The sequence below is a fragment of the Oceanimonas marisflavi genome, assembly GCF_003049725.1.
GTDB lineage: Bacteria > Pseudomonadota > Gammaproteobacteria > Enterobacterales > Aeromonadaceae > Oceanimonas > Oceanimonas marisflavi.
In genome coordinates this window covers 1-56,946 of record NZ_QAGM01000017.1, presented here as the reverse complement: position 1 = coordinate 56,946, position 56,946 = coordinate 1, and the positions used below count along the sequence as shown (strand labels likewise).

Genomic DNA, 56,946 nt, shown 5'->3' with positions numbered 1-56,946 from the left:
AGACCGAGACTGAACAGCAAGCCACTCAGCCCGAGCCGAAGCAGCCGGAAGTGATGGTGGAAGCTCAGGCTGAAGTAAAACCGGCGGAAGTGAAGCAGCCCGAAGCTCCGGCAGCTGAAGCCCAGCCCGAGCCAAAAGCGGAAGCCCCGGTGGCCGAAGCCCAGCCCGAGCCAAAAGCGGAAGCCCCGGTGGCCGAAGCCCAGCCCGAGCCGAAAGCAGAAGCCCCGGTGGCCGAAGCTCAGCCCGAACCGAAAGCAGAAGCACCCGTTGCCGAAGCCAAGCCCGAGCCCGAGCCCAAGGCAGAAGCACCCGTTGCCGAAGCCAAGCCCGAGCCCAAGGCAGAAGCACCCGTTGCCGAAGCCAAGCCCGAGCCCAAGGCAGAAGCGCCGGTAGTTGAAGCCAAGCCCGAGCCGAAAACAGAAGCGCCCGTTGCCGAAGCCAAGCCCGAGCCGAAAACAGAAGCGCCCGTTGCCGAAGCCAAGCCCGTAGCGACTGCCGGTCGTTACCTGGCGGCCCGCAAGGCCTCTGCGCCCATGACCAAGCCGCCGGTAGTGGAAGCCGTGCCTTACGTGAAGCCGGACTACCCGCCCCTGGTGCGTGAACCCATCGCCACCAGCGGCCGCCAGGGTGGCTCCATCAACGCCCGCAATCAGGCCTCGGCCCCCATGGCCAAGCCCTGATAGCTGCACGGTAATATAAAAAGGCTCCTTCGGGAGCCTTTTATTTTTCCTTTATCCTACCACCGTGGCTTTCTGATGGTTTTTGGATATTCACGGCGCACTCTGGCACGCTTGATATGCAGATACAGACCAATCATGATCAGCACAATTCCCGCAACCGGACCAGGCTGGGGTATATCGGCAAACAAAACCAGCAAGCCTATTGCTGCACAGCCATAAGGCCGCAATTCATATAGTAACCACTCCATGGTTATCCCTTATGATTCAAATTGACTCATCAAGATCAACAGCCAAACATCTGATCAGTGCGATATTTAACTTATACCCATTCTACGGATTCGTACAGAACCTTTCCGGTCTGAGCCGGACCTCAGGGTTTTTCGTAATCCATCAGCCCCGCAGCGCTTTCAGTACCCCGTCACAGGCTGCTTCCACCAGATCCAGCACCTGCTCAAAACCCCGCTCGCCACCATAATAGGGATCCGGCACTTCCTGCTCGGGACCATTGGCAAAGCTCAGCAACAGCTTCACCTTGTGCCTGTGCGCCGGCGGACACAAGCGCAGCAGATCTTCCAGGTTGCTGCGATCTGCCGCCAGCACCAGATCAAAGTGCTCAAAATCCTGTCGCGTTACCTGACGTGCCTGCATGCCGGAAAAATCGTATCCCCTCGCCTCACCCGCCGCCCGGGCACGGGCATCCGGCCCCGAGCCGGCGTGATAGCCAATGGTGCCCGCCGAATCAATCTCCAGCTCAACACCGGCCCGCACCGCCTTGTGACGCAACACCGCCTCGGCGGTGGGCGAGCGGCATATGTTGCCCATGCAGATCATCAGCACACTGATACTGTCTTTATTTTTCAGAGGGTTATCCGTCATTATCCTGCCTGCTTTCAGTGGGTATGGATGATAATAAAATTCAATATTTCAACATCTTGAAGAGTATTGTGAAGAGGATTTTTGAAATTTCAATCGGCAGGCGGCAGTGTTCACGTCCACAAAAAAAAAGCAGGATCCAGCCGTAGCGGGATCCTGCTCTTCATTTTCTCTTATTCCGGACTCAGGCCGGAGGGTTCACTCAGGCAGCAACCCCCTTGGCCAGCAGCTCTTTGCGCAGAATTTCTGCACCGGCGCTCAGGGCTTCCAGCTTGCCTCTGGCAATATGGCGGGCCAGGGGGGCCATGCCGCAGTTGGTGCTGGGGAGGAGCTTGTCGGCATCCACAAACTGCAGCGCCTTGCGCAGGGTGTCGGCAACCTGCTCCGGGGTTTCAATGGTGTTGGTGGCCACATCAATGGCGCCGACCATCACTTTTTTGCCGCGAATAAGCTCAATCAGATCCATCGGCACCCGGGAGTTCTGACATTCCAGCGACACAATATCGATATTGGACTGCTGCAGCCGCGGGAAGACCTCTTCATACTGCCGCCACTCGGACCCAAGGGTCTTTTTCCAGTCGGTGTTGGCCTTGATGCCGTAGCCGTAGCAGATGTGTACCGCGGTTTCACACTTCAGGCCTTCAATGGCCCGCTCCAGGGCGGCAATGCCCCAGTCGTTGACCTCGTCAAAGAAGACATTAAAGGCCGGCTCATCGAACTGAATAATGTCCACGCCGGCGGCTTCCAGCTCTCTGGCTTCCTGGTTCAGAATTTTGGCAAATTCCCAGGCCAGTTTTTCACGGCTCTGGTAATGACCGTCGTAGAGGGTATCTATCATGGTCATGGGGCCCGGCAGCGCCCATTTAATGGGCTTGTCGGTCTGCTGACGCAGGAATTTGGCATCTTCCACAAACACCGGCTTCTGGCGGCTGACCGCGCCCACTACCGAGGGCACGCTGGCGTCGTAGCGGTTACGGATTTTAACGGTCTTGCGCTGTTCAAAATCAACACCGTCGAGATGCTCAATAAAGGTGGTTACAAAGTGCTGACGGGTTTGCTCGCCGTCACTCACAATGTCGATGCCAGCTTTTTGCTGCTCCTGCAGCGACACCCGCAGGGCGTCCTGCTTGCCGTCAATCAGCTCCTGACCTTCCAGTTTCCAGGGTGACCACAGTGTTTCGGGCTGCGCCAGCCAGGACGGTTTGGGTAAGCTGCCGGCAGTGGACGTAGGGAATAACTTTTTCATGATAATTTCCGTTTCTGTTCTCGTTATTTATTAAGCGTAATTGGCAGACCACTGCTCAAGAATGTCGTGATAGGGCTTGATAAACACCTCTTCGGCAAACTTGCCCTGCTTGATCGCCAGCTGGCTGCGTTCTTCCCGGTCATAAACAATTTGCGTCAGTGAATGATCCGAGTTCTTCAGGCTGGGCTTGTAGCACTTGCCGGCCACCGCATTGGCGTTGTAGATCTCGGGCCGGTAGATCCGCTGAAAGGTTTCCATGGTGCTGATGGTGCTGATCAGCTCAAGGTTGCTGTAGTCATTCAGCAGATCACCAAAGAAGTAAAAGGCCAGCGGCGCGGCGCTGTGGGGCGGCATAAAGTAACGTACCTTCAGGCCCATTTTCTTGAAATACTGCTCGGTCAGGGATGACTCATTGGGCAGGTATTCCACACCCAGAATGGGGTGCTGGTTCTCGGTCTGATGATAGGTCTTGTTGTCAGACACACTCAGGCAGATCACCGGCAGCTTGGCAAAGTTCTGGCGGTAGGCATCGGAATTCACAAAGCACTGAAACAGCTTGCCGTGCAGATCGCCGAAGTCTTCCGGCACGCTGAAGCCCGCCTTGCCCTTGTTGTGCTCCAGCAGGCGCACACTGAAGTCGTAGTCCCGCACGTAGGAAGAAAAGTTGTTACCCACAATGCCTTCAATGCGCTGCTTGGTCTTGTGATCAACAATGTTGGTTTTCAGAATTTCAATGCTGGGAAAGCTCTGACCCTTGCCTTCACTGTCGATATTCATGTCAACGGAGATGATTTCAAGCTCAACTGAATAACGATCCGCCTTGGGATTATCCCAGTTCGCAATGGCATTGAACCGGTTGTTAATCATGGTCAGGGCGTTGCGCAGGTTCTCCTGGCGGCTCTCGCCCCGGGCCAGGTTGGCGAAGTTGGTAGTGATGCGCGTGCTGTCTGCCGGCTGATAATTTTCGTCAAAGGCAATGCTGTTAATCGCAAAAGTAAAGTCGTTATTCATAATGTCATCCCTTTTCCCGCATGAAGCCTGTATTTGTTGGTTGCTCTTTTTGGATGTCCAGCCATCCAGAGCTAAGCGTTAGGTATGTTATACAGGGGCCATTACATGAACAAAAATGATTTTACTTCATCAATATATGATACTTACTCATGATTTGTTGTGCGACAAGGCACTGCCGGGCACGAGGGCTGACGGGTTCACGGCCCGAGAGTGAGAGAACGGTCGAGAGCCAGCTGTCTGTGTAAGGAACAGGAGACAGCCGCCAGACAGTCTGGCAGCTGTATGATTCAGAAGATGAGGAAGTGTGAAGAAAAAGCAGCGTGGTCATGCGACCCGCTGAGCCTGAGCGATGAAGTCATTCAGGTAGTTAATGCGCTCTTCGCCCTTGCGCACCCCCAGAAAGATTTGTTTTTTGATGCCCTGCTCGCCAAAGCGCAGGCTTTTAATGGCCAGGGTTTTGGCGAACTCGTCCACCAGCCAGCCGGGCAAGGCACTGACTCCCCTGCCCGCCGCCACCATCTGCAACATGATTTCGGTAGTTTCAATGGTTTTGTGTTTTTTAACCGTGCATTTGGCAGGGTTTAAAAACTGGCTGTAGATGTCCAGCCGCTCGGGCTCGACCGGATAGGTAAACAGCACTTCTTCAGCAAGCTGTTCGGGCATGACCGCGTCCTGCGAGGCAAGAGGGTGAGAGGATGAAACAACCAGCCTGTGTTCATAGTCAAACACCGGTATAAAGGTCAGCTGGGGTTTGTACAGAGGATCGGGGGTGACCAGAATATCTATCTCGTAGCTGTGCAATGCGCCCAGACCACCAAACTGAAATTCCTGCTTTACATCAATATCAACGTTGGGCCACTTGACCAGGTAGGGCTCAATCACTTTTAACAGCCACTGATAGCAGGGGTGGCATTCCATGCCGATGCGCAGTGAGCCCATTTCCCCCGTGGCTATCTGACGCAACAAATGCTCGGTGTGTTTAAACTGCGGCAACACTCTGGTGGCCAGGGTCAGGATTTGTTCACCGGCATTGGTCAGCCGCAGGCTTCTGCCTTCTTTTTGCCAGACCGGAGTCTTGATCTGGCCTTCCAGTTTTTTGATGCTGTGGCTCAGCGCAGACTGGGATAAATTTAACGATTCGGCCGCCTGGGTCAGGGTGCCCTGCTCCTTAATGGCTGCCAGTACTTCAAGGTGAAACCGCTCCAACATCGCCTTACTCCGGTCTTTAGTAATTATTAACATGAATAAAATTCATGAATTCAGAGTAATATAGCATTATTTTCATTGTTAAAACGTCATCACTCCCCTACCTTTCCTGTGATTGACGATAAAGGAGTTTCTGAGCATGACCATTCCGTACACACCGCCCAAAGTCTGGACCTGGGATCAGGCCAATGGCGGCGAATTTGCCAATATCAACCGCCCGGTGGCGGGCCCCACCCACGACAAGGCCCTGCCGGTGGGCAAGCACCCGCTGCAGCTCTATTCCCTGGCCACGCCCAATGGCGTGAAAGTGACCATTATGCTGGAAGAGCTGCTGGCCCTCGGTCACAGCGGTGCCGAGTACGATGCCTGGCTTATTCGCATTGGTGAGGGCGATCAGTTCTCTTCCGGGTTTGTGGACGTGAACCCCAACTCCAAGATTCCGGCGTTGCTGGATAACAGCACCGACCAGCCCCGGCGCGTGTTTGAGTCCGGCTCCATTCTGCTGTATCTGGCGGAAAAATTCGGCGCCCTGCTACCCGCAGACCCGGCGCAAAAGACCGAGGTGATGAACTGGCTGTTCTGGCAGATGGGCTCGGCCCCCTACCTGGGCGGCGGCTTTGGCCATTTTTACGCCTACGCGCCGGAAAAGCTGGAGTACCCCATCAACCGCTTTGCCATGGAGGCCAAGCGCCAGCTGGATGTACTGGATCGCCAGCTTGCCGATCACTCCTTTATTGCCGGCGAGCACTACAGCATTGCCGACATTGCCATCTGGCCCTGGTATGGCGCCCTGGTGCTGGGCCGGCTGTACGATGCCGCCGAGTTTCTGTCGGTCTCCGATTACCCCAACGTACTGCGCTGGGCCCAAACCATTGATGCCCGCCCGGCGGTGCAGCGGGGCCGCCGGGTTAACCGCACCTGGGGCGATGAAAGTGAACAGCTGGAAGAGCGGCACAGTGCGGACGATTTCAATACGGCCGGCTGAGGTTCGACCAGCCCGGCACGGTATTACAGGCCAGCGCCGCGTTGCTGGATTTCCGCCTTCGCGGAAATGACGGAAAACGGCGCGAGGGGTGATGGTGAACCCTGATCAAAAAGAGGCGGCCTGAGCCGCCTCTTGTCATGAGTCGTTCCAGCGTGGAGATTAAAGCCCAAGCTTGTCCAGCAGGCCGGGCAGTTTTTCGTTGATTTTGTCGCCCAGCTCGCCATTCAGTTTTTCATTGAGCTTGCGCTTGACCCGCTCGGCTTCCTTGTCGGCTTTTTCCTTCAGGTAAAGGTCAAACACCCGTTGCATGTCGAGGGTATAGCGGGGCTCCTTGTAGCTGCCGCTGATGCGCACCGGCACAGTAATGTTTTTGAGTTCGTCCAGGGTTTCGCCGTCCTGGCCCTTGAGGGTGCCGACAATGGAGGTATTGAGCAGCACATCAAGAGATTCATCCAGCAGGCTGGTTTCCCCCTCGCCCTTTACCCGCAGCAACGGCGAGGCCAGCCGCAGGTTGTCGGTGGTCACTCTGCCCTCGCCAATGGCGAAGTCGGCGGTCAGGGCGCTGAAGTCGGTTTTCTGGGGTTCGTTATCATTGGGCAGCGGCTGCCCCTTTACCTGGGCATAGCCCCGCCGGATCATGGCGGCAATGTTGATGCCACGCAGGGCGCCGTCGGCAAATTCCACCCGGCTGGTGCCGGTCAGGCTTTCCTTCACGGCCTGGGCCGACAGGCCCCGGCCGGTAACGTCCAGGGCCAGGGTGGCGCGACCTTCAAGGGAGTCCATGCCGGCGGCGGCGTTCAGCAACCGGTAGCCATCCACGCCCTTCAGCTCGGTTTGCAGGGCAAAGCGGGCCGGCGTGGGGTTGGCATTCAGGCTCAGGTTGCCCTTGAGCTCGCCGTCATAGAGCCGGGCGCTGACCTGCTCGGCGGAGGCCTTGCCATTACGCACTTTAATGTCGAGCTGCAGGTTTTCCATTTCCATGCCCTGCACCTTGAGCTGGTCGGCGGCCAGGCGGCCCTGCACATCCAGGGTTTTGAGAATGGACAGATCCGGCTCGCCGGAGGCCACGGAGGGCGGCAGGCTGGCGCTCTCGGCGGGAGCGTCGGCGCTGTCGGTGGCTCCGGCGCCACTCACCGCCCCGCCCTGCTCGCTGCTCCACTCCGAGCTCAGCTGCGCCAGATCCAGCAGCGGCGTGTGCAGGTCAAAGCGGATCTGCGGAATATCGGGGGCGTGATTGACGTTCAGCTCGCCATCCAGCGCCAGCGAGCCCACCGTCATGTTCACATTGGTAAAGGCAGCCTGTTTGTTGGCAATGTGATAGGCCAGATCCCCGCTCAGGTTGAGCTCCTTGTTGCCGGGCACGGCGCGACCGGTGGCGCCCACTTTCACGGTGAGATCGTCCAGGCGCAGGCGGTCATATTCCGGCGCCAGCCACAGCCGGCCTTCGGCATTCACATTGCCCTGCACCGCATCGGAAAACAGGTTGCCGGAAAAACTGAGCGGCACCTCCTCCCCCGGAGCGAACCGATCCAGGGTCAGATTGACCCGGTTGAGTCGGGTCAGGCCGGCATTGCGCTCGTCCTGCAACAGCACTTCGGCGTCCACCACCTGCACACCCGCCAGGCTGACAAATTCCAGTTTGCGGCCGGAGCCGGATTCGGCTGCGCCGGTTTCAGTCGTGCCTGCGGCCTCGGGCTCGCCTTTGCGCTTGCCGAGCTGTTGCAGATCGTCGAGGTTGGTGCTGCCGTCCTGGTGAGTGATCAGGTGCAGGCGGGCATTGCGCAGCACCGCTTCGCCCACTTCCAGCCGGTTGTCGAGCAGCGGCTTCAGCGCCACGTCCAGGCTCACCTCGCCCACCGACAGGGTGGCCCCTTGCTCAAAACCGGCCGGGTTCAGCAGCGCAGTTTTGCCAAGAGTAAAGCCCACGGAAGGAAAGAAGCGCCAGCTCAGATCGCCCTCAATCACCAGGGTGCGGCCGGTTTTTTCCCGGGTCTGCTCCACCAGCAGGCGTTTTACCCTGTCGGTGTCCACCAGCCGGGTCAGCGCAAAGGCCCCCAGCAACACCAGCAGCACCAGCGCCGCCACCCCGTAAAGCCATTTTTTCATTATTGTCTTCCCGTTTTTATTCCTGTTGGATAAGACCCATGTCAACCAGCCGCAGGTTGTGATGAGCGGAGCGAATCCCAACACCTGCCGCTGCCGGTAAACATGTTGGAATTCGCCAAGGCTCATTCCAACCTACGCGCAACAAACACCACCACTTAACGCTGACAGCTTATAGCTTACAGCTCCCCCCCGGAGGGGGTTCAGTCCTGATTAATGCGGCTGGCGTCGGCACCCTGCTGGGCCTTGTATTTGGCGTCGGCACGGCTCATGTAGGGCCGCTCTGCCGGGCCGGACATGGTTTCAAAGTTGAGGGCGCCAATCACCATTTTGGGCCGCAGCGCCAGGGGCAGCTTGCCGCTGTTATAGAATTCCAGCACGATGCGGCCGCTCCAGCCCGGATCAATACGGTGCGCGGTCACGTGCACCATCAGCCCGAGGCGGGCCAGGGACGAGCGGCCGTCGAGCCAGCCCACAATGTCGTCGGGCAGGGTAACAGACTCATGCGTTACCGCCAGCGCCAGCTCGCCCGGGTGCAGAAAAAACGCCTCGCCGTCTTCAATCACGATTTCATCGCTCATCACCCGGTTGATCTGCTCCTGCACCTGGCCCTTGGGGCCGCTCAGATCAATAAAGGGGGCAGTGTGATCCTGAAATACGCGAAAGGCGTTGCCCAGCAGCACGTCTACGGTCACGCCGCTGATCCGCTCCGCCGGCGGCTCGGGCACGATTTGAATGCGGCCATCGGCCAGATATTGCTTGATGTCCCGATCACAAAGACGCATGAAAACTCCTTAAACCGAACGGGCCCCGCACATAAAGCGGGGCCAAGAAGAAAAGGGTGCCGGCCAGCCCGGCACCGGAAAAGAGCATTACCGTGATTATACCTGACGGGTATAAAGGGTGGTGGGCACCGCCTTGCCGGCAAAATAGAGGCCGGCGGCGATGCGCTCGGCCATGGCCAGATAGCGCCGGGCCAGATCGCCGTCGGGCTCGGCGGTCACCACCGGCGTGCCGGCGTCCATCTGCCGGCACAGGGTCGCGTTCAGCGGCATTTGCCCAAGCAAAGGCACGCCGTGTTCGCTGCACAGGTGCTCGCCGCCGCCGTCACCAAACAGGCTTTCTTTATGGCCGCACTGGCTGCACTGGTGGTAGCTCATGTTTTCGATCACCCCCAGCACCGGAATATTGACCTTGCCGAACATATTGATGCCTTTTACCGCATCGGCCAGGGCCACGTTCTGGGGTGTGGTCACCACCACCGCCGCCGTGGTGGGCACCTGCTGGGCAATGGTGAGCTGAATGTCGCCGGTGCCCGGAGGCAGGTCCACCACCAGGTAGTCGAGCTCGCCCCAGCGGGTTTCCCGCAATATCTGCGCCAGCGCCTTGCTGGCCATGGGGCCGCGCCACACGGTAGCGTCAGCCGCCCCCACCAGAAAACCAATGCTGTTGGCACGAATGCCGTGGGCCTCAACCGGCTGCATGGTCTTGCCATCATCACTGGCCGGGCGGGCATCGGTCATGCCCAGCATCATGGGAATGGAGGGACCATACACGTCGGCGTCGAGAATGCCCGCCCGGGCGCCCAGGCGGCTTAATGCCAGCGCCAGGTTCACCGCCGTGGTGGACTTGCCCACCCCGCCCTTGCCCGACGACACCGCAATGATGTTGCGCACACCCGCCACCGCCGGGGCCGCATTAGCATGGGCCAGGGTGGCCACTTCCAGTTGCAGCTGCCAGTGTACCGCCCGGGCACCGGACAGAGCGCACAGCTCGGCATTCAGGCTGTTCAGCTCATTCATCAGGTTGTGTTGCACAAAGGGCAGCACCAGCGAAATGACAAGCTCGCCATCCTTCAGTTCAATGTGACGCACCATGCCGGCGGTCACCGGATCCTGGGCCCAGTAAGCGGGTCTGAAACGGCTTAACCGTTGCCGAATTGGTTCAATATTCATTCACTTGCGTCCACTTGGGGGAATAACCGCACTGTAGCAAAAGCGCAAGAGGGGGAAAACGCCGTTGAAGAGTGTATATGACAAAAAACTCGGGTAACATGCAGGGCTCCGTAAACCCGACTCACTGAAAATGGAAATTATGGCTACCGATCCACGTAAGATTCTCGTTACCTGCGCCCTGCCCTATGCCAACGGTTCAATTCACCTTGGTCATATGCTGGAGCACATTCAGGCCGACATCTGGGTTCGCTACCAGCGAATGCGTGGCCATCAGGTCCATTTTATCTGCGCCGACGACGCCCACGGCACCCCCATCATGCTCAAGGCCCAGCAGCTGGGCGTGAGCCCGGAAGACATGATTGCCGCGGTGCAGAAAGAGCACAAGCACGACTTTGATCGCTTCAACATCGGCTTCGACAACTATCACAGCACCCACAGCACCGAAAACCGCGAGTTTGCGTCACTGATCTACGGCCGCCTCAAGGAAAACGGCTTTATTCAGAGCCGCACCATTTCCCAGCTGTTCGATCCCGAGCAGAGCATGTTCCTGCCGGATCGCTTTGTAAAAGGCACCTGCCCCAGCTGCAAGGCGGAAGATCAGTACGGCGACAACTGTGAAGTGTGCTCGGCCACCTATACCCCGGCGGAGCTGATCAACCCCAAGTCCGCCGTGTCCGGCGCCACCCCGGTGATGAAAGACACAGAGCACTTCTTCTTTGACCTGCCCCAGTTCGAGGGCATGCTCAAGGCCTGGACCCGCTCCGGCGCCCTGCAGGAAGAAATGGCCAACAAGCTGGAGGAATGGTTTGAGTCCGGCCTGCAGCAGTGGGACATCACCCGCGACGCCCCCTATTTCGGTTTTGAAATTCCCGATGCGCCGGGCAAGTATTTCTATGTGTGGCTGGACGCCCCCATCGGCTACATGGGCTCATTCAAGAACTACTGCGACCAGCGCGGCGATCTGAGCTTTGACGATTACTGGCAGGCCGGCAGCGATGCCGAGCTGTATCACTTTATCGGCAAGGACATCGTCTACTTCCACAGCCTGTTCTGGCCGGCCATGCTGGAAGGCAGCAACTTCCGCAAGCCCAACAACATTTTTGTGCACGGCTATGTCACCGTGAACGGCGCCAAGATGTCCAAGTCCAAGGGCACCTTTATCAAGGCCGACACCTACCTCAACCACCTGGATCCCGAGTGCCTGCGTTATTACTACGCCGCCAAGCTCACCAGCCGCATTGACGATCTGGATCTGAACCTGGACGACTTTGTTGCCCGGGTAAATGCCGACGTGGTCAACAAGCTGGTCAACCTGGCGTCCCGCAACGCCGGCTTTATTGCCAAGCGCTTTGACGGCCAGCTGGCCGCCGAGTGCGCCGAGCCCGCGCTTTACGCCGAATTTGCCGAGGCCGCCGGGCGCATTGGCGAGTTTTACGAGCAGCGGGAATTTGGCCGCGCCATTCGTGAAATCATGGCCCTGGCCGACAAGGCCAACCGCTATGTGGACGACAAGGCTCCCTGGGTGGTGGCCAAGGAAGAAGGCAAGGACGCCGAGCTGCAGGCCATCTGCTCCTTAGGGCTAAACCTGTTCCGGGTGCTGATGACCTACCTGAAGCCAGTGATGCCGCAGCTGGCCGAACGCGCCGAGGCCTTCCTCAACACGGATCTGGCCTGGAACGCCGTCGCCACCCCGCTGACCGGTCACGGCGTCAACAAGTTCAAGGCCCTGTTCAGCCGCATTGAGGCCGACAAGGTGGCCGCCATGGTGGAAGCGTCAAAAGAAGATCTGGCCGCCGAGCAGGCCAGGGTCGCCCCCACCGGTCCGCTGGCGGACGATCCCATCAGCGACACCATCTCCTTTGATGACTTCGCCAGGGTGGATCTGCGGGTGGCGTTGATCAAGAAGGCGGAAGCCGTGCCCAAGGCCGACAAGCTGCTGCGCCTGCAACTGGATCTGGGCGGTGAAACCCGCCAGGTGTTTGCCGGCATCAAGTCTGCCTACAACCCGGAAGATCTGGAAGGCAAGCTCACCGTGATGGTGGCCAACCTGGCCCCGCGCAAGATGCGCTTTGGCATGAGCGAAGGCATGGTGCTGGCCGCCGGCCCCGGCGGCAAGGATCTGTGGATCCTGGAGCCCCACGACGGCGCCCAGCCGGGCATGCGGATTAAGTAACCCCTTCGGGGAGCTGTAAGCCTTAAGCTATCAGCTTTAAGTGGCGCTGCCTGCAAGTGCCACTTTGGCTGGCGCAAAGCCACAACGGAGGCTGTTATTAACACGGCCAAACCGTAGGTTGGAATGAGCCCCGCGAATTCCAACATTCCGCCGACGCCTGTAATAATACACTCCAACAAAAAGCCCGGCGATTGCCGGGCTTCTCTTTACGCTTCACGCCTCACCCCTCACGGGCCGGCATCAACATTCGATAATGTTGACCGCCAGGCCGCCGCGGGCGGTTTCCTTGTATTTGGTTTTCATGTCCATGCCGGTTTCACGCATGGTCTTGATCACCTTGTCGAGAGACACCTTGTGATCGCCGGTGCCGCGCAGGGCCAGACGGCTGGCGTTGATGGCCTTGACCGAGCCCATGGCGTTGCGCTCAATGCAGGGCACCTGCACCAGGCCGCCCACGGGGTCACAGGTGAGGCCCAGGTTGTGCTCCATGCCGATTTCGGCGGCGTTTTCCACCTGATCGATGGTGCCGCCCACCACGGCGGTGAGCGCGCCGGCGGCCATGGAGCAGGCCACGCCCACTTCACCCTGACAGCCTACTTCGGCGCCGGAGATGGAGGCGTTTTCCTTGTACAGAATGCCGATGGCGGCGGCGGTAAGGAAATACTGCACCAGAGCGTCGTCATCCACCGGCTGCACGAACTTGTCGTAATAGTGCAGCACCGCAGGAATGATGCCGGCGGCACCGTTGGTGGGCGCGGTTACCACCCGGCCACCGGCGGCATTTTCCTCGTTGACCGCCAGGGCAAACAGGTCCACCCATTCCATCACGCTCAGGGGATCCTTGTTGTACTGGGACTCGTTCACCAGACGGCGATACAGCGACGGCGCCCGGCGCTTGACCTTGAGACCGCCGGGCAGAATGCCCTCTGTCTTGCAGCCGCGCTTGACGCAGGCCTTCATCACGTCCCAGATCTCGCGCAGACCGGCCACGATTTCTTCTTCGCTGCGGTTGACCTTTTCATTGGCCATCATCAGGCCGCTGATGGACATGCCGTTTTCCCGGCACAGGCGCAGCAACTCGTTGCCGCTCTTGAACGGATAAGGCGCCGGGCGGGCACTGGACTCGGCCACGGCGGCGGCCTTGGTGTCGGCAAATTCTTCGGCCTTGACGATAAAGCCGCCACCAATGGAATAGTAGGACTGCTCGGCCAGCACCTGGTCGCCTTCAAAGGCACGGCAGGTCATGCCGTTGCTGTGCAGGGGCAGGGTCTTGCGGCGGTGAAACACAATGGCGCCGGAGCGCGGGAACGCCGCCGGGTGGGTCTGGTTAAGCAGGATTTCCTGGCTGGTTTCCACTTTTTCCAGAAAGCCGGGAATGATGTCCACATCCACCGACTCGGGATCATAACCGCCCAACCCGAGGATCACCGCCTTGCCGGTGCCGTGGCCGATGCCGGTCTGGCCCAGGGAGCCAAACAGCTCGACTTCCACGCGGGTGGTGCGGCTGAGTGTGCCCTGCTCGGCCATGGCCTGAACAAAGGCGTGGGCTGCCCGCATGGGGCCAACGGTATGGGAAGAGGACGGGCCGATACCGATACTGAACATGTCAAACACGCTGATCATGGCAAACTCCAAACACTACTCGCTTAGGAACAGCGACGCTGAATCCGTCGCTCAACTATTATTGAACGATTGTAGGTTTATTTGAGTTTTAACCCAACAACATTTTAACAATCCCAAAAAAAGAAAAGCGGGATCTGTGATGGGGATCGCCGCTCAGCGCGCCACCTGGTGAGCAAACTGATGAATAACGGCGGCGGTAATGCCCCATACCCACAGGCCGCGCCAGCAAATAAACACCACCCGGTGCAGCTTGCCCCGCCGGTGCTGGCTCAATACATGGTGATGGCGCAGATCCAGCAGGTAATCGAGCGGCACCCGGTAGAGCTCATCCACCTCATCGGGGTTGAGCACAAACTCGGGCTGGCCTTCCACCAGCCCCACAAAGGGCGTGAGCGCAAAGCCGGAGATGGTGTATTGCGCCCTGAGCCGCGCCAGCAGTCGGCAACGTTCCGGTGGCAGGCCGATTTCTTCCTCGCTTTCCCGAAGGGCGGTATGCCACAGGCTGGCGTCGGTGTCGTCCACCCGGCCGCCGGGAAAGCTGATCTGACCCGGATGCTGGCGCAGGTGCCGGCTGCGCCGGGTCAGCACCAGCTCCAGTCCGTTATCTCCTTCGATCACCGGCATCAGCACCGCCGCCGGCCGGGCGTGATGGGGCCAGCCGTCGTCCGGTTGCGGCGGCAGAAGGTTGATGCGGGTGATCAGCTCGTCCAGAGTCACAGGCTTTCCAGCACCGGCAGAATGCGGCCCAGTTTGTCGAACAGCTCCTGATATTCATCCGCCTGCTTCGAGTCGGCCACCACGCCGCCGCCGGCCCAGCAGTAGAGCCGGCCTTGCTCCGCCAGCAGGGTGCGAATGGTAATGCTGGTGTCCATGCGGCCATGAGCGCTGAGATAACCCATGCTGCCGCAGTAACCGTGACGGCGGTGGGGCTCCAGCTCTTCAATGATTTCCATGGCCCGCACCTTGGGGGCGCCGGTAATGGAGCCGCCGGGAAAGGTGGCCGCCAGCAAATCAGTGCCGTCCAGGCCATCCTGCAGCTCGCCGGTGATGGTCGACACCAGATGGTGCACCGCCGGAAACGACTCAATGGCAAACAGCGAGGGCACCTTGACCGAGCCCGGCACACACACCCGGCCAATGTCGTTGCGCAGCAGGTCCACTATCATCAGGTTTTCGGATCTGTCCTTGGGCGCGGCGGCCAGCTCCTCGGCCAGTTGCCGGTCTTCGCGCTCATTGCCGCCCCTTGGCCGGGTGCCCTTGATGGGCTTGGTTTCCACCCGCTGGCCTTCCAGGGCGATAAAGCGCTCCGGCGACAGGCTCAAAATGGTGCTGTCGGGCAGTGGCATAAAGGCGGAAAAGGGCGCCTTGTTATGCTCGCTGAGCGCCGTGTAGGCCGTCCAGGCATCGCCTGCATAAGGGGCGTTAAAGCGCACCGTGAGGTTGATTTGATAGCAGTCGCCGGCGGCCAGATAGTGCTGAACCCGATCAAAGTTACCGCCATATTGCTCGCGGCTCTGATTGGCCTGCCAGGGCCCGGTAAGATGAAAGGGGGCGCCGGGTGTGGCGGTGAGCCCCCGCCACCAGGCCAGTTTTTGTTGCAGTGCGGCTTCATCCCCCAGCACCAGCAAATGGGCCTGCTCGCTTTCCCGGTCTATCACCCAGGCCCAGTCATACAGGCCCACCGCCATGTCCGGGGTGGCCAGCTCGTTGGCGGCCTGCTCAGGAATGCGCTCCAGCCGCCGGCCCAGATCGTAACCAAACAGGCCAAGAGCACCGCCGGCAAAGGGCAGGTGGGCATGCTCTTCGGGCAAATTAACTTCCCCCAGCAGCCGCTGCTGCCAGGTTTTCAGCAGGGCAAAGGGACAATCACCGCTGTGTTCTGTGCCATCGGCGTGGCTGATAACGGTGTTTTCGCCTCGCGTAACCAGGGTCGCCACCGGGTGGGCGCTGAGTATGTGATAGCGGCTGTCAGCAGCCAGCGGCGAGGCCGACTCCAGCAACACCGCCCAGGGGGTGTTCGCCAGGGGTGAAAAGAAGTCGCGCACCGGGCCGGCAAAGGGCTCGCTGTGTATGTGCAAAGGCAGTCCCATTTATGTAATCCACTCGACAGTTTTGGCATTCCGCCCCGGGCCAGACTGGTCAGCCGGGGGCGGCAAAGCGTATCATGGCGCCGATTATAACAATACAGAGCCAGCCGATAACCCATGAGGAAGCCATGAGCATTATCAAAAAGCAGGACTTTATCGAATCCGTTGCTGACGCCCTTCAATATATCTCCTACTACCACCCGCTGGATTTCGTGAAAGCGCTGGAAAAAGCCTACGAAAAAGAGCAGAGCCAGGCCGCCAAGGACGCCATCGCGCAAATTCTGATCAACTCTCGCATGTCCGCCGAAGGCCACCGCCCCCTGTGCCAGGACACCGGCATTGTGACCTGCTTTGTGAAAATCGGCATGCAGGTGCAGTGGGACTCCGATCTCACCGTGCAGGAAATGGTGGATGAAGGCGTGCGCCGCGCCTACTCCAACCCCGACAACCCGCTGCGCGCCAGCATCGTCGCCGACCCCGCCGGCGCCCGCAAAAACACCAAGGACAATGCCCCCGCCGTGGTGCATATCGACATGGTGCCCGGTGATCAGGTTGAGGTGGCCATTGCCGCCAAGGGCGGCGGCTCCGAGAACAAGTCCAAGATGGTGATGCTGAACCCGTCCGACGACGTGGTGGAATGGGTGCTGAAAACCCTGCCCACCATGGGTGCCGGCTGGTGCCCGCCGGGCATGCTGGGCATTGGCATCGGCGGCACCGCCGAAAAGGCCGCGGTGCTGGCCAAGGAATCCCTGATGGATCCGGTGGACATTCACGAGCTGATTGAGCGTGGCGCCGAAACCACCGAGGAAAAGCTGCGCCTGGAGCTGTTTGAAAAGGCCAACAAGCTGGGCATTGGCGCCCAGGGCCTGGGCGGCCTCACTACCGTGGTGGACGTCAAGATCAAGACCGCGCCTACGCACGCCGCGTCCAAGCCGGTGGTGATGATCCCCAACTGCGCCGCCACCCGCCATGTGCACTTTCACCTGGACGGCTCCGGCCCCGCCGAGCTGACGCCGCCGAAACTGGAAGACTGGCCGGAAGTGACCTGGGAAGTGGGCGAAAACGTACGCCGGGTCAACCTGGATACCGTCACCCGGGACGACATTCAGGAGTGGAAGATGGGCGAGACCCTGCTGCTCTCCGGCAAGCTGCTTACCGGCCGGGATGCGGCCCACAAGCGCATTCAGGACATGCTGAATAAAGGTGAAAAACTGCCGGTGGACTTCAAGGATCGCTTTATCTACTACGTGGGTCCGGTAGACGCCATTGGCGACGAAGCCGTGGGCCCCGCCGGTCCCACCACCTCCACCCGCATGGACAAGTTCACCGACATGATGCTGGAGCAGACCGGCCTGATGGGCATGGTGGGCAAGGCCGAGCGCGGCCCGGCCACCGTGAGCTCCATTCGTGATCACAAGGCCGTGTACCTGATGGCCGTGGGCGGCGCCGCCTACCTGGTGGCCAAGGCGGTGAAAAAAGCCCGCGTGCTGGCCTTTGAAGATCTGGGCATGGAAGCCATCTACGAATTCGAGGTGGAAGACATGCCGGTCACCGTGGCCGTAGACAGCGACGGCAACAACGCCCACCAGGCCGGCCCCGCCATCTGGAAAGCCAAAATCGAAGAGCTGGACGCCACGCTGAAAGGCTGAAGCTGATACAGATGCCGGCTTCGAGCCGGCATTTTTTGGGAGCGCGGGCAGCCTGCGCTCCCTTCACCCGGTTTCAAATCCGTGCACGCCCTTGGGGGCGATGTCGTCTTCCTGCAATCCGGTCACCTGCGCCGTATCCGGGCCGTGGCGCAGCCAGGCCACCAACTGGCGCACCGCGGCGGCGGGCCCTTCCGCCAGCACTTCCACCCGACCATCGGGCAGGTTGCGGGCGTAGCCGTTTACCCCCAGCCGCTCGGCCTCGCACTGGGTGTAGTAACGAAAGCTCACCCCCTGTACCCGGCCGCTGACCCAGATTTTTTTGGCAATCATGGTCATTTTTTCTCGCCTCCCCTTTGTGTTTTGCCCTCACCACTTCTAGAATTGTGCCCCTTTTTTCAAGCAAGCAGCCCAGCCTATGACCTCCTCTATAACCCTAGTTGCCGGACGGGAAAAATCCCTTCTGCGCCGCCACCCCTGGGTATTCTCCCGTGCCGTTGACAAAGTGCAGGGCCAGCCCAACGCCGGCGACACCGTCGACATTCTGAGCCACAAGGGCCAGTGGCTGGGCCGGGGCTTTTACTCGCCCCAGTCCCAGATCCGCGCCCGAGTGTGGACCTTTGACCGCAACGAGACCATTGACGACGCCTTCTTTCTGCGCCGTCTGCAGCGCGCCAAGGCCGGCCGCGAGGATTTAATCAATGAACAGGGCCTGACCGGCTACCGGCTGTGCGCCGCCGAGTCCGACGGCCTGCCCGGCGTCACCATAGACGTGTACGCCAACGTGGTGGTATGCCAGCTGCTCAGCACCGGCGCCGAGCGCTGGCGCAAGGCCATTGTGTCCGCCCTTACGCAACTGTATCCCGATGCCTGCATCTATGAGCGCTCCGACGTGGCGGTGCGCAAGAAGGAAGGCCTGAAGGAGCGCAAGGGCCTGCTGGCCGGCACCCTGCCCGCCGAGCCCGTAGTGATCGAGGAAAACAACGGCGTGCGCATTCTGGTGGACGTGGAAACCGGCCATAAAACCGGCTTTTACCTGGATCAGCGGGACAACCGCCGCATTGCCGGCCGTTACTGCCGAGGCAAGCGGGTGCTGAACTGCTTCAGCTATACCGGCACCTTTGGCGTTTATGCCCTCAAGGGCGGCGCCAGCGAGGTGGTGAACGCCGATGTGTCCGAGTCGGCGCTGGCCTTGGCGAAACAAAATGCCGAGCTGAACCGGCTCGACCTCAGCCGGGCCCGCTTTGAGCAGGCCGATGTGTTCAAGCTGCTGCGGGAATACCGCGAGCAGGGCGAAAGCTTTGACGTGATTGTGCTGGATCCGCCCAAGTTCGCCGAAAGCAAGGCCCAGCTCAACGGCGCCTGCCGCGGCTACAAGGACATCAACATGCTGGCCTTTCAGCTGCTCAATCCGGGCGGCGTGCTGCTCACCTTCTCCTGCTCCGGGCTGATGACCTCGGATCTGTTTCAAAAAATCGTGGCCGACGCCGCCCTGGATGCAGGCCGCGACGCCCAGATCCTGGAGCGTCTGAACCAGGCCGCCGATCACCCCATCGGCACCGCCTATCCCGAAGGCCACTACCTCAAGGGCCTGGTGGTGCGGGCCTGGTAATATGTGTCTTGGGCTGTAGGCGCCGCTTTCGCTGGCGCACAGCCACCGCGGTGGCTGTATTGAAAACGTGCTACGCACGTTCTGCCAACTAAAGATGGCAGCTACAGCTTAATGGCCCTTTCCCCGGCGCGTATACGCCGGGGAAGCGGGTGCGAATAACGGCGATAAAGAGTAGAATGGGCGCTTTCCGTTAGTCACCAAGGAAGCTCGAGTGGAACCCATTCGCCTGACCCAATACAGCCACGGCGCCGGCTGCGGCTGCAAAATTTCTCCCAAGATCCTCGACACCATACTGCACAGCCAGCTGCCCGGGTTTAACGATCCGCGCCTGGTGGTGGGCAACGCCAGCCGCGATGATGCCGCCGTGGTCGACATTGGCAACGGCATGGGCATTATCTCCACCACCGACTTCTTTATGCCCATCGTCGACGATCCCTTCACCTTTGGCCGCATTGCCGCCACCAACGCCATCAGCGATATCTACGCCATGGGCGGCACCCCTGTGGTGGCCATCGCCATTCTGGGCTGGCCGGTGAACACATTGCCGCCGGAAGTGGCGCAACAGGTCATCGACGGCGGCCGCCAGGCCTGCCATAACGCCGGCATCTCGCTGGCCGGTGGTCACAGCATAGACGCGCCCGAACCCATTTTTGGCCTGGCGGTCACCGGCCAGATCCCGCTCGACCAGGTCAAGCGCAACGACACCGCCGCCGCCGGCGATGTGCTGTTTCTGACCAAGCCCCTGGGCATTGGCGTGCTCTCCACCGCCCAGAAAAAGGGCGTGCTGCGGGACGAAGACAGTCAGCTTGCCCCCGAGGTGATGTGCCGGCTTAACAAGCCCGGTCAGGACTTTGCCACCCTGGAAGGCGTGAGCGCCATGACCGACGTCACCGGCTTTGGCCTGCTCGGCCATCTGGTGGAAGTGTGCGAAGGCGCCGATGTCAGCGCCATTTTGCACATGGCGGATATTCCCCTGTTGCCCAACCTGGATCATTACCTGCAGGCCGGCGCCGTGCCCGGCGGCACCCTGCGCAACTTTGACGCCTACGGCCACAAGCTGGCCCCGCTTACCCAGCGTCAGCAGCACATATTGTGCGATCCGCAGACCAGCGGCGGCCTGCTGGTGGCGGTGCGCCCCGAGGCCATTGATGATTTCCTGACCGTAGCTGCCCGCCATGATCTGAGCCTCTCCCCCATTGGCGAGCTGGTACCGGCCGGTACGCACCGCGTTGAGGTCATCGATGCCTGAGCTGGAAACCGATCTCGACCGGCTGCTGGCAGAAGACGTGCCCATGCTGGATCTGCGCGCCCCGGTGGAGTTTATTCAGGGCGCCTTTCCCGCCTCCACCAACCTGCCGCTGATGACCGATGACGAGCGAGCACAGGTTGGCACCTGCTACAAGCAGCAGGGCCAGCAGGCGGCCATCGAGCTGGGGCACCGGCTGGTGGCCGGCGAGGTACGCGAAGCCCGCCTGCAGGGCTGGCTGAACTGGCTGAACGAACACTCGAACGGCGTGATTTACTGCTTTCGCGGCGGCCTGCGCAGCCAGACGGTGCAGCAATGGCTGGCGGACGCCGGACGCCCGGTGGCCAGAGTCAAGGGCGGCTACAAGGCGCTGCGCCGCCGGCTGCTGACCGAGCTGGAACAGGGCTTTGCCGGCCCCGGCTTTGTGCTCACCGGTCTCACCGGCAGCGGCAAGACCGACTGGCTGGCGCGCAGCCCGCTGTCGCTGGATCTGGAAGGCTATGCCCACCATCGCGGCTCCAGCTTTGGCCACTGGGGCGAGCCCCAGCCCACTCCCATCAACTTTGAAAACCGCCTCGCCATTGCCCGGCTCAAACAGCGCCAGGCCGGCATTCACGGCTGGCTGGTGGAAGACGAAAGCGCCATGATCGGCCGCTGCCCGGTGCCCCTGCCCCTGTATGAGCGCATGCAGCAAGTACCATTGCTGCTGCTGGAAGTGCCCTTTGAGCAGCGGGTGCAGCAAATTCGCCACGATTATGTGGAGACCATGCAGCGCCACTTTAACGACGACTTCGACCGGCTGGAAAGCTATCTGCAGGACAGCCTCAAACGGCTGTACAAGCGCCTGGGAGACCGGGAATGGCGCCGGCTGTCGGAAATCGTAAGCGACGCCGTGCGCCAGCAGCAGGCCGGGTTTGGCTGCGGAGCCCACGAGGAGTGGATTGCCACCCTGCTGGGAGCCTATTACGATCCCATTTATGCCCGTCATCAGGCGGCCAAGGCGGATCGTATCGTCAAGCGCGGTGAGGCCGAGGAGCTGGCCGAGTGGCTGGCGCAACAGCCCGAAGCGAAGATTTCGCAACCAGAATGATTATGTTAAAGGAAACCCCATGCTGAACCGTATCACCCTGCCGGTGACGCCCTTTATGCAAAACTGCAGCCTGGTGTGGTGCTCTGCCACCAACAGGGCGGCGCTGATTGATCCGGGTGGCGAAACCGAACGCCTGCTGGCGGCCATAGCAGAGCGCGACCTCACCCTTGAGCGTATTATTCTGACCCACGGCCATCTGGATCACGTGGGCGCCACCGGCGAGCTAAAGGCCGGCACCGGCGTGCCGGTGGAAGGCCCCGGCGAGGAAGATGCCTACTGGATAGACGGCCTGCCCCGGCAGGTGCAGATGTTTGGCTTTGATCCTGTGCCGGGCTTTACTCCCGACCGCTGGCTCAACGCCGGCGACACCGTCACCGTGGGTGAAGAAGTACTGGACGTTTACCACTGCCCCGGCCATACCCCGGGCCATATGGTGCTGGTGCATCAGGGGCAACGGCTGGCCTTTGTGGGTGACGTGCTGTTTCACGGCGGTATCGGCCGCACCGACTTTCCCGGCGGCAACCACCAGCAGTTGCTGAGCAGCATCAAGGAAACCCTGCTGCCACTGGGTGACGACATCACCTTTGTGCCCGGCCACGGCCCGGAAAGCACCTTTGGCCATGAGCGGTTAACTAACCCGTTTTTGCGGTAGTTTCGACAATGGAGCGCGGGTCTTGTCCCCGAATGGGGGCAGCTTGCCCGCAAATGCATACGGACCCGAATGAGCCGTAGGTTGTGATGAGCGCAGCGAATCCCAACAGATACAGGCGCCGGTGGCATGTTGGAATTCGCCGAGGCTCATTCCAACCTACGTCTCAATCATCCCAATCGTCGTCGTCTTCGTCCTGCACCGGCTCTTGCACCACCACAACCGGTGCCAACGGGGCGATGGCGGCCAGCAGTTTGCGCCGGGGCTGCCAGTTGGCGACAAAGCCAAAACGGTAGCAGTCTTCACCCAGGGCAAAGCGCTCTTCCGCCTGGGTTTCCAGGGTCTGATGCACCTCATTCAGCTCCTGTTCGTTCAGTTGCAGATCCAGGGTAAAGGCGATAATGGCGCCGTCGTGGCCCGGCAACTTGCCCTTGTTGACCGCCCGCACCCGGTTTCTTGGCAGGCTCACCGCCTGTTTGCGGTTGCCGTTCACCAGATACAGCCGCTCGGCGTCGAACGCCAGGTTAATCAGCCGCTGCCGGCTCCAGCTGGCGGGCCACAGGCTCACCAGCAGCAGCACGCCGCCAAATACCAGCCCCACATAGTGCATCAGCTCAAAACCGTTTTGTGCATCGAGCAACGACCACACCACCGCCACCAGGCTGGCCAGCAGCACCGATACCTGAGTGGCGTAAAAACGAAAGGCAGGGGGCTGCAGCACATACTCAAGGGGCTGCTGTAATAACTGTTGCACGGTCAGGCGCTGCATGGTCATGATGGTATTCCGGACAGATCAAAAGCCGCTACCCTAGCAAAAAACCGCAACCCCATAAATAATGGAGTCATATGGCTAAAGGAGGCACGACATCATGTTAAGAGCGTTTTGCCTGCTGGCATTGCTGGCCTTCGCCTTGCCGCCCACAGCCCGGGCCGAGGCCATTGGCGGCTATGCCGCCGGCTGCCAGACCCATGCTCAGCCCCTGCCAGCGACCGGCACCGGCTTTAAACGGGTGCGCGCCGAAAAAAAGCGCTATTACGGTCAGCCGCAACTTATCGACTATCTGCAGACCCTGGGCCGAAAGGCGCAGCAGGCCGGCCTGCCGCCCATGCTGGTGGCCGACATCGCCAAAAAGCATGGCGGCCCCTTTGCCTATGGCCACCGCAGCCATCAGACCGGGCTGGACGCCGATATCTGGCTGCGCCCCGGAAACGGCCCGCTGCCGTCCCGCTCTAAAGACATGGTGAACCACAAGCTCTATATTCTTAACCGTCACTTCGGCGACGATCAGCGCCAGCTGATTGCCCTCGCCGCTCAGGACGAACGCGTCAGTCGCATTTTCGTGCACCCGCTGATCAAGCAGGCCATGTGCAAGACCTATGGTGATGCGCCCTGGCTTGGCCGGTTGCGACCCTGGTTTGGCCATTCCAGCCATTTTCATGTGCGCCTGCACTGCCCGCCCGGCTCCGGAAGCTGCGAGCCGCAGGCGGCCGTGCCCCCCGGCACCGGCTGCGGTAATGAGCTGGCCAGCTGGATCAACGACAAAAGCGGCGCACTCAAGGCCGGCCCACGCCAGCCCTGGCGACCCACTCTGCCCGCCGCCTGCACCCCCTTGCTTAACCTTCAGGAGCCGGACTCATGACACCAGACAAACCCTATGTGCTGGCCCTGGATCAGGGCACCACTTCTTCCCGCGCCATTCTGTTTGACAGCCAGGCCCGAGTGGTGGCCATGGCCCAGCGGGAATTTACCCAGCATTACCCTCAGGCCGGCTGGGTGGAGCACGACGCCACCGAGATCTGGGCCACCCAGCGCGCCACCCTCACCGAGGTGCTGGCCAAAAGCGGCGTTCGCCCCGGGCAGATCAGCGGCATTGGCATTACCAACCAGCGGGAAACCACGGTGGTATGGAACCGGCACACCGGCCAGCCCATTCACAATGCCATTGTATGGCAGTGCCGGCGCACCGCGCCCCTGTGCGAACAGCTGAAAGCCGCCGGCCTTGAAAACGAGATAAAAACCCGCACCGGCCTGGTGCCCGACGCCTATTTCTCGGGTACCAAACTTCGCTGGCTGCTGGATAACGTGCCCGGTGCCCGGCAGCAGGCCGAAGCCGGCGATCTGCTGTTTGGCACCATGGACACCTGGCTGGTGTGGAAGCTGACCGAAGGCCGGGTGCATGTGACCGACTACACCAATGCTTCTCGCACCCTGCTGTTCAATATCAACACCCTGGAATGGGATCCGCTGCTGCTGAAGGAGCTCAACATACCTCTCGCCATGCTGCCCGAGGTCAAGCCCTCCTGCGCCATCTATGGCCACACCCACCTGGGCGTGGAGGTGCCCATTGCCGGCATGGCCGGGGATCAGCAGGCGGCGCTGTTTGGCCAGCTTTGCTTTCACAAGGGCATGGTGAAAAACACCTACGGCACCGGCTGCTTTATGCTGATGAACACCGGCCATAAAAAGGTGGAATCACGTCATGGCCTGCTTACCACCCTGGCGGTGGGCGCCGACGGCGGAGTGAACTATGCGCTGGAAGGCTCGGTATTTATGGGCGGCGCCGTGATCCAGTGGCTGCGGGACGAGCTGGGGCTGATCGCCCGCTCCGCCGACAGCGAGGCCAGTGCCGGCGCGGTCAGCGACACCCATGGCGTCTATCTGGTGCCAGCCTTTACCGGCCTCGGTGCGCCCTACTGGGACCCTTACGCCCGGGGCACCCTGGTGGGACTGACCCGGGGCGCCAACCGCAACCACATTGTGCGCGCCGCGCTGGAAGCCATTGCCTTTCAGAGCCGGGAGCTGCTCGACGCCATGCAGCAGGATGCCGGCCTTCGGCTGGCGGCCCTCAAGGTGGACGGCGGTGCCGCCGCCAACAATTTTTTAATGCAGTTTCAGGCCGACATTACCCACAGCCGGGTGATACGACCGCAACTGCTGGAAACCACCGCTCTGGGAGCGGCTTTTCTGGCGGGGCTGGCTACCGGCCTGTGGCCAAACACCGACGAGCTGGCGCAGTGTGTGGCCGCCGACCGGGAATTTACGCCGCGCATGGACAGCCAGCAACGTGAACAACACTACCGGGGCTGGCAAAAAGCGGTAGCTCGCGCTCAGCACTGGGTGGACCCCTCATGACCGGGCCGGTGGATGTGCTGGTGATCGGCGGCGGCATCAATGGCGTGGGCATAGCCCTGGACGCCGCCGGCCGGGGCCTCAGCGTCACCCTGTGCGAAATGAACGACCTGGCTTCGGCCACCTCGTCGGCCAGCAGCAAGCTCATTCACGGCGGCCTGCGCTATCTTGAGCAGTTTGAGTTCCGGCTGGTGCGTGAGGCCCTGACCGAGCGGGAAATATTGCTGCAGACCGCCCCGCACATTATCTGGCCCCTGCACTTTCGCCTGCCCCACCAGCCGCACCTGAGGCCGGCCTGGATGATACGTCTGGGGCTGTGGCTGTATGACCACCTGGCCCGGCGAGACCGGTTGCCGGGCTCACGCACTCTGCGCTTGGATGAGCACAGCCCGCTGCAACCCCAGTTTCACCTGGCCTTTGAATATGCCGATGCCTGGGTGGACGATGCTCGCCTGGTGGTGTTGTGCGCCATGGCGGCCCGGGAGCGCGGCGCCACCATTTTGCCCCGTACCCGCTGCACCCGGGCCGGGCGGGAACGGGGCCTGTGGCGGGTGCAGCTGGAGCACAGCGATGGCCAGACGCAGACACTGTGGGCCAAAAGCCTGGTGAACGCTGCCGGCCCCTGGGCCAGCGACCTGTTTAGCACCGTATTGCCGGGCCCGCCGCCAGCCCGGCTCAGGCTGGTAAAAGGCAGCCATATGGTGGTGCCCCGGCTGCATAACGGGAATGAGGCCTATATTCTGCAGAATGAGGACAGCCGCATAGTGTTTGTGCTGCCCTATGAGCAGGACTACTCCCTGATTGGCACCACGGACGTGGATTATCAGGGCGATCCTGCCGGGGCCATCGCCAGCGATGGGGAAATCGACTATCTCTGTGCCGTGGTCAACGCCCACTTTCGCCGGCAGATAACCCCCGCCAATGTGATTTACCGCTATGCCGGCGTGCGGCCGCTGATGGCCGAAGGCGATGGCAAGGCCCAGACCGCCTCGCGGGACTACCAGTTGTTGCTGAATGCACACGATAAGCAGGCTCCGCTGTTATCGGTATTTGGCGGCAAGATCACCACTTTTCGCGCCTTGGCGGAAGACGCCGTCAACCGGCTGGGAAAGCATTTGCCCCAGGCCACCGGCCCCTGGACCACCAAGCTGGTGCTGCCCGGCGGCGACTTCGGTGAGCAGGCCACCCTTTCCGCCAGCCTGAGCAAAGCATACCCCTGGCTGCCCGAGACTATCGTGCAACGCTATGTGCGCAGCTACGGCACCCTGTGCCGGCGGTTTTTGCAAGGCTGTGACATCCTGAATGACATGGGCGAGCATTTTGGCGCCGGTTTGTATCAACGGGAGCTGGATTACCTGATGCAGGCAGAATGGGCCCGCACCGCCGACGATGTGCTGTGGCGGCGCAGCAAGCTGGGCCTGCGCCTTACCCCCGAGCAGCAGACAAGGCTGGAGAGATATATGAACGTGAGGCGTGAGGCGTGAGGCGTGAGGCGTGAGGCGAAGTATTGTCTCCCCCGCGAAGGCGGGGGTCCATACCGCCGGCAACGCCCACTGCCTGAACCCCCGCCTTCGCGGAGATGACCACTGGTTTTTGATTCAGCGAGCCATCGCCAGCAGCGCCTGCACCTCTTTCGCCGGCATGGGCCTGAAATAGTAATATCCCTGCACCGTAATGGGGCCGGAGCCTTGCAGCAGTGCCAGCTGCTCGGGCAGCTCCACCCCTTCCACCACCAGGCTCAGGGATAACTGCCGGGCCAGTTGCATAATGGTGCGCAGCAAAATAAGCGCGCGCTCGCTCTCACAGGCTTCCACCATAAAACTGCGGTCAATCTTGAGCTCATCCAGCGGAAAACGATGCAGGCACGACAGCGCCGAATAGCCGGTGCCAAAATCATCCAGCGATAACCTGAATCCCTGCTGACGAAGCCGGTGCAGCATGCTGACTCCCACACCGGTCTGCTCGATCATGGTGGATTCTGTCACTTCCAGCTTGAATCGCTCCGGGCCAAGCCCGAAACGGGCCACAGTATCGGTGAGCCAGTCACAGAAGTCTGCCTGGCTGAACTGCTGGGCACACAGATTGACCGACATCAGCGGAACCACGAGCCCCTGCCGTTGCCAGCCTGCTATCTGGGCACATACCTGCTCAATCACCCACCGGTCCAGACGCACCGACAAACCACTTTGCTCGGCCACCGGAATAAACTCCGCCGGCGACAAGACACCAAGGCGAGGATGATTCCAGCGCAGCAGGGCTTCAAGCCCCACAATGCGCTCATCGGCAGAGCAGACCTGGGGCTGATAGTGCAGGCTTATTCCCCCGGCATTCTCCGCACTCAGCATATGACTGAGACTGTGTTCAATCAGCAACTCGCGGTGATGCAGCTCGTGACGGTGCTGATCCACAAACTGATAGCGGTTGCGCCCCGCCCGTCTGGCCATGGCGTGGGCATATTCCGCCGCCTGAAGCAGATGCTCAGACTCGCGTGCATCTCTGGGATATACGGCAATGCCAATGCTGGGCTGCATGCAGACGATGTTGTTGTCTGCCAGCACCATGGGCCGGGACAGCAAATTCAGCAGTTTGTCGGCCAGCTGTGCCATTACCGTGTCTTTCACCTTGCTGTGACGCAACACGGCGAACATGTCGGCCTGCAGCCGCACCAGGGTATCGGCTTCGTCCACCGCCGCCTGCAAAATCCGCGCCTGCTGACGAAGCACGTCGTCTCCCCAGATCATCCCCAGCTCCTCATTCACCGCCTTGAAGCGGCCGAGATCGACGATCATCAGCCCGACCCGGATTCGGTTGCGCTGAGCCTCGGCCAGTGCCTGCTCCAGCCGGCTGGTCAGCAGCTGTCGGTTACCCAGCTGCGTAAGGGGATCCCTGAAGGTAAAGAACGAGTGTTCCTGCTCGTGCGTTTGCTGTCCGCTGAGATCATGGCCCATGGCCACGCGGTGAGTGACTTCGCCCCGTGAATTGGTCAGGGTATTGATACTGAGCCACTGCGGATACACTTCACCGGACTTGCGCCGGTTCCACACCTGGCCGCTCCAGCTGCCGGTAAGCAACAGTTGCTGCCACATGCGCCGGTAAAAGTCGGGCTCATGCCGGGTCGACTGCATCAGCCGCGGGGTTTTGCCCAGCACCTCGTCGGCACGGTAGCCGGTAATGCGGGTAAAGGCCGGATTCACCCGCTCTATCACACCATCGGCATTGGTGACCATGATCGACTCGAACGCGTTGTCGAACACATGCTGCAGCAGCTGCCGCTTGGTTCTGAGACGCTCCGGGCTCAGGGCATCCAGCCCGAAAGACAGCGGCGGGTTGTGATTATCCTCGTGCACGTCAGGTATCCTTACCATTTAATTATAAGTGCTCATACACAAATGATACCCAATCGAGACCCACTTTGAACACATAATAATCATCTTTTTTATATACCGGCCAGAGGCTTCGCTAGCGCGTCACCTCCCGCCGGTTAAAGGTGCGATCATTGGCCCGCAGCCTGAGGTTGTTCAGAATATCCAGAATGGCGGTGGGATTGGCCAATTCGCCGTATTCTTCCGGGCTCTCGGGTCTTAACCAGTCGGGCAGCCCGACAAGTTCAACTTCGGTTCCTTGAAGTTCGTTACCGAAGGCCTGAACCGCGATAACTTTGTCACTCTCACCAATACTCAACCAGTCTTCGGGTACTTCTTCCGAATCAGCGTATTCTTTATCCAGCTGAAAGCCGACCGTTGCGCCCGCAAGACTGTAATTCGTGCTTTCGTCCTCAACGATCTGCTCCAGAGAGTCGCCGTAGTAATTAAGATGGGTCAGCATGGTTCCCTCTTCCCCGGTCTTGACCTCGGTATCTTCCAGGGTGATAAAGCCAAAGCGCAGCTGTCCTTCTGCCACTGTAGTGCTTCCCTCTCCCTTGGGTGGAGCGACTGAGTCGCCTTCGTCCATCAATATCTCGGCATCCAGATAAAGAAGCTGGTCGACAGGCCTGATGATTTTATGTGCATGCTCACCCACCTTGTCAAAAACCAGTGTTGAGCCTTCAGGAAGCCACACTTTGTGTATGCCCGGTTCATTATCAATATCTACCGATGGTCCCTGCTCAGACGGAAGTGTGAGTGTATAACCATCGTCGCTATAAAAACTCAGTGCCCCCGGCTCTTTCAGCCCATTGGCAAACTCACCACTATAACCGGGTAATGAACACATCTCATCACTCTGGCCTGCAGCACAGCCTTTAACCATAAAGTAAGGCAACTCGCTGAACCCGGTTGCTTTTCCTCGATAAGCAAAGCCACCCTCCAGCTCTCCCGGCATACCAGTGATCAACAGCCGGTCGGGTACGGTGCGGCCAATAATGGTGCTGCTGGCTTTCGTGGTTTTATCGCCACAGTCCTTAAAAAAAGCCGCACAGTGTTCTGCGACAGAAGCCTCTACTGTAGCTACAGCATCAAAACCGATGAGACTTGCTTCACTCCATGATTTATCATTTACCTTTACAGGGTTTTCATCAGGAATATCAAAAGTGTACTCTTCTATCGCTTCACCTTTTCCACTTCCCTCCTTATTGCTTCCATAACCAATAAAGCCGATCGATACTGTCCTTTCCTCTCCTGCTTTAGCTAGAACCGGACACCCTGCATGTTTGGAGTAAGAGAAATTTTCAGAAGGACCGGGGCAGCCTGCAGGCAGTTTAGCTTCAACCACATAAGGGACAAACATCAATTCAAGAGAGTATTCAGCCTCCGGCTTTTTGTTATTACTATTACCACTATAAGCTTTTATGAAAAGTGTAACAACCTCAGCCTTGTTATAATTCACGGCAAGAGGGAGTGTATCCCCGGGTTTTAACTTCTGACCATCTTCCTTTATCAAGTCTCCATCAGCCGTTACTCTTTCAATGCTATAAGACAAGTCAGAATTACTGCCTGACAGATTAGTTGTATCAATAACAATACGCTCATAGACATAGGCGACCAAAGAGGAAGATGCTGGTTCAGTATCAGGACAAATTTTACAATCAGATGCCTCTACACCGTCATTAAAGCAACGCAAGGCCGGCTTCCCTTCAGGCCAAGGTGATGTACCACCATTGCCTTTATCTTCGTTTTTAATTGCAAATGCCAGGCACCTTTCAGGCGGTGCAACTGGCTCACTATACACCTCACTTCCATTGAAAATATTATTAAAATTATAATTATCTGTATTGTGAGCAAGTGTATCCTGTGCATGTAATTTTGCACTTCCCGTAAAAATCCGGCTGCAGTCATTGTTTTGACAGGCGATGGCGGTCAGTTTTTCCAAGGCTGATTCGTACACTAATCTGTAATGATCAACATTCACTGAGTAAGCTGGATCAATTTTTTTGTAGTTAATGACTGAACTGCCCTGCATATCAAGATCGACAACGTTTACAGCCCCATCAATGCGTGCAGAGCCTTGCATGTCAAGCTCACCCCGAGCGTATATATGAGCATGAGCTTGTGACGAGCCCTGCATATTTACAGCATCACCGTCATCACCATAGACAAAAACAAGAAGTTTCGAAAGCTCAGTACCCAGCAGAGCACTCCCCTGCATCTTTAAATAATTTTTAAGATGCAAGTAATTTTGCTTGTCACCGCTGAAGAATACCTTTGCACTGTCCTGCAAGTTAATATAATCAAACCAATACTCATCTGAAGCCAAATGAAGCTCAGAACTTCCCTGCAGCTTAAGTGATTTGGCTCTTACCTTACCGTATACCTTGGCGCTCCCCTGAATATCAAGGTCGTCATGGGTATATACATCACCATAAAGCGTTAAATTATTGCCAAAATAAATATCTTTGCCATAATCAAAGACATTTACTCGACTGTCTTCACCACCCAGCGAACCTATCTCGATGTCGGTATCATCTTTAATATGAAAGTTTATATCACCTGGTTCAGGTTGGTTTATTTTCGAACTCCCGGATATATCAATTTCTTTCAACCAGTAATTTCCTGGATAAACCACCAGCTCAGAGCTTCCTTGCATTTTTATCGAGCCAGCCTGAACTAACCCGGCAATCTTGCTACTGCCAGTCATATTTAGCTTAGCTACAGTCGAAAAGGTCCCATTAAGAACCACACCACTTGAAAAGTCAGCACTCTCGCTGCCGTAATGATATATATTTATCGGAGACTCTTCCGAGCCTAAAGCAGCTCTGGTTTTTAAATCAAGATTACCCTTAACATAAATGTTAACTGCACCTTTTGATGCTGCTTCTATCTTACCATCACCTTCAACCTTGAGTTCGTTTATCCAGTAGTTTTTCCCAGGTGCTAGGTAAAGTACTCCACTACCTTTTATTTCAAGTTTATCTTTTATAAAAACATCTGAGTCAGTTTCTGATATGGTTATGGCACACTTGTTCTTAACTTTAAGTTTTGTGTAAACATCAGCCGTTAAAATAGTATTCTGGCTCTCATTCCAGTCACACTCCAACTCATTGCCACCAGAAGGAAATGGCTTAAACTCGGGTAAAGCTGCGTGTCCAGAAGTCCAGACCTCATTCCACACCCAACCTTCATTCCAGCTCAAGTTATAAGATGGAGAGGTTTTGAAACTGAGTGAGCAGTCAGCTCCATCACATGTCCCCTTCAAATCATCCTTTATTTTAAAGTTAACTTTCCCCTGATTGGTTCCATATATTTTAGTTCCCCCCTTCATTTCTATTTTGCCATCATTACTATGACTTTGAGCGGCATAACAAAAAAGATCTTCGATGGAATCTGTGGTGCCGGTTGAATTACAGCCGTTGCCGTTGCCGTTGCCGTTGCCGTTGCCGTTGCCGTTGCCGTTGCCAGCATAAGTCTGAAAAGATAAAGACAGTAAGGCTATAAATGACAAGATTATTATTTTTTTCATTCAATTACCTCAACTTCAATATTGCGGATCACGGTCAGACCGCTGCCAGTACAGGTACCGGTGGCAATAACGTTAACCTGGGTCACGCCGGCTTCCTTATTACTGGTGGGAACAATGGCATTTGCATCGCAGCCGTTTACATTATTTTCAACCGCCTCTCTGGCATCAATATCGCTTAATAATGCAAACACCTTCTGTTCCAGTACCGCTTCTGCGGCGAGACGGGCTTTCAGGGCCTGAACCTCATATACCAGCTGGCGGCTGCTTTGCCCCGACAGGATGACCATGGCGGCCATCAGTGCAGACAGGATCAGCATGATAAAAATCACGCTGAGCAGCATGCTGCCGGTTTGAATATGTTTACGGCGCATAGGTCACCTGCAATTGCCCGGGCAGCACCAGCTCGCCGTCCCGGGTGTCTAACACAAACTCCATGGTCAGCAATTGGGTTGCGTGGTCATAATTTAAAAACACCTGATCATCCGCCAGCCCGGTCAACATCAATACCTTGTCGCTCCAGCCACTGCCGGAGTTAACCTGGCGATAAAGGCTGCCGTTCTCGGTACAAAAACGTACCTGTTCATCCTTTATCAGGGTATAGCGCCGGCGGTTGCCGTTACCGAGGCCATTGTGGCGAAAACCGGTCGCATCGCTTCCCAGCGCCTGTTCAAACGTCAGGCTGGCAGGAGCTTCGGTTTGATCCAGCAGTTTTTGAACATCAGCAGAGAGACTGGAGGGGTAGTGTTGCCATGCGGCTTCGCCGCTGTCGGCGCGAATGGCCATATTGGCATTTTTAATCTCTGCGCCCTGCAGGCTAAGCGGCACCATAAAAATGGCCTTTCTTGCCTTTGCCGAACGCCGGTAGGTGCCGGCCGCCAGTGCAGGTACAAAAGACAGGCAGCGGTTGCTGTCACTGATATACACGCTGGGGCCATAGGCCACTGCCAGCTCACGGCGCAGGCGTTCCAGGGAGAAACGGGCGCCGGCCAAGGCCTGAGCGCGGTCGGCGGTGCCCATATAGCTGTCGGCCATTTGAGCAATAAAGCGGCTGCCAAAGGCGACGCTGATGCCAATCAGCACCATCACAATCACCAGCTCCAGCAAGGTAAAGCCACGGGCCTTCATAGAATGTTATACCTGTGCAGGGTGAAGGAAAGATCACTGCCATTTTGATCCGAAATGGTGATGATGACCTGTTTTAAATAGGTTCCTTTTTCGTGTTCTATGCAGGTTTGCACTGTGTAGCGGACATACAGTCCGGTGCGGCTCAGCCCCAGTTGCTGTGCAAGCTCATCACCGGCAATGGCCTTGTCTTCACCACACCAGAGGCGAAAGTCATCCACGTGCTCAAACTGGCTCAGGTATGCACTGCGGGCCGTGGCTTCGTTCTTGCAATGATTTCCCTTGTTAGGTTCCTTGCCAGATTCCTTTTCCTTGTTCGCATCCTTGTTCACACAGCGCTGCTGCTTGTCGGGTTTGTTATTATCATCGTACTTGACCGCCAGTACCTGTTCGGCCAGGGCTTCGCCCAGGGTGACGGCACGAAACTGAAATACCGGATCCAGCTGACGGGGCTGGCTTAAAAAAAACAGCCCCACCCCCACCAGCACAATCGCCAGTATTGCCAGCCCTATTACGTATTCCAGCAGGCTGAGGCCGGTGTTACGGCGCAACATGGACATAGCCCTCGGGTTCTATCAGCACGGTATGACCGCCAAGCGTAATTTGCAGGGTATTGGTCAGGCGGGCACCATTAACATAGGGCCTGCCCAGCCGGCTGTCTTTGCTGAGGTAATCGGGATCGGCCGCCACTTCACCGAACTGCAGGGTAAAGGGTGGCGTTTCATTGGAAGTCACCGACAGTTTTGCACCCAGCCAAAGATTGGGATCCGGGCTGGTCAGGTTGGTAAGCAGGGTGGGGTTATTACAGCCCGCCGACAGTGATACACCTTCGCTGGTAACGGCCACCACACCACAGCGATCGGTGTCGGAACCGGCGCGCAGCGCTTGTGGGTCGTTCATGGCCCTGAGCTGGGCCAGGCGCAACAGCCCCGCCAGATTGCGGGCCTGCAGCGTATCATTAAAGTCGCTGCCCACCGGCAGACGCGGTATAACCACCGCCGCCAGTATGCTCACCAGCACCAGCGCCGCCAGCAGTTCAACCAGAGTAAAGCCGTTTTGCCTGGCCATAAGATCAGGAGTTAAAAAAGGCGGCCTAAGCCGCCTTTTAACAAGCTCCGGTGTTAGCAACCGGATTTAACAATGGTTATCTCGGGACGGCTTTGAGCGTCCGCTGCATCGTTATATTCAACATAGCAATTAGCAACGTTCTTACGTTCTTGAGGGCGGATGACTACTTTAGTATCGGTAGTGTCATCATAAATGTACTCGGCCGTATCACCCGCAGATGATGCACTGATATCCAGCAACGCGATAATGCCATCACCATCGGCTTCAGGGTAGCCATACACAAATGTAGCACCACTGATCCCAGTCGATATACCTGTAGCTGACGATGCTGAGTCAATACCATCCAGAATCGCTTTGGTATTGGCCAGAGTCGCTGCCGACTCCATGGAGTTTTTCAGCCCATCCAAGTTAGCACCATATGCATCCCCCTGCAGGTTCAGAAACCGCGGCGCAGCCACCGCACCCAGAATGCCCAGGATCACGATCACAATAACCAGCTCAATCAGGGTAAAACCCGCTGTTTTTCTCATAATTGTTCCTTGTCTTTCCACTGCCACTTTGTTGCAAAAAAGTTAATGATTTTGCTCAAAAAATTCTCAAAACACCGGTCAATATCCTACCGTTCAAAAACGCTGCAATCCACCCCTTTTGGTACAAAAACCGGCCATCCACACAAATATTGTGGTTAAACCGGCTCAGCCACCTTTCGCCAGGTTCACCATGTCCCACATGGGGGTGAAAATGCCCAGCGCCAGCACCAGTACCATGGCGGAAATGGCGGTGATCAGAATGGGCTCTATGCGGGAAGAGAGGTTGGCAATGTCATAGTCCACCTCTTCCTCGTAGAAGCGCCCCGCCTCCATCACCATTTCATCCACCCGGCCGGTTTCTTCACCCACCCGGAACATCTGCAAAATCAGCGGGGTGAAGACGCGGCTGTTGCCGGCCACCGCCGACAGGCTGTCGCCCGACGCCAGCCCTTCGCTCATGCCGTGAATGGCCTGAGTCAGAAAGGCATTATCGGTGGCGCTGCCGGCCAGTTGCAGCACCCGGGTAATGGGCACACCGGCGGAGAGCATCATGGCAAAGCTGCGGCAAAACCGCGCCAGCAAAATGCGCTTTATCAGCGGCCCCACAATGGGAATGCGCAGCAGGGTTTTATGCCAGCGCAGCCTGCCGCCCGGGGTGCGTACATACCACATAAAACCGCCGGCAAGGGCCGCCACTCCGGCCAGCAGCAGCCCCAGGTAATGGGTAAAGAAATAAGAGCTGCCAATTAACAAACGGGTGGCCAGGGGCAACTCCGTACCCAGACGGGCAAAAATGCCACTGAACGCCGGGATCACATAAATGTTAATAACGGCCATGGCCGCCACCATGGCCATGCTCACAAACAGGGGATAGCGAATGGCGGCCTTGATGCGCCGGCGGGTATCCAGCTCCAGCTGGTAGTAATGGGCCAGCTGTAAAAACGCCTGCTCCAGCTGACCGGTGCTCTCGCCCACTTCCACCAGCGACACAAACAGGTTGTTGAACAGGTGCGGATGGGCCGCCAGGGCATTGGCCAGGGTCTGGCCTTCGTTCAGGGCCTGAGCAACCTCGTCGAGGGCGACTCTCAATACCCGCACATCCGTGGTGTCGCGCAGCCCTTCCACAATGCGCAGAATGGGAATGCCGGCCCGGGTCAGCGAGGCCAGCTGGCGGCTTAAAATCAGCAGCGCCTCGGGCTTGATGCCCCCTTTCAGGAACTGGCGCAACGCCAGCCAGGTTTTGGTGCCGGAGCGGGTTTCCTTCATTTCCACCGGGATCAGCCCGGACTGGGCCAGGCTGGCGGCAAGGGCCCGGGGGGAAGCGGCTTCCATGCGCCCTTCACTGAGCTGGCCCTGACGATCCCGGGCCTTGTAGTGATAAAACGCCATCAGTCCACCCACTCGGACAGACGCAGCACTTCCGACACCGCAATATTACCCTGCAATGCCTGCTCCAGCGCCGCCTCAGCCAGGGTAATAAAGCCCGACTGCTGAGCCACTTCCGCCTCAAAGGCTTCAATGTTCTGGTGGCGCAGCGCATCGGCCATGGCCTGGTTCACCTCCAGCCATTCAAACACCCCCACACGGCCCTTGCAGCCGCTGTGATTGCAGCTGGCGCAGCCTTCTCCGCGGTAAAACTGTCCCTGCTCCGCGTCCGGGTTCAGGTGCATCAAAAACTGGCGCTCGCTCTCGTCGGGCTGGTGCGGCACCTTGCAGTATTCACAGATTTTGCGCACCAGGCGCTGGGCCAGCACCGCCTTCAGGGTACTCGCCACCAGATAGCCGGGCACCCCCATGTCCATCAGGCGCACCGCCGAGCTGGGGGCATCATTGGTGTGCAGGGTGGACAACACCAGGTGGCCGGTAAGGGCGCCGCGCATGGCAATTTCGGCGGTTTCCTGATCACGCATTTCCCCTATCAGCAGCACGTCCGGATCCTGGCGCAGGCTGGTGCGCAAAATGCGGGCAAAGGTGAGCCCTACCTTGCTGTTCACCTGCACCTGATTCACTCTGGGCAGCCGGTATTCCACCGGATCTTCGGCGGTAATGATCTTCCGCTCCGGCGTGTTCAGTTCGGAAAGCGCACCATAGAGGGTGGTGGTTTTACCACTGCCGGTGGGGCCGGTGACCAGAATAATGCCATTGGGACTGGCCAGTTTGCGGCGAAACGAGGCCAGCAGCGCAGCCGGCATGCCGGCCTGCTCCAGAGAGCGGGCGCCGCCGGACTGATCCAGCAGCCGCAGCACCACCGCTTCGCCATACTGCACCGGCATGGTGGCCATACGCACATCCACCGGGTTGTTCTTGATGGTGAGCTCAAAGCGGCCGTCCTGGGGCAGCCGGCGCTCGGAAATATCCAGCCCGGCCATCAGCTTGAGCCGCGACACCAGCGCCGGTGCAATGGCCACTTCCTTCAGCTCGGTTTCCTGCAACAGGCCGTCTACCCGCATGCGCAGCCGGATCACCTTGTGATCGGGCTCAATATGAATATCGGAGGCCCCCACCTGCAGGGCGTCTTCAAACAGGGAGTTCAGCAGCCGGGCCACGGTGGCGTCATTGTCTTCCAGGCCGGCGGTTTCAATCACACTGCGGCTGGTGCCATGCTCTTCATGCAGCTGACCGGCCAGGCTGGCAATGGCATCGGTGCGCCGGTAGAGCTGATCATACAGGGCCAGCATCTGGCTGTGGGGAGCCACCGCCAGATGGACCTCGCGGGGGGCCAGCAGATTGCCAATGGCGTCCTGAGTGTCGAGGTCGGCGGGATCGGCCAGCACCACCCTGGCCTGAACATCGTCGGCATCGATCACCAGCGCCCGGTAGCGACGGGCATACACTTCCGACAACACTTTAACCGCCTCGGGCTTAATCTCGGTTTTGTTGAGATCCAGCAGCGGAATATCCAGCTGCTCGGCCACAAAGCCGAGCAGCTCGCGCTCGGACAGTATGCCCATCTGCACCAGCACGGCCCCCATGCGGCCGCCTTCCTGACGCTGTTTTTGCAGCACCACGTCAAGCTGGGCCGGCGTGATCACGCCGTGGTCAATCAGCAGCTCGCCAAGGCGCTTAGTGAGTTTGCGTTGTACCATGTTGCTCCAGTTGCTGCTCCACAAATTGCAGGGAGGCCACGCCCAGATCCACGCTGGCCCGGGCCTGTTCAAAAGCGGCGGTAAAATCCCGCCCCAGGCTGCGCTGGCACAGCCCCAGCCCCAGCCACCAGGGGCCACTGTCCTGCTGTGCCAGCAACCGGTGATAAAGGGGAATGGCCGCCTCACACTGGCCGCTGCGCCGGCCGGCTTCGGCCATAAGGGCGTAGTAATCCAGATGCGCGGCCAGTTCGGGATCGGCGCCATTCAGCACCTTCCAGGCGGCGGCAAAGCGGTGTTCGGCCACCAGAATACGCGCCAGGGTCAGGCGCAGCGCCGGCTGTTGCGGAAACAGCGCCAGCCCCTGTTGCAGCTGGGCCCTGGCATCGTTCAGGGCACCGCGGCCATAGAGCAGGGAGGCCAGTTTCAGCCGCAATCGGTGGGCGCCCGGATAACCGGCCAGCGCCTGCAGCAGATGCTGCTCGGCACCGGCCCAGTTGCCGGCGGCCAGGGCCAGCTCGGCGGCCTTCTCACTTTCCGCCAGTTGCTCCTGGCGGCTGGTCGTTATCTCATGAATACTCAGCTCACTGGCTACAATGCTCAGCTCGCTGGCCGCCGGCGGCGTGGCCATCAGCTCGGCCCAGACCGGATCCTGCCAGTCGGGCTGATCGGCATCCTGAGCCTGAGCAAACGGCATTGCCAGCAGCAGGCCGGCGGCCAGACTCCACAATTTCATGCTTAACCCCCGAGATGGCGCAAATAGGGATTTGACTGAGGCGGATACCATTTTTCCAGCAGATCCCGGGAGCGCTGCAGCTCGTTTTGCCAGGTGTTTTCATTTACCACCACCGGGCGCAGCATGATCACCAGCTCGCTTTTCCGGTTACCGGTTTTCTGGTTTTTAAACAACTGACCGATCACCGGTATCTCACTGAGAACCGGCAGACCAGACTCACTGCTGAGCTGCTTTTCCTGCATCAGGCCCCCGATAATAATCACTTCACCGGAGCGGGCCTCCACTATGGTATCCGACTCCCGAATGGTGCTGCTGGCCAGCGGCAGTGCCACCGACTGACCTTCTCCAAACTGAATCACCTTGGTCACATCCGTCACTTCGCTGACCGACGGGTGAATATGCAGCAATACCCGGTTGTCCTCGGCAATCTGGGGCGTCACATCCAGCGATATGCCCGAAAAGAACGGGGTCAGCTCAATGTCGGGCGTGGTTTCGCTGGTGGCGCTGTTGGTGGTGGTGGTCAGTGAAAAATCGGTCACAAAATACTCGTCGGTGCCCACCTTGATCACCGCCTTCTGGTTATTGCTGGTGGTTACCCTGGGGTTGGACAGGGTATTCACCTCCCCCTGGGTTCTTAGCATGTTGACCACCACGCTGAAGTCTCCGTCGCTGAAGGTAAACACCTGATCCACGTAAGACTGCAGTGAGCCGCCGGCACTGAGCAGGGTCGCCACGGGATTGAGCAGGCCACCGCGGTCACCGGCAACACTGCCGGCATCGGCTCCCCGGCTGATATGCTGCCAGTCGATTCCCTGCTCATAACCGTCGTTCAGCTCCACTTCCACAATGCGCGCTTCCAGGATCACCTGACGCTTGAGCTGACGTTCGGCACGGGCAAGAAAGTCTTCCACCAGCGCCAGCTCGTCGGGGGCGGCGCGCACCGTGATCAGCCCGGCCTGGGGGTTGGTCACCACCACCCGGCCCTGTTCATCGCCAATCAGCCGGCCCAGGGCGCTTTCCAGATCGGCCCAGAAATCATTGCTCGACTCGGTGTTAATGCGGGTGGCGCTGCCCTCGCCACCGCTGCCTTCACCATTGGCCAGGCTGCTGCCACTGATGGCGGTCTGCGACCGGCCATTGCGGGACAGCATCAGGTAGTTCACGTTAAAGGTCCGGCTGCGCACGCCATTGGCAAACACCTGATACACCCCGTTACGGTGTTCAATGCCGTAGCCATAAAGGCTGGAAATGGCCTCCAGTATTTCCGGCAGGGTCACCCGGCGCAGGTTCAGGGTAATGGTGCCGTTTACCTCCGGATGCACCGCAATGCTCACATTATGCTGGCTGCCAAGGGCGGCAAAAAACTCACGGGCGTCCACCTCCCGGGCCGATACGTCAAACCGGCGCAGGGGTGCCGCCGGCGGCACACTCAGCGGACGACGACTGCCCAGCAACTCCTGCTCTACCGCCACCGGCACGGGGTCGGGCCGGGTCTGCAGAGCCTCATCCAGCGCCTGCCTGGGCAGAGAGCCGTCGGGAGCGTGCACACAGGCGGTCAGGCCGGCAGACAGCAGCGCCAGGGCCAGAGGTCGTATCGTCCGTTTCATGGGGTTTCCGTGTTGTCAAAGAAGGGGAACAAGGACAGGGTCAGGCCTTTTCCCTGCCGTTCGAGCATCACCTGCCCGTCGCTAATGCGCACCAGCCGGTAGGCGCCTATGGTGTCGCCCGGCACATAGCGCCGGCCGTCAAGAATGGCGCTGGGCTGACCATCTCCGCTAAAAGTCGCCTGCAACCGGGGCTCGGCCGGGACATCGTCCATCTGCTGCTGGCTCTGCCCGGTGGCGCTCGGTGCCGGGGCGGCAAGGGGCCGGGTGGGATCCTGCAGGCTGCCGGCAGCACTCAGCAGGGTAAACAGCAAGGCGCTGGCATTAACCACGAAGAAGCTCCTTGTTTTGACTGATGGTAAAAAACTCCAGCCGAATATGGCCGGTGGGATAGGCTTCAAGCTCAAAGCTCAGGCTGTTCCAGAAAATACGCCCGCTCAGGCTTTCAAGGCGCTTTGCATAGTCGAGCAACTGCAGGTAACTGCCGCTGAGCTCCAGCGCCAGGCCATGACGATAAAGCCGCTGGCCGCCTTCCCGGCTTTGGGCCATTTCCTCGGCGGGCAGGTTGGTCAGCCCCAGCAGGGTCAGACCACTGCCCTGCTCCAGCACCGAGAGCAGCAGCCCGGCCATCTGCTCCGGCCCCACCAGCGAGCGCATGCGCTGATCCACATTGCTGTTGAGCCGGCTGAGCTGGCGGTTAAGCCGTTCAATGCGCGGGCCCTGATCGTTTGCCTTCAGCTCGTCAACACGACGATAAAATTCGTTGATAAGCTCCTGCTGCCCGATCAGCTGCTTTTCAAGACGCCGGTGTTCGGCCTGAAGTTGCTCACCCGTGGCCTGCACGCTTTGCTCAAACAGCACCAGCCCCAGCCAGCCCGCCAGTGCCCAGCCGGCCGCAATCAGCAACCCGCGTTCGCGTCTGGGCCGGGCCATAAAGCCGCTGTTTAACTGCTCAAGGCGCTGTTTCATTGCGTCATTCCATCGCTGTGCAGGCTGAAGTTCAGGCCACCGGTGTCGGTGCGGTAAATATTGAACTTGCCAAATTCCCGCCGGGTCAGGCTTGGGTACCCGTCAAACCCCAGGATCCAGGCCGGCACCGCAGCGGCATCGCTGGCCTGGCCGGTCAGGGTCATGGCCTGGCCCTGTAATTGCACGCTGGTCAGCGACACTCTGCTCCAGGGCACCCGGGCCAGATCCTCCAGCGTACTGGCATAAGACACCAGCTGCTCCCGGCTCAGCAGGCCCAGCAGCTGACGGCGGGTGCGAATATCCCGTTCCAGCCGCAGCCGCTCGCCGTCATCCTGGCTCCCGTTCAGCAGCGCCACACTTTGCTGCAACTGGGCCACATTGCTCTGTGCCGCCGCCAGCTGCTGCTGCAGCCTGCGATTGTCCGCCGCCAGACGATGGTTATCAAGGTTTTGCCAGGCAAAGGCCGCTCCCCACAGCAGCGCCATCACCACCAGGCCCAGCACAAACTGACGCAGGGTGGGAATATCCCGCACCGGCCTGATCGAGGCCTGGTAAAACTCAATACGCGTTTTCACGACGCCCCCTGCAGAATGCCAAGAGCCGGCAGGCTGACCGGCGACAGGTGCTCGTTGCTGAGCGACTCCGCCTGAATGCTGAACACCTGGCTGATGGCGGTTTGCACCGCCGGCGTCACCTGCCGGGGCAGGGCCAGAAACCACTGCTCCGGTGCATTCAGCCTGAGCTGACCGGTGGCGTAGTCGATGCTGCGCTGCAGTTCCAGCAGCAGGTTGTCGAACACGAACTGATCCGCCGCCATGGTCTCGTCATCCAGCGCCTGAAAGCCACGAATGGTACGGGAAAAATGCCACTGGCGCTGATGAATAAAGGTCATGGTCAGCTCCTGCCCCGGTACCTTGTGCAGCACCAGGCCGCGCTGCTCCGGCGCCAGCAGGTTGCACATGGCCAGCTCGTCGATGCCCATGGTTTCAATCTCGCACAGGGGCGACACCGCCCTCGCCAGCTCTGCCAGCCGGGTGCGCTGGCTGTAATAGACGGCAATGCGATCCGTGCCCTGAGGGCCCGGTGGCAGATCGATATAGTCAAACAGCAGCTGCTCCACCGGTTCATCCACCAGCTCACGCATACACCAGGGCAGCGCCTGGGCCAGCTCTTCATCGGGCATGGCCGGCTTGTCGAGCTGCACCTGACGCCAGTACTGCCGGCCCAGGGCCAGCCGCAGCCGTCGTCCCTGCCAGTGCTGCTCTTCCACCAGCGCCGCCAGCGCGGCGGCAGGACGCTCGCCACTGATCAGCGGTCTTTCCACCACCTGCTGCGGATACTGCTCTTCCACACCATAAAGGGCGCTCTGGGTCAGGTACACCCCCACGGCGGTACTGCCTGGAGCAGATTTAAACCATTTGAACATGCAGGCCCTTTGTTCCGGAAACACCCAAAAAAAACCAGTATAAACAGTTGAAACCGTTTATTAAACAGAGGCTTGTATAAAACAAAAGCAACACTTGGTGCACACTTGAAAAGCCGGGTTCATAGATAACGCAGGGTCAGGTACACCACCACCGGGATAATCACCACCGCCATGACGTTGCCCAGCAACACAATGCTGGCCATTTTATCGGGCTGGCAGCGATATTGCTCGCACAACAGGTAATTAAGCACCGCCGGGGGCAGCATCACCGACAGCGCCAGCAGCTGCAGCCACTCGTTAGTCAGCGGCAGCCACCAGGCCACCAGCACAAAAGACACGGCGCCCGCCAGCAGGTAGAGAATGTTCACACGAAAGGCCAGCCCCAGATTGCCCACTTCCCCTACCGACAGCCGTACTCCCAGGGCAAACAGCATCAGCGGCACCGCCATCTGTCCCAGCAGATCGGCGCTGGTATAGACAAAGTCGGGCAACAGGGATTTGTGATCCGCCAGCAACACGCCGGCCAGCGCCGCCCACACAATGGGGTTTTTCAGCCACTGCCAGCGACCGGCCTCGCGGGAAAGAATAAACAGCCCCAGGGAAAAGTGCAGCAGGTTGGACAGCACAAAAAGAATGATAATGGCGCCCAGCTGCTCCTCGCCGTAGGCCAGCATCATCAGCGGAATGCCAATATTGCCGGTGTTGCGGAACATGCCCGCCAGCACCAGGGTACGGCGTTCCAGCCCCTGAAAACGAAACAGGCCCAGCAGCAGGCCCGGCAGGGTAATGCACAGCACGCCGGCCAGGATCAGCGGCCAGCTGTCTGCCAGGGACACCGGGTTGTGAATAAGGGCGGAAAACACCAGTGCCGGGCAAAACACCGCCACGTTGGCCAGGTTGACAAAGCCCATGTCCGGATTGCGCTGGCGGCGGCCAAAGATATATCCCACCGCCACCACGGCAAACACCGGCAGCACAATGTTGAGCAAAGTGAGCAGCATAAAATGAAGAAAGCCAAAAAACGGCCATAGTGCGTCTTTTGGCTTTCAGTGTCCAGATGCGGGGGCAATCCGCATGCATGGCGGGCAGGCTGCCCTCATTCGGGGACAGGACCCGCGCTCCGGTATCAGCCGTAGCGGCTGAAATCCAGGCCGTTGCTGTCGATGTCCGGCTGATTGCCGGAGATCAGATCGGCAATCAGTTTGCCGGAGCCCGCACCCATGGTCCAGCCCAGGGTGCCGTGGCCGGTGTTCAGCCACAGATTCTTGTAGCGGGTGCCCCCGATGATGGGCGTGCCGTCCGGAGTCATGGGGCGGAAACCGGTCCAGAACTCGGCCTCATCCACCTTGCCGCCTTTCGGGAACAGGCTGCTCACCGAGTGGGCAATGGTCTCCCGGCGGGCAGCGGGCAGATCCTTGTTAAAATCGGCCAGTTCGGCGGTACCGGCGGCGCGAATACGATTGTCGAAGCGGGTAATGGCCACCTTGTAAGTCTCATCCATAATGGTGGACTGGGGCGCGTCCTCATCCTTGTTGACTTCAATGGTCAGGGAGTAGCCCTTCACCGGGTAAATGGGCAGGCTGATCCCCAGCGGGGTCAGCAGGAAAGGCGAATAACTGCCCATGCATACCAGCACCTGATCGGCGGTTTCCAGGCCGTGATCGGTCTGCACACCGCGAATCTCGTCGCCATCACGCACCAGCGCCTTGATCTCGGTATTGAACTTGAATACCACGCCCTTTTCCTGACATTTCTTTACCAGCGCCTTGGTAAACAGGTTGCAGTCACCGGTCTGATCGTCCGGAAAATGCAGTCCGCCCACCAGTTTTTCTTTCACCCGGGCCAGCGCCGGCTCACGGGCAATACATTCTTCCACGCTGAGCATGGCGTGGTTAACGTTGAATTCCTGCAGCACCCTGATGTCCTTGGCGGCATCGTCTATCTGCTTCTGGGTGCGGAACACCTGCAGCAGGCCTTTTTTACGTCCTTCAAAGGGCAGCCCCAGCTCGTTTTGCAGGGCGTTGATGCACTGACGGCTGTACTCCGACACCCGCACCATGCGCGACTTGTTAATGCCGTAGGATTTTTCATTGCAGTTGGCCAGCATCGACAGCATAAACTTCCACTGTGCCGGATTGGTGCCGGGGCGCACCTTAAGCGGTGCGTGGGACTGGAACATCCACTTCATGGCCTTGACCGGAATACCGGGTGCGGCCCAGGGGGAAGACATGCCAAAGGAAAGCTGGCCGGCATTGGCAAAACTGGTTTCTTCGGCTGCATCGGGCTGGCGATCCAGCACCACCACCTCATGCCCCTGACAAGCCAGATACCAGGCGCTGGTTACGCCGACAACACCACTACCAAGAACCAATACTTTCATAACACTCCCCTATCAAGATGCCTGTTGCACGAGAATATCATCTAAAAAACGGGAAAGATCCAGCGAGATTAATCACAAAAAAATACGGCGGCCAGCCTGCTTGCCGGCCTGCAGAAGGGCGGGTCTGACGGGGATTACAGGTTAGTCTGCGGGGAGTTTACACCTGAAAATAAAATTCCATAAATTTTAAAAAAATCAGAATTTAAAACCAGCAAGAAACAAGCTGTGACGAGCATCACAAATCGGGTATATCAGCCACTTTCATGACGCTCCAGCGCCCTGTCGAGCTCTTTTTGCAGTACCGTCAGCCGGGCATGAGGCAGTGCTTCTCCCTGACCGGGCCAGACCAGAGCCCCTTCAGCCTGCCGGGCCAGCGCGATTTCACCGGCCGCGCCGGCGCATTGCGCCAGCTCACTCAGTAACTGGCCGGCTTCAGCCCAGTTATGCTCTGCCTGAGCGGCCTGCAGCAGCCACAACTGATCCCGGCACTCCAGCAGACTGGCCACGGCTTCCCCGCTCGGCTTCACTGCCGCGGAAGCCTGCTCGGGTACAGGTGCCACCGGCATCTCTGTCGCCGGTCTGCCACACAGCTCCATCAAAGCCTGGTAGAGCTCGGTGCTGCTGACCGGCTTGGAAACATAGGTGTTCATGCCCGACTCCAGGCTGTTTTCCCGGTCGCTGCGCATGGCGCTGGCGGTCAGGGCAATAATGGGCACATCATGATGATGCTGCAGCCGGCGGATCTGGCGGGTCGCCTCAAGGCCGTCAAGAATAGGCATCTGCAAATCCATCAGAATGGCGTCAAAAGGCTGACGGGTGACCTGTTCCACCGCCTGACGTCCGTTATCGGCCAGGGTAACCCTGACCCCGACCCGGCCGAGGTATTCCACGATCAGCTGCTGGTTAAGCCGGTTGTCTTCCGCCAGCAGCACATGGCAGCCCGCCAGCCGCTGCCGGTAAAAACGGTTATCGGCGTCCATGTGTCCGGCCTGCTCTGGTGCCGGCTGCGGGTTAAGGACGGAGGCCAGGCACTCAGACAGCCGGTTCCAGGTCACCGGCTTGGAGACATAATGTTCAATGCCAAGGGCGCGCATGCGCGCTGCCGGCCGATCCCGGCCAAAGGCACTGACCACCACAATCGACAGCGCATCGAAACAGGGCTGCTGCCGAATAAAGCGGGCCAGATCCATGCCATTCTCCCGGCCCAGACAACAGTCGATCAGGGCCAGTTGCAGCTCGGGGCCACGCTGGTGCAGCAGGGCTTTGGCCGACTCAATGTTCATGGCGGTATACACCACAAACCCGGCACGGGTCAGCATGCTGCTCATCACTTCCAGCGCATCAGCGTTGTCATCAACCACCAGCACCCTGCACCCCGGCTCAAACACCGGCTCCGTTACCGGCCAGCTGTCAGTGGCCGGACGCAGCGGCAAATGTACGGTGAACACCGAGCCCTGGCCCGCCACACTGCTGACCTGAATATTGCCTCCCATCAGCTCAACCAGGTGCCGGCAGATGCTGAGGCCCAGCCCGCTGCCACCATATTTGCGGGTGGTGCTGGCGTCCACCTGGCTGAAGGACCGGAACAGCAGCTCCTGCTGCTCGGGCATGATGCCAATACCGGTATCGCGCACTTCAAAGCACAGCCGGGGCTCGCTTTCATCCGTCACCGAGATATTCAGCACCACCTCGCCCCGCTCGGTGAATTTGAGCGCATTGCTGACCAGGTTGGTCAGCACCTGACCCAGCCGCAGCGGGTCTCCCTGCAGGCGATCCGGCACATTGGCCGCCTTGTTGATAATGACTTCGAGCTGCTTCTGCTCCGACATATCGGCAAACAGGCCGGCCAGGCGTTCCAGCTGCTCGTTCAGGTCAAAACCAATGTCCTCCAGCTCCAGCTTGCCGGCTTCCACCTTGGTCAGATCGAGAATGTCATTGATGAGCAACAGCAAATTGTCGGAAGACAGCCGAATTTTTGACAGATAATCACTCTGGCGGGCATCGAGGGGCGTTTGCTGCAGCAAGGATACAAACCCGATCACCGCATTCATGGGAGTACGGATTTCATGACTCATGTTGGCCAGAAAATCGGTTTTTGCCTGGGCCAGGCTGCGGGCGCTTTCACTGGCCTGACGCCATTTGCGATTATTGAGATACAGGGCGCCGCCCACCGCACACAACAACCCCAGCACCAGCATCATGGCCAGTGCCAGCAAGCGGTCGCGACTCTGGTCGGTGCGTGAGCGCCAGCCGGAAATCCAGTCATAAAAGTCGCCGATATTGGTGGCGGCAAAGCGGTGACGCAGACCGATCAGCTGGTGCAGGTTGGCCGTATAAATATCATGGGCATACAGGGCCTCATCCAGCGCCTGCGCCGGCACATCCTGCTGCCTGAGCAAGGCCACTTCCCGCTCCAGCTCGCGCACAAACAACGGATTGGTGGTGTACAGATAAAGCCGGCTGTCCCGCAACAAGGCCTGCAGATCCGGATCGGTGTCAGCCTGGGGAACCCGCGCCAGCGCATCTCCAAACACGGCCAGGCTGTGGCGGGCGTGCAGCTCCGCCTCCTGCAGCTGCTGCAGGGTTTTAAGATATTCATCCGGTTGATGCTCGCCGGCCAGGCCAAGCATATCCGCCTGACGTACATGCTCCCTGAACCGGGACAACAGCACGCTGAGCTGACGCACCTTGTCATCCAGCAACGCCACGCCTTCCGCATCGGGCATCATCACCCGGTGATGAATATGATACAGCTCATCCACAACAGGCCCGGCGTAGCGCAGCAGCTGACGGCCGTTTTCATACTGGCGGTAAAGGCCAACCCCCTGTATCAGCAAGATCAGCACCACCACCAGCAGCGGCAGCAACCAGCCTCGCTTGTGAAAACGAATACCGGGTTTTGTCATACCCATCATCAATCCTTGCTCCTGGCCGCCGTCACACACAGATCCAAAAGAGCACATACTATCATTACCGCGCAGCGGGTGCTGCTGCGGCCTCAACAAAGCAAAAAGCCGCTGACTGGCAGCGGCTTGTTTGTCGAGGCGCATTCCCTGCGATTATTGTTGCCAGAACGGCTTGCTGATCTCCTGGTAGCGATCGGACTCGTTCAGACCAATATCCTTCAGCAGATGAGGGGGCAGCTCTGCCAGCTCACGACGGGTGCGGCTGCGACGCAGCCAGAGACCAAGGGTAGCCAGCAGGCCGGCCGAATGGGTGGCGGGTTGGTGTCCGGCGGCAGGCCGGGAAGAATAATGGACAGTGTTCATATCGCGCCTCCTGTGTGAATGCGGGCACAGCATAGGCAGCGCCCCGGACGCACTCAACCGACTTTTCTTTGGTGGCAAAATAAAAAAAACTAATGGCAAATGACGCACACCAGGTAAGAAAACAACTTGTTAACCCTTGTTTTTCAGGCAGGCAACCTTGCGCCGGCCTGCCGATGCATAAGAAAATCTGATGGAAGTATAGTTAGCTTTATTTTGTGAATTTTTATGCGAAAAACACGAGTTTGTGCTTGTAAATAACGGCCATGTCGCCAGTAAACACTGCATAATTCTCAATCCGCCTTGTTACCTGCCGGAATGGGTAGGCACCGACAGTTTTTATCAAAATGCAAAAAACACGATTTCGCTGCCCCGCCGCGATAACAAAGAGAATAACACCAGATTAACAATATAAAGTTATAAATAATTCCAACTTTCAACCACAACACCCCCACATGTAAGGCATAAACAACTAAAACCAGCAGATCGGCGCGTTGATTTTGCCGCTGCCTGCCCCTACCCTGCGCCCGGCAAAACTATCCTGTAGTTATATTTTCCTACTTACGAGGCATCGTTATGAAACGAGAACAATGGGGTTCTCGCACCGGCTTTATCCTGGCGGCGGTCGGCTCTGCCGTTGGCCTGGGTAACATCTGGCGCTTCCCCTACATGGCTTACGAGAACGGCGGTGGCGCCTTCTTCATTCCCTATCTGTTTGCCATGCTGACCGCCGGCATTCCCTTTATGATCCTGGAGTTTACCCTGGGTCAGAAATACCGTGCCGGCGCCCCCGGCATTCTGCGCCGGCTGAACCACCGCTTTGAATGGCTGGGCTGGTTTCAGGTGATGATCTGTGCCGTGATCGCCTTCTATTATGTGGTGGTCATCGCCTGGGCCATGTCCTATGTCTGGTTTGCCCTGGATCAGAGCTGGGGCGACGACAGCAACGCCTTCTTCTTTGGTGAATTCCTGGGCCTGGGTGACAACTCTCCATCCAACCTGGGCGGCATTCAGACACACCTGCTGCTGCCGCTGGTACTGGCCTGGGCCGCCAGCTTCTTTGCCACCTTCCGGGGCGTGAAGGGCGGCATTGAGAAAATCAACAAGGTGCTGATGCCACTGCTGTTTGTGCTGGTGCTGCTGTTAATCGGCCGCATCGCCTTCCTGCCCGGTGCGCTGAACGGCATTAACTGGCTGCTGGAGCCCGATTTCAGCAAGATCTGGGATCTCAAGGTATGGTCTGCCGCCTACGGCCAGATCTTCTTCACCCTGAGTGTGGGCTTTGCCATCATGCTGTCTTACGCCAGCTATCTGCCGGAAAAGTCCGACATCAACAACAACGCCTTTATGACGGTGCTGATGAACTGCGGTTTCTCCATGCTGGCCGGCATCATGATCTTTGGCGCCCTGGGTTACATGGCTCAGGCTCAGGACAAGGCGCTGACCGACGTGGTCAGCTCGGGGGTGGGCCTGGCCTTTGTCACCCTGCCCACCGCCATCAACCTGCTGCCCGCCCCCGGCGTAATGGGTCCCATGTTCTTCCTGGCGCTGGTGTTTGCCGGGATCAGCTCGCACATTTCCATCGCCGAAGCGGTCACCACCGGCCTGATGGGCAAAACCGGCTGGAGCCGGCAGAAAACCGCCACCATCTTCTGTGGCACCGGCTTTGTAGTCAGCCTGCTGTTTATTACCGAAGGCGGCCTGCTGTTGCTGGATCTGGTGGATCACTTTATCAACAACATGGCGCTGCTGGGCTCCTGTCTGCTTGAGCTGTTCCTGGTGGGCTGGCTGTGCAAGCTGTCCGACTACCAGAAACGGGCCAATGAACTGTCGGAGTTTACCATCGGCATCTGGTGGCAGCTGTGCATCAAGTTCCTGTCCATCGCCATGCTGGCGGTGATCCTGTTCAACAACATCGCCGGGGCCTTTAAGGAGAACTACGGCGGCTACAGCGATAACGAAATTCTGTTTATCGGCTGGGGCATGATTGCGGTGATGCTGGTGGTGGCCATCATTATCAACGCCAGCAGCAAACAGGAGGTGAAAGCATGAGCACCGGCGCCATTATCATGATGCTGATAGGACTTGGCATTACCTGGGGCGGAGCCGCCCTGTGCATTCGCCGGGCCATGAAGGCCAGGCAGTAAAATAAAAGGGGTCGGAGTCATTTTAGAAAAACGACTCCGACCCCTTTTTTTAGTTTTTGGGTTGCACAAAGCGCCGGGACGGATCGATCAGCACATCGTCGTTCATGAATTCGCGGCCCAGCAACACCGGATACAGCATACGGGTGCGATCCTTGAGGGTGAACTCCACTTCCTTCTCCAGATCGCCCACCTGCACCGGCAGCAGGATCACCGGCCGGCGATCCGCCTTTTTGCTGTTGGCCTGGCGAATTCTCACATAACGGCTGAGGGGCGCTTCCAGACGAGATGAATGACGGTCGTGAAGAAAGCGAAACCGAATCCAGGTTTTACCTTCCCGCTCAAACTCTTCAATGTCGGTGGCCGATATCGACGAGGTCTTGGCACCGGAATCAACCCGCGCCTTGACACTGTCTTCCAGCGCCGGCAACCACAACCACTCCACACGACCCAATAACCATTTATTATCTATTTTCACACTCTCACCACTTGCCGCCTGGGCCACAGCACCAGGGAGCAATAAACACATCAACCAGATTACCTGTAACACCCGTTTCATCGGCACTCCTCGTGCGTCAGCCATTGTCGCCATCATTTTACTCAAGCACACAGCGGCGGGAATATGGCCGCCACATAAAATATGCTGAACTTTTACCACAGCCAGGCGTATGCTTGGCGGTTTTTATGCCGACGGACTACCGATGAACTGGGATCCCGATTTTACCACGCGCAACGCCATTCTCGGCCAGCTGACCGGCCTGGTGGCATTTAAAACCCCCGACTGGCCGGACATGGCCGGTCTGAACCAGCAGCTGGCCGCTCAGGGGCCGGTGCGCTTTATCGATGATGCAGCCTTTGCAGCCCTGAACTGCTATTACGAAGAAGCGGTGGCACAGGGCCAGGTGCCCACCCGCTCCGCCAACTGGCACGACTTTTTCGGTGCCGTGATCTGGCACCTGTTTCCTCAAACCAAAACCCTGCTGAACCGGCTGCACATGGAGCACATTGCCGAATTCGGCGCCCGCAAGCGCACGCCGCGCCGGGACAGGGTCACCCATTTCGACGAGTGCGGCCTGGTGCTGGCCGTGCCCGAAGGAGACGACATTGGGGCCCTGTTGCAGGCTCACGACTGGCAAACCCTGTTTCTCGAGCGGCGGGCCCGCTGGGGTCACCACTGGCAACCCTTCGTGTTTGGCCATGCCCTCTACGAGCAGGCGCTGAGCCCCTTTATCGGCCTGACCGCCAAGGCGGTGGTAGTGCCCATGCCCGACGATTTTTTTGAGCGCCCGCGAGCCGGACAATATCCCGAGCTTGACCGGCGCCTGTGTGAACAACTGCAGGCCTGCGCCCTGTTCGATCAACCCAGACCGCTGCGGCCGTTGCCACTGCTGGGCATTCCCGGCTGGTGGCCCGCCAGCGAAGCGCCTGAATTTTACAACAATACCGACTATTTCCGCCCACGCCGGCAAAGGTGAATTGCCACCGTTTTTTGCATACACTTGGCGCCCTTGTCATTGAGAGGATGATGTTATGTCCGGGCACGATCCCGTTTATGATGCACAATTCAAGTCCCGCTACCTGCACCCGCGCTACTGGCCGACCTGGCTGTCGCTGGCCACACTGTGGCTGCTGGCCTGGCTGCCGGTGCGCCTGCGCGATGCCTTTGCCGGTGCCTTTGCGCCCCTGCTGGTGAAGTTCGCCAAAAAGCAGTGCTACATTGCCCGCACCAATATTCGGCTGTGTTTTCCCGAACTCTCCGAGGCCGACGTGGAAGCCATGCTGCTGCACTCCGTCCGCACCGGACTGATGACGTTTTTTGCCTATGGCGAATGGACCGCCCGCAGCCCCGATTACCTGCAGAGCCGCTTCAAGGTGCATGGCCAGGCGCATATCGACGCCTGCCTGGCCGACGACAGGCAGATTATCTTTATGATCCCCCACACCTGGGCCATCGACGCCGGCGGACTCTATCTGACCTCTCTGGGCATGCCCATGTGCACCATGATGCACAGCGCCAAAAACGAGTTATTTGACTGGTTTATCAACCGCCAGCGGACTCGTTTTAACGGCATCGTCTACGAGCGGGACGCCGGCATTAAGGCGGTGATTAAAACCATTCGCGACGGCAAGCATTTCTTCTATCTGCCGGATCAGGATCACGGCCGCGAAGCCAGCATTTTTGTGCCCTTTTTCGCCGAAATGAAGGCCACCCTGCCGGCCCTGCCCAAGCTGGTGAAACTGACCGGTGCCCGGGTGCTGCCGGTGCTGAGCGTGTACAACACAGAAGAACATCGCTATGAGCTGATCATTCGCCCGCCCATGGAGCCTTACCCCACCGCGGATCTCACCGCCGATACCCGGGCCATGAACGCCGAAATTGAAACCCTGCTCGGCGACTGGCCCGAGCAGTACATGTGGTTCCTGAAATACTTTCAGACTCAGGTAGACAGCCGGGAAGGCCGCTACGAGGCCGGCATTCGCAGAATAAGGGGACGCTGATGGACTGGCTGCACTACGCAGGGCTGGTGTGCCTTGGCCTGCTGATCCTATGGGCGGTGGCCAAGGCTGACGACTGGATTGCCACACGGGAAAAGCGGGACTAGGGAATAGGGAGTAGGGAATCGAATCCCTATTCCCCAATCCCTAATCCCCGTTTTTAAGCCGGAAACAGCAGAAACTTGGCGCCGACCAGCAGCAAAAATACCGCAAAGGCACGTTTGAGCACGGCCGCCGACAGCTTGTGAGCCAGAATGGCGCCCACCCGGGCAAAAGGCACACTGGCCACACTGATGCCGATCAACGCCGGCAGATACACATAGCCCCAGGCTTCAGCCGGCAGGTTGTCGTGCTCCAGACCGTGCACCACATAGCTGAGTGCGCCCACCAGGGCGATGGGAAAACCGCAGGCCGACGACACCGCCACCGCCCGCTGCATGGGCACCGAGCACCAGCTTAAAAACGGCACCGTCAGCGAGCCGCCACCAATACCGAAAATGCCCGAGGCCCAGCCAATAAAGCCGCCCATGGCCACCTGCACCGGCTTGCCCGGCAAGCGGCCACTGCCTTTCGGCATCAGGTTGAACAGCATCTGCGCCGCCATCAGCCAGGCGAACAGGCCAATCACCCGCTGCAGCTGCAGCCCCGACATTTTGTCCGCGGTATAGCCGCCCAGCCAGGCACCGACCACGATGCCCGCCGACAGCATGGCCGCCAGCTTCCAGTCGATGGCCCGGCGCTGATGATGGGTGTGAATGGCACTGAGGGAGGTAAACATGATGGTGGCCAGCGAGGTGCCCACCGCAATATGGGCCACCAGCTCACCGCCTATCCCCAGAAGGTTAAAGCTGAAGATCAGCACCGGCACAATAATCAGGCCACCGCCCACACCAAACAGCCCCGCCAGGGTGCCGGCAAAGGCTCCCAGCACCATGTACATCAACCAAATCATTTCGGCTCCCTGAAAATAAAAAAAGACCCAATAAGCTACCCAAGCCGGGAGAAAAGGAAAAGGGGAGAATGTAATTTATCTCAATCTCATTAAAGAATGAGGCTTGAATGCAATGGTTGAAAACAGGGCTGTGTTTACCACCCGCCGGCCTTCAGCGTACCGGGTAAATACCGTATTGTTCTCCGTGTGCCCGAATATCCCGCATCAGCAGCGCTTTTTCTTCCGGAGACAGCCAGCAGGCTTCCACCCCGTTCAGCGCCAGTTGCAGCAATTCGGCATCACTCATGCCCAGTCCGCGCTGCAGAGCCAGATAATTGGCGTTCATATAGCCGCCGAAATAGGCCGGATCGTCCGAGTTCACGGTCACGCACAGGCCCGCCTGCAGCAGCCTTGCCATGGGATGATCGGCCATCGAATTCACCACCTTGAGTTTCAGGTTCGACAACGGGCACACGGTCAGCGGAATACGCGCTTCGGCCAGTTCGTCCATCAGTGCCGGATCCTCAATGGCCGCCACCCCGTGATCGATGCGCTCTACCTGCAATAACGCCAGCGCATCCCGAATATATTGTGGTGGCCCTTCTTCCCCGGCATGAGCCACCAGCCGGTAGCCCTGCTCCCGGGCCAGGGCATATACCCGCCGGAACTTCTCGGGAGGGTTGCCTTTTTCGGCGGAATCCAGGCCCACCCCGGTCAGAAAGGGGTGAAACGGCTCGGCCTGACGCAGGGTTTCTATGGCCGACTCTTCCGGCAGGTGACGCAAAAAGGACATGATCAGCCGGCTGCTCATGCCCCATTCATGCCTGGCCTGCTCCAGCGCCCGGTGAATGCCGGTGATCACCACCGAAAAGGGCACGCCCCTGTCGGTGTGGGCCTGAGGGTCAAAAAAGATTTCGGTATGACGCACATGCTCGCCGTGTGCCCGCTGCAGATAGGCATACGTCATGTCGAAAAAGTCCTGCTCGGTCTGCAACACGCTCATGCCCGCGTAATAAATATCCAGGAACGACTGCAGATCGTGAAAGTCGTACGCCGCCCGCAGGGCACTTTCATCGGCGTAATTCAGGGTGATACCATTGCGCCGGGCCAGGGCAAACACCAGCTCCGGCTCCAGTGAGCCTTCAATGTGAAGGTGCAGTTCCACCTTCGGCAGTTGCTCGATAAATGCAGACATGGCACCTCTCCTTAATGCTGCCGGCTTGTTACTAAAGATAACAAAGAATCGCTCACCACCTAAGATTCACATGGCGCTCAAAGAGAAAACCGTGATCTGCCCATGGCAAAGGGAGTACAAAACATGACCACCCTGTTCAAACGCCTGCTCGGCTGGCTGGCCGTGCTGCTGATACTGATGCCCCTGGCGCTGACCCTGGTGTATCGTTTTGTGCCGGTGCCGATCACCCCGCTGATGGTGATCCGGTTGTTTGAGGGAGAAAGCCTGCACAAGGACTGGCAACCCGCCCCGCGTATTTCAAAGCAGCTTAAAATGGCGGTGATCGCCGCCGAAGACAACAAGTTCTGCCGTCATCGCGGCTTTGACTGGGAAGCCTTCGGCGATGTGCTGAGCGAAGCCGCCGACGGCGGCCGCCTGCGGGGCGGCAGCACCATCAGCATGCAGACCGCCAAAAACCTCTATCTGTGGCCGGGGCGCAGCTATACCCGCAAGGGGCTGGAAGCGCTTTATACCCCCATGCTGGAGCTGCTGCTGAGCAAGGAACGCATTCTCACCCTCTATCTCAATATTGCCGAGTTCGGCCCCGGCATCTACGGCGCCGAGGCGGCGGCCCGGGCCTGGTTCAATACCTCTGCCGCCAGTCTCAGCCGCCACCAGGCTTCGCTGCTGGCGGCCGTGCTGCCCAACCCCCGCCGTTTCTCCGCCGGCCGCCCTTCCGCCTATGTGCAGCAGCGGGCGGTGGCCATTTCCCGGCGCATCAATGCCCTGGGTGGCTGGCTCGATTGCATTGAACCATCATAAAAACCTTAACGCTGTCATGAGTCTGTCATATTCTGGCAACAGAGTGTGAACCAGGCCGGCAAGCACACCGGTACAAGGAGAGCCAATGAATAAAAACAACCTTATATGCGATATCGACGGCGTTATTCTGCACAATAACGATCTCATTCCCGGTGCCGATGCCTTTGTACGCCGGGTGCTGGAGCAAAACATCAACCTGCTGTTTCTCACCAACTACCCGGCACAGACTCCGAAAGATCTGCAAAACCGCTTCTACTCCGCCGGCATAGAAGTGCCGGAACGCTGTTTTTACACGTCCGCCATGGCCACCGCCGACTTTCTCAAACGCCAGAGCGGCGAAAAGGCCTATGTCATCGGTGAAGGGGCGCTGATCCACGAGCTCTACAAGGCCGGCTTTACCATTACCGATATCGACCCCGATTTTGTGGTGGTGGGCGAAACCCGCAACTACAACTGGAGCATGATCCAGATGGCCGCCCGCTTTGTGGCCGACGGCGCCCGCTTTATTGCCACCAACCCCGACACTCACGGCCCCCAGATGCACCCGGCCTGTGGCGCCCTCTGTGCCCCCATTGAGCGCATGACCGGCAAAAAGCCGTTTTACGTGGGCAAGCCCAGCGCCTGGATAGTACGCGCCGCCCTCAACCACATGGACGCCCATTCCGAAAATACCCTGATCGTGGGCGACAACCTGCGCACCGACATTCTCGCCGGCTTTCAGGCCGGGCTGGAAACCGTGCTGGTGCTCACCGGTGTGAGCCAGGTGGCGGATATCGACAAAATGCCGTTCCGGCCCCAGCATATCTACAGTTCGGTGAACGACATCGACCTGTTCTGATCCACATGCGGGGATGAAAACCAGGGTGAACGCATGAGCGCTTAGTTTTCAATCAATTTTGAAATTCCTGCTTTTAGCACCTTTTCAAGATGGTCGGTTTTCATCCAGCACCTTCTTTGTTTGCCAACAATACTCAATTTGGTGGGCT

General features: G+C 58.9%; 52 protein-coding genes (1 of these 52 only partly in view). 17 read left to right on the top strand and 35 right to left on the bottom strand.

Features of this window, described 5'->3' with window-relative positions:
* A protein-coding gene (gene rne / locus DA373_RS11460) for a ribonuclease E (protein WP_107852449.1) crosses the window boundary here: on the top strand, positions 1-680 show its final stretch. 2,380 nt of this gene lie to the left of the window's left edge; only the last 680 of its 3,060 coding nucleotides appear in the window; its start codon lies off the left edge, out of view; the stop codon is at positions 678-680.
* A 56-nt stretch (positions 681-736) separates the two neighbouring features.
* On the opposite strand, the gene DA373_RS16315 is transcribed toward rne, so the two are convergent.
* From DA373_RS16315 to DA373_RS11440, 5 genes are all read right to left on the bottom strand, one after another.
* Positions 737-928, bottom strand: a complete 192-nt coding sequence (locus tag DA373_RS16315) for a hypothetical protein (RefSeq protein ID WP_157953707.1) — start codon at positions 926-928, stop codon at positions 737-739.
* Between the two features lie 142 nt (positions 929-1,070).
* A complete protein-coding gene (locus tag DA373_RS11455; RefSeq protein WP_107852448.1) occupies positions 1,071-1,556 on the bottom strand; it encodes a low molecular weight protein-tyrosine-phosphatase in 486 nt (161 codons plus the stop codon).
* A gap of 199 nt (positions 1,557-1,755) precedes the next feature.
* Positions 1,756-2,799 (bottom strand): methionine synthase, encoded by a 1,044-nt coding sequence (locus DA373_RS11450; RefSeq protein WP_107852447.1) that lies wholly within the window; start codon positions 2,797-2,799, stop codon positions 1,756-1,758.
* Positions 2,800-2,829: 30 nt separating this feature from the next.
* Entirely contained in the window at positions 2,830-3,810 is a 981-nt protein-coding gene (locus DA373_RS11445) for a DUF1852 domain-containing protein (RefSeq protein WP_107852446.1), read from the bottom strand.
* A 324-nt stretch (positions 3,811-4,134) separates the two neighbouring features.
* Entirely contained in the window at positions 4,135-5,019 is an 885-nt protein-coding gene (locus DA373_RS11440) for a LysR family transcriptional regulator (protein ID WP_107852445.1), read from the bottom strand.
* Positions 5,020-5,155: 136 nt separating this feature from the next.
* Between DA373_RS11440 and yghU the strand changes: the two genes are divergently transcribed.
* Positions 5,156-6,001 (top strand): glutathione-dependent disulfide-bond oxidoreductase, encoded by an 846-nt coding sequence (yghU, locus tag DA373_RS11435; protein ID WP_107852444.1) that lies wholly within the window; start codon positions 5,156-5,158, stop codon positions 5,999-6,001.
* A gap of 159 nt (positions 6,002-6,160) precedes the next feature.
* Here the strand turns inward: yghU and DA373_RS11430 are convergent, their stop codons facing one another.
* The 3 genes from DA373_RS11430 to apbC all read right to left on the bottom strand — a co-directional run bounded on the left by DA373_RS11430 (position 6,161) and on the right by apbC (position 10,059).
* Complete coding sequence (locus DA373_RS11430) at positions 6,161-8,107, bottom strand: AsmA family protein (RefSeq protein WP_107852443.1); 1,947 nt, start codon at positions 8,105-8,107, stop codon at positions 6,161-6,163.
* Positions 8,108-8,307: 200 nt separating this feature from the next.
* Entirely contained in the window at positions 8,308-8,889 is a 582-nt protein-coding gene (gene dcd, locus DA373_RS11425) for a dCTP deaminase (protein WP_107852442.1), read from the bottom strand.
* A 96-nt stretch (positions 8,890-8,985) separates the two neighbouring features.
* Entirely contained in the window at positions 8,986-10,059 is a 1,074-nt protein-coding gene (gene apbC / locus DA373_RS11420; RefSeq protein WP_107852441.1) for an iron-sulfur cluster carrier protein ApbC, read from the bottom strand.
* A 139-nt stretch (positions 10,060-10,198) separates the two neighbouring features.
* On the opposite strand from apbC, the gene metG reads away from it, so the two are divergent.
* Positions 10,199-12,232, top strand: a complete 2,034-nt coding sequence (gene metG / locus DA373_RS11415) for a methionine--tRNA ligase (RefSeq protein ID WP_107852473.1) — start codon at positions 10,199-10,201, stop codon at positions 12,230-12,232.
* A gap of 240 nt (positions 12,233-12,472) precedes the next feature.
* Here the strand turns inward: metG and DA373_RS11410 are convergent, their stop codons facing one another.
* The 3 genes from DA373_RS11410 to pabB form a co-directional block, all read right to left on the bottom strand.
* On the bottom strand, positions 12,473-13,855 hold the full coding sequence (locus DA373_RS11410; protein WP_107852472.1) for an L-serine ammonia-lyase: 1,383 nt from the start codon (positions 13,853-13,855) through the stop codon (positions 12,473-12,475).
* Between the two features lie 153 nt (positions 13,856-14,008).
* Entirely contained in the window at positions 14,009-14,572 is a 564-nt protein-coding gene (locus DA373_RS11405) for a CoA pyrophosphatase (protein ID WP_107852440.1), read from the bottom strand.
* The gene (gene pabB / locus DA373_RS11400) at positions 14,569-15,945 is read right to left on the bottom strand and encodes an aminodeoxychorismate synthase component I (RefSeq protein ID WP_107852439.1); all 1,377 of its coding nucleotides are present in this window, start codon (positions 15,943-15,945) and stop codon (positions 14,569-14,571) included. Before pabB ends, DA373_RS11405 begins: the two co-directional genes overlap by 4 nt.
* Positions 15,946-16,070: 125 nt before the next feature.
* On the opposite strand from pabB, the gene DA373_RS11395 reads away from it, so the two are divergent.
* On the top strand, positions 16,071-17,591 hold the full coding sequence (locus DA373_RS11395; RefSeq protein WP_107852438.1) for a fumarate hydratase: 1,521 nt from the start codon (positions 16,071-16,073) through the stop codon (positions 17,589-17,591).
* Positions 17,592-17,654: 63 nt separating this feature from the next.
* On the opposite strand, the gene yccX is transcribed toward DA373_RS11395, so the two are convergent.
* Positions 17,655-17,927 (bottom strand): acylphosphatase, encoded by a 273-nt coding sequence (yccX, locus tag DA373_RS11390; RefSeq protein WP_107852437.1) that lies wholly within the window; start codon positions 17,925-17,927, stop codon positions 17,655-17,657.
* Positions 17,928-18,006: 79 nt separating this feature from the next.
* On the opposite strand from yccX, the gene DA373_RS11385 reads away from it, so the two are divergent.
* The 4 genes from DA373_RS11385 to DA373_RS11370 all read left to right on the top strand — a co-directional run bounded on the left by DA373_RS11385 (position 18,007) and on the right by DA373_RS11370 (position 22,188).
* Complete coding sequence (locus DA373_RS11385) at positions 18,007-19,200, top strand: class I SAM-dependent methyltransferase (RefSeq protein WP_107852436.1); 1,194 nt, start codon at positions 18,007-18,009, stop codon at positions 19,198-19,200.
* Positions 19,201-19,411: 211 nt separating this feature from the next.
* On the top strand, positions 19,412-20,449 hold the full coding sequence (gene selD, locus DA373_RS11380) for a selenide, water dikinase SelD (protein ID WP_107852435.1): 1,038 nt from the start codon (positions 19,412-19,414) through the stop codon (positions 20,447-20,449).
* Positions 20,442-21,536 carry a tRNA 2-selenouridine(34) synthase MnmH gene (mnmH, locus tag DA373_RS11375; protein WP_107852434.1) on the top strand — a complete coding sequence of 365 codons (1,095 nt, stop codon included), beginning with the start codon at positions 20,442-20,444 and terminating at the stop codon, positions 21,534-21,536. Before selD ends, mnmH begins: the two co-directional genes overlap by 8 nt.
* Before the next feature lie 19 nt (positions 21,537-21,555).
* Entirely contained in the window at positions 21,556-22,188 is a 633-nt protein-coding gene (locus DA373_RS11370) for an MBL fold metallo-hydrolase (RefSeq protein WP_107852433.1), read from the top strand.
* A 163-nt stretch (positions 22,189-22,351) separates the two neighbouring features.
* On the opposite strand, the gene DA373_RS11365 is transcribed toward DA373_RS11370, so the two are convergent.
* The gene (locus tag DA373_RS11365; protein WP_107852432.1) at positions 22,352-22,960 is read right to left on the bottom strand and encodes a hypothetical protein; all 609 of its coding nucleotides are present in this window, start codon (positions 22,958-22,960) and stop codon (positions 22,352-22,354) included.
* Between the two features lie 94 nt (positions 22,961-23,054).
* On the opposite strand from DA373_RS11365, the gene DA373_RS11360 reads away from it, so the two are divergent.
* From DA373_RS11360 to glpD, 3 genes are read left to right on the top strand one after another with little or no spacing between them, the layout of a single operon-like run.
* Positions 23,055-23,825: a penicillin-insensitive murein endopeptidase gene (locus DA373_RS11360; protein WP_107852431.1), complete on the top strand. Its 771-nt coding sequence runs from the start codon at positions 23,055-23,057 to the stop codon at positions 23,823-23,825.
* Positions 23,822-25,318: a glycerol kinase GlpK gene (gene glpK, locus DA373_RS11355; RefSeq protein WP_107852430.1), complete on the top strand. Its 1,497-nt coding sequence runs from the start codon at positions 23,822-23,824 to the stop codon at positions 25,316-25,318. The genes DA373_RS11360 and glpK overlap by 4 nt, the downstream gene beginning before the upstream one ends.
* Entirely contained in the window at positions 25,315-26,799 is a 1,485-nt protein-coding gene (gene glpD, locus DA373_RS11350) for a glycerol-3-phosphate dehydrogenase (protein ID WP_107852429.1), read from the top strand. Before glpK ends, glpD begins: the two co-directional genes overlap by 4 nt.
* Before the next feature lie 114 nt (positions 26,800-26,913).
* On the opposite strand, the gene DA373_RS11345 is transcribed toward glpD, so the two are convergent.
* The 19 genes from DA373_RS11345 to DA373_RS11255 form a co-directional block, all read right to left on the bottom strand.
* Entirely contained in the window at positions 26,914-28,662 is a 1,749-nt protein-coding gene (locus tag DA373_RS11345) for a putative bifunctional diguanylate cyclase/phosphodiesterase (protein WP_232821266.1), read from the bottom strand.
* Between the two features lie 112 nt (positions 28,663-28,774).
* A complete protein-coding gene (locus DA373_RS11340; RefSeq protein ID WP_157953706.1) occupies positions 28,775-32,209 on the bottom strand; it encodes a hypothetical protein in 3,435 nt (1,144 codons plus the stop codon).
* Positions 32,206-32,526 carry a hypothetical protein gene (locus DA373_RS11335; RefSeq protein ID WP_232821265.1) on the bottom strand — a complete coding sequence of 107 codons (321 nt, stop codon included), beginning with the start codon at positions 32,524-32,526 and terminating at the stop codon, positions 32,206-32,208. The genes DA373_RS11340 and DA373_RS11335 overlap by 4 nt, the downstream gene beginning before the upstream one ends.
* Before the next feature lie 43 nt (positions 32,527-32,569).
* Complete coding sequence (locus tag DA373_RS11330) at positions 32,570-33,334, bottom strand: type II secretion system protein (RefSeq protein WP_107852426.1); 765 nt, start codon at positions 33,332-33,334, stop codon at positions 32,570-32,572.
* A complete protein-coding gene (locus DA373_RS11325; protein ID WP_107852470.1) occupies positions 33,331-33,885 on the bottom strand; it encodes a type IV pilus modification PilV family protein in 555 nt (184 codons plus the stop codon). The genes DA373_RS11330 and DA373_RS11325 overlap by 4 nt, the downstream gene beginning before the upstream one ends.
* Entirely contained in the window at positions 33,872-34,399 is a 528-nt protein-coding gene (locus tag DA373_RS11320; protein WP_107852425.1) for a prepilin-type N-terminal cleavage/methylation domain-containing protein, read from the bottom strand. The genes DA373_RS11325 and DA373_RS11320 overlap by 14 nt, the downstream gene beginning before the upstream one ends.
* A gap of 53 nt (positions 34,400-34,452) precedes the next feature.
* Positions 34,453-34,929 (bottom strand): pilus assembly FimT family protein, encoded by a 477-nt coding sequence (locus DA373_RS16570; RefSeq protein ID WP_107852424.1) that lies wholly within the window; start codon positions 34,927-34,929, stop codon positions 34,453-34,455.
* Positions 34,930-35,094: 165 nt separating this feature from the next.
* Complete coding sequence (locus tag DA373_RS11310; protein ID WP_107852423.1) at positions 35,095-36,318, bottom strand: type II secretion system F family protein; 1,224 nt, start codon at positions 36,316-36,318, stop codon at positions 35,095-35,097.
* The gene (locus tag DA373_RS11305) at positions 36,318-38,015 is read right to left on the bottom strand and encodes a GspE/PulE family protein (RefSeq protein WP_107852422.1); all 1,698 of its coding nucleotides are present in this window, start codon (positions 38,013-38,015) and stop codon (positions 36,318-36,320) included. Before DA373_RS11305 ends, DA373_RS11310 begins: the two co-directional genes overlap by 1 nt.
* On the bottom strand, positions 37,993-38,748 hold the full coding sequence (locus tag DA373_RS11300) for a tetratricopeptide repeat protein (RefSeq protein ID WP_107852421.1): 756 nt from the start codon (positions 38,746-38,748) through the stop codon (positions 37,993-37,995). The genes DA373_RS11305 and DA373_RS11300 overlap by 23 nt, the downstream gene beginning before the upstream one ends.
* Before the next feature lie 2 nt (positions 38,749-38,750).
* Positions 38,751-40,355, bottom strand: coding sequence for a pilus (MSHA type) biogenesis protein MshL (gene mshL / locus DA373_RS11295; RefSeq protein WP_107852420.1), 1,605 nt, complete (start codon positions 40,353-40,355; stop codon positions 38,751-38,753).
* On the bottom strand, positions 40,352-40,684 hold the full coding sequence (locus DA373_RS11290) for an MSHA biogenesis protein MshK (protein ID WP_107852419.1): 333 nt from the start codon (positions 40,682-40,684) through the stop codon (positions 40,352-40,354). Before DA373_RS11290 ends, mshL begins: the two co-directional genes overlap by 4 nt.
* The gene (locus tag DA373_RS11285; protein WP_107852418.1) at positions 40,677-41,321 is read right to left on the bottom strand and encodes an MSHA biogenesis protein MshJ; all 645 of its coding nucleotides are present in this window, start codon (positions 41,319-41,321) and stop codon (positions 40,677-40,679) included. The genes DA373_RS11290 and DA373_RS11285 overlap by 8 nt, the downstream gene beginning before the upstream one ends.
* Positions 41,318-41,896: a PilN domain-containing protein gene (locus tag DA373_RS11280; protein ID WP_107852417.1), complete on the bottom strand. Its 579-nt coding sequence runs from the start codon at positions 41,894-41,896 to the stop codon at positions 41,318-41,320. The genes DA373_RS11285 and DA373_RS11280 overlap by 4 nt, the downstream gene beginning before the upstream one ends.
* Entirely contained in the window at positions 41,893-42,747 is an 855-nt protein-coding gene (locus DA373_RS11275) for an MSHA biogenesis protein MshI (RefSeq protein WP_107852416.1), read from the bottom strand. The genes DA373_RS11280 and DA373_RS11275 overlap by 4 nt, the downstream gene beginning before the upstream one ends.
* A 119-nt stretch (positions 42,748-42,866) precedes the next feature.
* Positions 42,867-43,748 (bottom strand): AEC family transporter, encoded by an 882-nt coding sequence (locus tag DA373_RS11270; RefSeq protein ID WP_107852415.1) that lies wholly within the window; start codon positions 43,746-43,748, stop codon positions 42,867-42,869.
* A gap of 125 nt (positions 43,749-43,873) precedes the next feature.
* The gene (locus DA373_RS11265; protein ID WP_107852414.1) at positions 43,874-45,127 is read right to left on the bottom strand and encodes a D-amino acid dehydrogenase; all 1,254 of its coding nucleotides are present in this window, start codon (positions 45,125-45,127) and stop codon (positions 43,874-43,876) included.
* 251 nt (positions 45,128-45,378) lie between these two features.
* Entirely contained in the window at positions 45,379-48,033 is a 2,655-nt protein-coding gene (locus tag DA373_RS11260; protein WP_232821264.1) for a response regulator, read from the bottom strand.
* 153 nt (positions 48,034-48,186) lie between these two features.
* Complete coding sequence (locus DA373_RS11255; RefSeq protein WP_107852412.1) at positions 48,187-48,396, bottom strand: DUF1127 domain-containing protein; 210 nt, start codon at positions 48,394-48,396, stop codon at positions 48,187-48,189.
* 573 nt (positions 48,397-48,969) lie between these two features.
* Between DA373_RS11255 and DA373_RS11250 the strand changes: the two genes are divergently transcribed.
* On the top strand, positions 48,970-50,445 hold the full coding sequence (locus DA373_RS11250) for a sodium-dependent transporter (RefSeq protein WP_107852411.1): 1,476 nt from the start codon (positions 48,970-48,972) through the stop codon (positions 50,443-50,445).
* Positions 50,442-50,540, top strand: coding sequence for a MetS family NSS transporter small subunit (locus DA373_RS11245; protein WP_107852410.1), 99 nt, complete (start codon positions 50,442-50,444; stop codon positions 50,538-50,540). The genes DA373_RS11250 and DA373_RS11245 overlap by 4 nt, the downstream gene beginning before the upstream one ends.
* A gap of 49 nt (positions 50,541-50,589) precedes the next feature.
* Here the strand turns inward: DA373_RS11245 and DA373_RS11240 are convergent, their stop codons facing one another.
* Complete coding sequence (locus DA373_RS11240; RefSeq protein ID WP_232821263.1) at positions 50,590-51,015, bottom strand: ATP-dependent zinc protease family protein; 426 nt, start codon at positions 51,013-51,015, stop codon at positions 50,590-50,592.
* 223 nt (positions 51,016-51,238) lie between these two features.
* Here DA373_RS11240 and DA373_RS11235 point away from each other — a divergent pair, with 223 nt between their 5' ends.
* Both DA373_RS11235 and lpxM read left to right on the top strand, forming a co-directional pair.
* On the top strand, positions 51,239-52,012 hold the full coding sequence (locus DA373_RS11235; RefSeq protein WP_107852408.1) for a DUF3025 domain-containing protein: 774 nt from the start codon (positions 51,239-51,241) through the stop codon (positions 52,010-52,012).
* A gap of 55 nt (positions 52,013-52,067) precedes the next feature.
* The gene (lpxM, locus tag DA373_RS11230) at positions 52,068-53,036 is read left to right on the top strand and encodes a lauroyl-Kdo(2)-lipid IV(A) myristoyltransferase (protein WP_107852407.1); all 969 of its coding nucleotides are present in this window, start codon (positions 52,068-52,070) and stop codon (positions 53,034-53,036) included.
* A 157-nt stretch (positions 53,037-53,193) separates the two neighbouring features.
* Here lpxM and DA373_RS11225 read toward each other — a convergent pair whose 3' ends face one another.
* Both DA373_RS11225 and DA373_RS11220 read right to left on the bottom strand, forming a co-directional pair.
* A complete protein-coding gene (locus DA373_RS11225; RefSeq protein WP_107852406.1) occupies positions 53,194-53,985 on the bottom strand; it encodes a sulfite exporter TauE/SafE family protein in 792 nt (263 codons plus the stop codon).
* Positions 53,986-54,136: 151 nt separating this feature from the next.
* The gene (locus DA373_RS11220) at positions 54,137-55,159 is read right to left on the bottom strand and encodes an adenosine deaminase (protein ID WP_107852405.1); all 1,023 of its coding nucleotides are present in this window, start codon (positions 55,157-55,159) and stop codon (positions 54,137-54,139) included.
* Between the two features lie 123 nt (positions 55,160-55,282).
* Between DA373_RS11220 and mtgA the strand changes: the two genes are divergently transcribed.
* Together mtgA and DA373_RS11210 are read left to right on the top strand one after the other, a co-directional pair.
* Positions 55,283-55,960, top strand: a complete 678-nt coding sequence (gene mtgA / locus DA373_RS11215) for a monofunctional biosynthetic peptidoglycan transglycosylase (protein ID WP_107852404.1) — start codon at positions 55,283-55,285, stop codon at positions 55,958-55,960.
* 85 nt (positions 55,961-56,045) lie between these two features.
* Complete coding sequence (locus DA373_RS11210) at positions 56,046-56,798, top strand: HAD-IIA family hydrolase (RefSeq protein WP_107852403.1); 753 nt, start codon at positions 56,046-56,048, stop codon at positions 56,796-56,798.
* The last annotated feature ends 148 nt before the right edge of the window (positions 56,799-56,946 follow it).

What these genes read in the sequence shown, in the direction of transcription:
- yghU (WP_107852444.1), top strand. Translation starts at nt 5,156, where the DNA reads ATGACCATTCCGTACACACCGCCCAAAGTCTGGACCTGGGATCAGGCC.
- DA373_RS11220 (WP_107852405.1), bottom strand. Translation starts at nt 55,159, where the DNA reads ATGTCTGCATTTATCGAGCAACTGCCGAAGGTGGAACTGCACCTTCAC.
- DA373_RS11250 (WP_107852411.1), top strand. Translation starts at nt 48,970, where the DNA reads ATGAAACGAGAACAATGGGGTTCTCGCACCGGCTTTATCCTGGCGGCG.
- DA373_RS16315 (WP_157953707.1), bottom strand. Translation starts at nt 928, where the DNA reads ATGGAGTGGTTACTATATGAATTGCGGCCTTATGGCTGTGCAGCAATA.
- DA373_RS11445 (WP_107852446.1), bottom strand. Translation starts at nt 3,810, where the DNA reads ATGAATAACGACTTTACTTTTGCGATTAACAGCATTGCCTTTGACGAA.
- DA373_RS11260 (WP_232821264.1), bottom strand. Translation starts at nt 48,033, where the DNA reads ATGACAAAACCCGGTATTCGTTTTCACAAGCGAGGCTGGTTGCTGCCG.
- DA373_RS11285 (WP_107852418.1), bottom strand. Translation starts at nt 41,321, where the DNA reads ATGAAACAGCGCCTTGAGCAGTTAAACAGCGGCTTTATGGCCCGGCCC.
- glpD (WP_107852429.1), top strand. Translation starts at nt 25,315, where the DNA reads ATGACCGGGCCGGTGGATGTGCTGGTGATCGGCGGCGGCATCAATGGC.
- mnmH (WP_107852434.1), top strand. Translation starts at nt 20,442, where the DNA reads ATGCCTGAGCTGGAAACCGATCTCGACCGGCTGCTGGCAGAAGACGTG.
- DA373_RS11225 (WP_107852406.1), bottom strand. Translation starts at nt 53,985, where the DNA reads ATGATTTGGTTGATGTACATGGTGCTGGGAGCCTTTGCCGGCACCCTG.
- DA373_RS11440 (WP_107852445.1), bottom strand. Translation starts at nt 5,019, where the DNA reads ATGTTGGAGCGGTTTCACCTTGAAGTACTGGCAGCCATTAAGGAGCAG.
- DA373_RS11370 (WP_107852433.1), top strand. Translation starts at nt 21,556, where the DNA reads ATGCTGAACCGTATCACCCTGCCGGTGACGCCCTTTATGCAAAACTGC.
- DA373_RS11265 (WP_107852414.1), bottom strand. Translation starts at nt 45,127, where the DNA reads ATGAAAGTATTGGTTCTTGGTAGTGGTGTTGTCGGCGTAACCAGCGCC.
- pabB (WP_107852439.1), bottom strand. Translation starts at nt 15,945, where the DNA reads ATGGGACTGCCTTTGCACATACACAGCGAGCCCTTTGCCGGCCCGGTG.
- mtgA (WP_107852404.1), top strand. Translation starts at nt 55,283, where the DNA reads ATGACCACCCTGTTCAAACGCCTGCTCGGCTGGCTGGCCGTGCTGCTG.
- DA373_RS11360 (WP_107852431.1), top strand. Translation starts at nt 23,055, where the DNA reads ATGTTAAGAGCGTTTTGCCTGCTGGCATTGCTGGCCTTCGCCTTGCCG.
- lpxM (WP_107852407.1), top strand. Translation starts at nt 52,068, where the DNA reads ATGTCCGGGCACGATCCCGTTTATGATGCACAATTCAAGTCCCGCTAC.
- DA373_RS11310 (WP_107852423.1), bottom strand. Translation starts at nt 36,318, where the DNA reads ATGGCGTTTTATCACTACAAGGCCCGGGATCGTCAGGGCCAGCTCAGT.
- glpK (WP_107852430.1), top strand. Translation starts at nt 23,822, where the DNA reads ATGACACCAGACAAACCCTATGTGCTGGCCCTGGATCAGGGCACCACT.
- metG (WP_107852473.1), top strand. Translation starts at nt 10,199, where the DNA reads ATGGCTACCGATCCACGTAAGATTCTCGTTACCTGCGCCCTGCCCTAT.
- DA373_RS11325 (WP_107852470.1), bottom strand. Translation starts at nt 33,885, where the DNA reads ATGTTGCGCCGTAACACCGGCCTCAGCCTGCTGGAATACGTAATAGGG.
- DA373_RS11340 (WP_157953706.1), bottom strand. Translation starts at nt 32,209, where the DNA reads ATGAAAAAAATAATAATCTTGTCATTTATAGCCTTACTGTCTTTATCT.
- DA373_RS11365 (WP_107852432.1), bottom strand. Translation starts at nt 22,960, where the DNA reads ATGACCATGCAGCGCCTGACCGTGCAACAGTTATTACAGCAGCCCCTT.
- DA373_RS11245 (WP_107852410.1), top strand. Translation starts at nt 50,442, where the DNA reads ATGAGCACCGGCGCCATTATCATGATGCTGATAGGACTTGGCATTACC.
- yccX (WP_107852437.1), bottom strand. Translation starts at nt 17,927, where the DNA reads ATGACCATGATTGCCAAAAAAATCTGGGTCAGCGGCCGGGTACAGGGG.
- DA373_RS11210 (WP_107852403.1), top strand. Translation starts at nt 56,046, where the DNA reads ATGAATAAAAACAACCTTATATGCGATATCGACGGCGTTATTCTGCAC.
- DA373_RS11335 (WP_232821265.1), bottom strand. Translation starts at nt 32,526, where the DNA reads ATGCTGATCCTGTCTGCACTGATGGCCGCCATGGTCATCCTGTCGGGG.
- DA373_RS11450 (WP_107852447.1), bottom strand. Translation starts at nt 2,799, where the DNA reads ATGAAAAAGTTATTCCCTACGTCCACTGCCGGCAGCTTACCCAAACCG.
- DA373_RS11235 (WP_107852408.1), top strand. Translation starts at nt 51,239, where the DNA reads ATGAACTGGGATCCCGATTTTACCACGCGCAACGCCATTCTCGGCCAG.
- apbC (WP_107852441.1), bottom strand. Translation starts at nt 10,059, where the DNA reads ATGAATATTGAACCAATTCGGCAACGGTTAAGCCGTTTCAGACCCGCT.
- DA373_RS11320 (WP_107852425.1), bottom strand. Translation starts at nt 34,399, where the DNA reads ATGGCCAGGCAAAACGGCTTTACTCTGGTTGAACTGCTGGCGGCGCTG.
- DA373_RS11395 (WP_107852438.1), top strand. Translation starts at nt 16,071, where the DNA reads ATGAGCATTATCAAAAAGCAGGACTTTATCGAATCCGTTGCTGACGCC.
- DA373_RS11330 (WP_107852426.1), bottom strand. Translation starts at nt 33,334, where the DNA reads ATGAAGGCCCGTGGCTTTACCTTGCTGGAGCTGGTGATTGTGATGGTG.
- DA373_RS16570 (WP_107852424.1), bottom strand. Translation starts at nt 34,929, where the DNA reads ATGAGAAAAACAGCGGGTTTTACCCTGATTGAGCTGGTTATTGTGATC.
- DA373_RS11300 (WP_107852421.1), bottom strand. Translation starts at nt 38,748, where the DNA reads ATGAAATTGTGGAGTCTGGCCGCCGGCCTGCTGCTGGCAATGCCGTTT.
- DA373_RS11410 (WP_107852472.1), bottom strand. Translation starts at nt 13,855, where the DNA reads ATGATCAGCGTGTTTGACATGTTCAGTATCGGTATCGGCCCGTCCTCT.
- DA373_RS11270 (WP_107852415.1), bottom strand. Translation starts at nt 43,748, where the DNA reads ATGCTGCTCACTTTGCTCAACATTGTGCTGCCGGTGTTTGCCGTGGTG.
- DA373_RS11430 (WP_107852443.1), bottom strand. Translation starts at nt 8,107, where the DNA reads ATGAAAAAATGGCTTTACGGGGTGGCGGCGCTGGTGCTGCTGGTGTTG.
- DA373_RS11455 (WP_107852448.1), bottom strand. Translation starts at nt 1,556, where the DNA reads ATGACGGATAACCCTCTGAAAAATAAAGACAGTATCAGTGTGCTGATG.
- DA373_RS11305 (WP_107852422.1), bottom strand. Translation starts at nt 38,015, where the DNA reads ATGGTACAACGCAAACTCACTAAGCGCCTTGGCGAGCTGCTGATTGAC.
- DA373_RS11255 (WP_107852412.1), bottom strand. Translation starts at nt 48,396, where the DNA reads ATGAACACTGTCCATTATTCTTCCCGGCCTGCCGCCGGACACCAACCC.
- mshL (WP_107852420.1), bottom strand. Translation starts at nt 40,355, where the DNA reads ATGAAACGGACGATACGACCTCTGGCCCTGGCGCTGCTGTCTGCCGGC.
- DA373_RS11385 (WP_107852436.1), top strand. Translation starts at nt 18,007, where the DNA reads ATGACCTCCTCTATAACCCTAGTTGCCGGACGGGAAAAATCCCTTCTG.
- dcd (WP_107852442.1), bottom strand. Translation starts at nt 8,889, where the DNA reads ATGCGTCTTTGTGATCGGGACATCAAGCAATATCTGGCCGATGGCCGC.
- DA373_RS11275 (WP_107852416.1), bottom strand. Translation starts at nt 42,747, where the DNA reads ATGTTCAAATGGTTTAAATCTGCTCCAGGCAGTACCGCCGTGGGGGTG.